Raw genomic sequence first — 57,671 nt, forward strand, 5'->3', positions numbered from 1 at the left:
TTACAAAATGGCCACCCAGTACCAGAATACATAAGCCCGATAAATTGGCTGTAAAAACAATTATCGGAATAAGTGCCGCAAACATGCGAAGGATGGAAATCCCTAAATCTCTTGCTTTGGCATTTGCATCTAAAAACTTATTGTATTCTAAAGCCTGTGAGTTAATTACGCGAATTAATGCCGAACCTAAAATACTTTCGCTAATTACTTTGTTAAGCCAATCGATAACTTCCCTGCTCTTTTTAAAAAGTACTTTTACCTTGCTTAACACATAGAAAAATGCACCGCCAATAATGGGTACAATTGCAATTACACAAAGTGCCAGTTTCCAGTTAATCATCAGCAGCAGGATACTGGCCCCAACAATGAGAAAAATAGATGAACAGATGGAAACAATTGCCTGCGAAACAAACATTTTTATCGAATCGGCATCTGCGGTAAGGTTGGTGAGCAGTTTAGACGGGTTTGCCTGAATGATGTAGGCATGGCTTTGTCGCGAAATCTGATCAGATAACCTGGTTCTTAAATCTCTGGCCACACGTTCAGAAGCATAGGTTTGTACAATACTCTGTAAATAGGTAAAGATAAAAACCAATACAATGGCAAGTGAAAACTGGAAAAGTATTGTTTGAAGGTTGAATGTTTTGTTGGTATAAGAATCGATACCGCTTGCAATAATTTTCGGTAAAAGTAAATTGATACCGTTACTTAGTAATGCAAAGAGGATCAGCATAAAAATTAAGCCCCTGTAATTTCCAAGCAAACTGAAAATACTTGGCTTTTTGGCTCCTTTGGTTTTTTCCATATCAATGAAGATACCTTAAATTGTAGATTCCAAATTTAGCCGAAAGAAATGATTAAATTAGAAAATAATGAATTAGAGAATGATTGAATTTTGAGTGAGTGAATGTTTTAGGGGGATTTTAATTAAATCAATCTTCCTTAGATTCAATCATCCACTCATTCAATCATTCAATAATTCAATCATTTATACTATTTGCTTTCTTTCAAAACCATATCAATGGTAATCGCTGTAGCCACAATCGCAACCTTTTGATTACTTTCGGCATAACTGGGATCGATAGAAACATTGTATTTATCGGCCGTAGTGAAAACTTCTTTCAAAGCGCCAGCCCATTTTTTGTTTATTTTGCCCATCTCAGCACCTACATTATTGGTGATGCTAAAATTCCAGGCCTTCCAATCGCCAGATATTTTGGCAATCTCCTCACCCGATGTTGGACTCGAAATGGTAAAAGTGGGTTTAAAGAACTTAAATTTTTGTTTGATAATACCCACTTCAACACCAAGCGGATCGGTAACAATTATTTTCGACATCCAGAACGTCCAGCCTCTGGTAATGGTGGCCTGCAACTGGTCGTTGGTATCGGTAATTTCTAATTTAAAAGGCATCATACGCTTATCAATCAATAAGGTTAAAGCCTTTTGCCAGCCAGAAATACGCTGCTTAATAATCCCGATCTGAGCACCCTGATCGTTATACACTTTGTACTCGTTTGCAAACTTTAAGAAGTTTACTTTCTCATCAATAAAATACTCGTCGCTTAAAAAAAATGGAGGAATCTGCTTGTTCATATTGTAGATTAATATTAGATAAGCCGCTAAAATATATAATTTTTTTTTACTGTAAGTTCTAATAAGGCGTATTCGCAGCACAAGCGCTCATTTTAAACGGGATGGCAGCGATATCCCCGATTTTTCATCGAGGATTTAGCGAACAGCCCGCCTACATTTTCCGATGAAAGACTACAGTACCCTTCCAAATGATTTAAAATCAATTTTGCAAACAAACATTGCTACCTTTGCAACAAAAGCCATTGAAGAAAATGGTTAAACCCAAAACACATGATTGAAATAGGAAAATACAACGAGTTAAGGATTTTAAGCAAAACAGAAGCCGGATTAAACTTAACCGATGGCGATAAACTGGTCATCCTGCCTTACCAATACGTTCCGAATGGCGTAGAAATTGGCGATAATATTACCGTTTTTGTTTTTGTACAAAAAGATGGCCGCTTAACAGGAACAACACAAAAAGCTTATGCCGAAGTAGGCGATTTTGCCTTTTTGAAAGTAGTATCTGATGGTGATGAAGGCGTATTTATGGATCTTGGTATCGATAAAGATGTTTATGTTCCAGATCGCGAACAAAAAAGGCCGATGCAAAAAGGCTATAAATATGTGGTTTACCTATACTTAGATGAAAGTAACGACCGCTTGCTGGCTTCTTCTAAACTTTACGATTTTGTTGAAGAAGATGGTTTCGATTTTGAAGAAGGTGATGAGGTGAGCCTGTTAATTACCGAAGAAACCGATCTTGGTTTCAATGCAATCATCAACAATACTTATATCGGTTTGCTTTACAATAACGAGGTTTTCGATAATATCCAACCGGGCGAAATGCGTAAAGGATGGATTAAGAAAATCCGTGTGGAAGGTAAAATTGATTTAACATTACAACCAAGTGGGTATGGCCATATTCTCGATTCGAAAGAAATGATGTTGAGAGAGCTGAAAAAAAGTGGTGGCGTAATTGAATTGGGCGATAAAAGTTCTCCTGAAGATATTTATCACCGCTTCCAGATCAGCAAAAGTGCATTTAAAAAAACCATTGGTTCGTTATACAAAGAGCGCCTGATTGTACTTTCTGACGATTCGATCAGATTGATTACAGACGAGGAAGCAGAATAAGTTAGCCACAGATCAAAAGGATAAACACAGATGTTATAAATAATTTAGCCACGGAAACACAGATTAACACGGAATAGTTTTGCGTGATTTCCGCGCCTCCGTGGCCAATATATAAATCGTCATTTCGACTGAAGCAAAGCGGAATGGAGAAATCTTATTTTATCGGTTGGTGTCACACCGACCGAAAGGGGCATACTCACCTCCAAATTGGATAAATATAATACAGTAGATAGATAATGTTGGTCGGTGTGACACCAACCAATAAGCAAAATAATTCAGCCACGGAAATACAGATTAACACGGAATAGTTTTCCGTGTCTCCGTAGCAAAAAACCTAATTCAAATTAAACTTATCGCTCTGAATTTTCACCGCATTAGAAGCTGAAACAATTGCCACAATCATAATCCCGATTACGATAGCTAATATAACCTGCAAAGTAGAATAAACTTTTGTGCCTGAAACAAAAACTTCTGAATCTTTAATCAATTCTTTACCAACGTTAGATTGTATTTTAATAAGCGCAGAGAGTTTGGCCAGGGTTTGGTTAGCCGCATTTTTGCCCATCGATTCATAAATACCCTTACCTTCTATGCCAACTGCATTCAGTATGCCCGACTCTACTTTTTGCTGAAAAACCAAAGCCTTTTTAAGCTCATTCAAAAAGCTTTTCTCCTGCTTCACCAATAAAGTAAGCTCGTATTTTTTAATCACCGAATCTATTTTCCGGTTGTGTTTATTCATTTTTGCAATCCCGGTTGAAAGTTGAACAACTGTATCGCCCAACAAAATTCCCTGAAGAATCTCATTCTTATAATACAGGTTTTCGGCAATAAAATATAAATCAGTTGCCGGCACAAGTCTGTCATTGTACATCGAAATAAAAGACTCATTAATTTTTTCTAAACTCTTATCTTCCAAAAAGCGGATTAACAGGGTGCAACACATGATGCAAAAAAGTAGGAAAGCGATTTTCAGTTTGTTTTTAAGACTAAAGGCAAATTTCATCATATAGTTGGTTAGTATTAAAATTCTTCGTGCTTGCATGCCACTTAACCATCGCCCCGAATTCATATCATGGAGTGTTTGCAGGATAAATGCTGAATAAATTCAGCATGACGATAGCGATTAAAAGTAATCTTCCTGTGCCGTTTTTGCGAATAACTGTGGAGCAAAGTTGACTAAATATAACTCTTTTTTAGCACGGGTTACCGCCGTATACAACCAGCGAAGAAAATCAAGATCAATCATTTCTTCAGTAAGATACCCCTGATCGGCAAAAACAGCATCCCATTGCCCACCCTGAGCCTTATGGCAGGTAACCGCATAGGCAAACTTAATTTGCAGGGCATTATAAAAAGGATCTGCTTTAATGGCCAGCATCCGCTGCCGCTTGTTGGCAATATGCTCATAATCTTCATTAAGCCCATCAAAAAGCTTTTTATTTTGTTCGTATGGGAGGTTCGCACTCTCTAAATTAAGCGTATCTAACATTACTTTACAGCTGATCTGCCCTGCAGCTGGGAAATCCATAAATTCCAACGTAGCATCGGCAAAGCGGAAACCGTAACGCTCCTCCTCCCCCCTCACACGGATTACTTTTGCCATATCGCCATTGGCAATAAAAGCAGTATCTTCATTATCAGGCAGCCAGAAATAATTGTTCCGTACCACCATAATCTGATCGCCGCCTGTTAACTCTTCTTCACGGTACAGCAACCTAGCCCTAATTTGTTGGTTGTATACATTGGCCGATTTATTGGAACGGCAAACCACAAGGGTATTTTCCATACCAAATTTGCGGTATGCATATTCCAATCCTTCAACCAAACGAGCACCAGGCATGTTATAAATATCAGTATAACTTTTGGTGAGGAATTTAGGCAAGGGATTTTCCGGGTTTTTCGCAATCTGGTTACGAAGCATGGTTGCATTAGCCAAAATACCCGATTTTTTCCCTTGTCGCACCACTTCTTTTAACTCTACAGATGATACCGTTAATGCAAATTTATCTTTCAGGTATTGCTCGTTCAGTGCCGGACTATCTAAACTGCCCACCGGAGGCAATTGTGCGGTATCACCTACAAAAAGCAAAAAGCAATTTTTGGTGTTGTACACAAACTCGAGCAAATCTCTCAGTATCGAAGAACCCGTTTCATTAAACTCATCAGCAATCATAGATGCCTCATCAATAATAAACAGTGTATTTTCTGCAAGATTTGGTGCCAGCTGAAACTGCATTTCTGGCGATGCTGCCGAACGTTTACGGTAAATCCTTTTGTGTATGGTGAGCGCCTTCCGGTACGAATACTGGCTCATTACTTTAGCCGCCCTACCTGTTGGTGCCAAAAGTTCGCTACGCAGGTTAAATTGTTTCAAAACCTTAACCAAAGCCGCTACAGAAGTAGTTTTACCGGTACCAGCGTAACCTTTTAGTACAAAACAGCGGTATTCATCATCCTGTTGCAAAAACACCGACATCCGCTCACAAAAAAGCAACTGCTCCTTAGTGGGTGTGTGTTCGTATGCTGAAGCGATAAGCTGACTTTTATCGATTATCATCTTTTGTGGTTAATTTTTTAAACAGTTAATCGGTTAATTGTAGATTACACATGAAATAATAAACTGAGTTTTGAGCACAGCCCTCAATTAATTAAACCGTATTGAAGCGGTATCTCACGATCTAGATTAACATTCGTTTTTTTGTAAATGTTTGATCGGGAATTTAGCGGAAAAACGGACAACCGTATCCGATTAGCAGTACAGTGCCTTTTCCAACAAATGCAATCGCTATGATTTATGCTTTCAGCCCTTTGCTCCTGGCTTATTACAAAAGTAACGTTTCAATGCGGTGTGCCATTACCATATTCTGTTTTTTGCTATAGCTAAAAATAGTAAAATGACCATCCTGAGAAGCCACTAAACCAATTGATTGTGGCTGATCATTAACAAACTGCGCAACAGAAAAATGCCTGGTGCCACCCAGCTGTCCGGGATATAAAATCTTATCCTCACCACCAACAATCGGCTCAGAAAAAGCAATCTGCTCTACGGTTGGTTTTCCTTTAGCGCGACCGATTTTCGCCCCGAATGCAATAAGATCAAACTCCTCATTAATAATTGTTGCACCATCAACAGCGGTTAAACCTGCTAAATGCTCAACCTCACGACGTACAGCACCCTGTGAAAAAATCTCGCTCTGGTTGCCATTTTGTTTCGCCAGGTTAGATAAACCGCAAAAAGGAGGCTCTACTAAATATTGTATCGGATGAATAATGGATTCTTCCCATTTCGTATCGCCCTTAGGTACAATTAACAAAGCTCCCCCACGGCCATGCGCACGCATTGAAACCGAAAACTGAATGAGAATATTGATGGGATCATTCCAGCTCGCCAAAACTGTAAGATCTAATAAGGCCTGTAAAATTGGCGGACAATCTTTGTTTGTACAGCTCCTATCGTCTACAATCCTGATCTGCTCTCCTTTCAATACCGCAACATTGGTAAACTTACCTATGCCGTAAATCCGACGGTGTTTAATTACGATTAATCCAGGTTCAGAAACATCTACAACAAAACAAAAGTTGGGTATATTTAAAGTTGTGCCCCAGATATAAAGTTCGCCGTCCTCTTCCCAAACGCCTAAATGTATTCCAGAACGTTCAATTCCGGGTGCTATTTTAGTTAAAGTATTGGCATTTAAAGCTAGCTTTTTTGCAAATCGCAAAGGTTTCGACGCTTGCTCGGGAGGTAAAAATGCAATCGAAATCCGTGGCGAATGCCCTTCTTCCTTGCGGAGGCTGCTCCAAAAAGCAACATCAATTATCGCTTCAATTATTTTCCTATCCGGTTGAGTAGCCAGATCTATCTCACCTTGTTCAATTGCATTTTTATGCAGCTTAACAAAATGTTGTTCAATAGTAGCCGCAATGGTGTTTGCAGCTTTATAGGTAGGCTTGTAACTCATGTTCCGAATTTAAGCCGAATATTTCGATTTTTGAATACCCTAAAGGTTTGATTTTGGTAAAAAAATACAGACAGTTTCACCACACATCTTCACAGATAAACACAGATATTTTTGAGGTTCATTTTACCGCAAAGCGCAGCGACAAGATTAAACACGAAGGTGCAAAGCACATAAAGTTTATTAAATAATTTGGGCGTATATCAATTCACTAAAATAAACTAAGGTGCTTTAAGTATAAAATGTTCATTGGGCAATTAGTAAACAAAATGGCAAGGGATTATTTCTGTGAACTCGTGTTTCTGTGGCAAAAAACTAAAGCACTACAAGTCAAAACCAAAAAATTAAACCTCATCTTACAGTTAATCCTTAAAAAACTCTATTTTTGTTTCAATGAGTAACAATAGTCTCTTATTAGTTGATCCGAATTTTAAAGCCGATGCATCTGCAAACTGCCATTTATTATTAAAAATAACGAATGATAGCTTCTCTTATGCAATTGTAGGTAAGGATACCGAAGAAATTAATGTTATTTTCGATAAACAAGGTTGCGATGACGTTCAGCAAGAGCTAAAATCTGCATTTGAAACCGATAGTTACTTATCTTTATCCTATTCAGCTGTAAAAGCAGCCGTTCATACCTCAAATTTCATTTTTATTCCTGATGAATGGTTCGACGGTGAAAATTTAGCCGTTTACTCCAAATATTTAGGTACGGACGCAAAGGTGTACACAAAACATAATGACGAACTTGGCTTTAACACCATCTTTTGTTTAAACGAAAATGTGAAAGCCCATTTGCCCGAAGAAACCAACATTTTCCCACAATCAGAACCCTTGATGGTTTTATTTAACCATTTGGCTGATGAAGCTTTACTGATCGATTTTACAGCAGTATCTTTCAATGTATTGTATATAAAGGATAAAAAAGTTGTTTTCCAAAATCATTATGAATCAGAAAATGCCGAGGAATTTAATTATTTCCTTTTGTTGATGATCGAACAATTGGGTTTAACCGATACTATTCCGGTTTATTTACAAGGCATTATTAACGAAGATGATGAGCATTACAATTGCTTATTAAAATATTTTAATCAACTTTATTTCTTCCTTCCAGCCGGAAAACAGAATAGCGAACTATTGGCAGATATGCCAAAACACTATTTTAGCGGCCTGCTTGCTTTAGATTTATGCGAATAATTGGCGGCAAATTGAAGGGCATCCGTTTGCAGCCCCCTGCAAATTTACCTGTGCGCCCAACTACGGATATGGCAAAAGAAGCACTTTTCAATATCCTTAACAACAAATATGATTTCGAAACCTGTACCGTACTCGATTTGTTTTGCGGAACGGGAAATTTAACCTTCGAATTTGCCTCACGCGGCGCAGAAAGCATTTTATCCGTTGATATGGATTATGGTTGTGTAAACTGGGTTAAAAATACAGCCAAGCAACACCAGTTTAATCAAATCGATGTTCGCAAAGGCGATGTTTTTAAGTTATTAAAACAAATGACAGGCGCTTACGACCTGATTTTTGCCGACCCACCCTATAACATGCCAAACATCCCACAGATTCCGGTAATGGTGAAAGAGCAAAAACTACTTAAACCCGATGGCTTGTTGATTGTGGAACACCAAAGCAACATGAAACTGAACAGTCAGCCAGGTTATACCGAAACCAGGAAATACGGCAATTCTTCTTTTAGTTTTTTTGAGTATAGCGAGTAGCGAAGGTACTAAGCTTAACCTAAGCCAATATAATATTATTTTCTTCGTTAAAGGCGGGCATATTTGCATTAGGCGGCGTTTAGTCCTGATTTTCATTGCAATCAGACTAAAAATGGGCAGCCTGCTCCAGCCGCAATGCCAAAAATCACCTTAACGTTCTTAATTCCTTAATTGTTAAAACCAAACCAAAAAATTCAGTGTAAAACCGTGCTTCCGTGGCAAAAAAATTAACCCGCTTTGTGTCCTTCGTGTCTTTGTGGTAAATAATTCCGCTATAAAATATATATTTGAATCATGAAGATAGCGCTATTTCCAGGCTCATTTGATCCGATCACTATTGCTCACGTAAATATTTTACAACGTGCAACACCACTTTTCGATAAAATTGTAGTCGGTATCGGACTGAACAGTTCCAAACAGAATTTTTTAAGTGCAGAACAGCGTCTTCAAATATTACAGACTGTTTTTAGCGGTTATCAAAATATCGAAATTCAAACTTACGAAGGTTTAACAGTAGATTTCTGTAGAAAAATTGATGCCACTTACATGGTACGCGGCATCCGTTCGGCAGCAGATTTTGAATATGAAAGAGCCATCGCACAAATTAACCAAACCATGATGCCTGAAGTAGAAACCATTCTGCTTTTAAGTAAACCCGAATATTCGGCCATCAGCTCTACAATAGTACGCGATATTTTAAGAAACCATGGCGATGTAAGTCCATTTGTACCCAAAGAAGCACTTAGTTTTTTATAGAAATCAGACTCTTTATGCTCGTTCATTTTGGCAAAACGGAGAAACTGCTCAATTTTTATGAAGATGAGTTGGCAAGCTGTGATAATTGCAATGAGAAAACAGTAACCTATCGCATCATTCAGAAATATTACCAAATCAACGGTATTCCAATCCTTCCTGCCGAAAAATACACAGCAATGAGTTGCGATAGCTGTAACTTTAGCAACAATAACGTAATAAGTGAGAACGCTAAAGTGTATGAAAAGCTTTCAAAAACCCCATTGTACCTGTACACAGGCGCTGCAATTTTAACCGGCACTTTTTTATTCCTGATCATTGGCGCTATTTATACAGCAATTATTAAATAATCTGTAACAATACTTATTTAAGTTGTAGCCAAACGTTACGGCAGAGGATTCATTTAATTTTATTTCAATAAATCTGTAACGTTTTAATCAATCCGTTACCAATGGGTTATCATATTAAATGAAAGAAACAGAAAACATATTTATCAACCTGATTAATCAACACAAAGCGATTATACATAAAATTTCGAAAATGTATATGAACGGTGTTGAAGAACAACGTGATCTGTTTCAAGAAATCGTATTACAACTTTGGAAAGCGTATCCCACTTTTAAGGGTAACGCTAAATTTACCACTTGGATGTACCGCGTATGCTTAAATACGGCATTGATTTATTTTAAAAAGGATAAGAAAAAGATTGATAAAATACATTTAGACGAAAATATTGACATCATAGATGTAAACGACAGCGAAGGTAAAGAGGAGAAATTAGCCTATCTGTATACTGCAGTTCAAGAGTTAAATATGATCGAAAAGGCATTGATATTTCTTTTTCTCGAAAATCAATCCCATCGTGAAATTGCTGAAAACCTTGGCATCAGCGAAGTAAATGCAAGGGTTAAGCTAAACAGAACAAAAGAAAAATTACAATTCATTATAAAGAAAAACGGTTATGAATTTTGACGATATCAAAAACGAATGGAATGCTGAAAATCCTGAAGGGAACAACATTTCTAAAGATATGTTACAAATAAAACAGGCACATACTCCCGTTGATAGGATTAGGGGAAAGATGAAACATGAGTTTTTTTACCAGGTTATTGCTTTGGTTATCATGGCTTTCATTCCTTATCTTTTTAACTTTTCAGAAACGATGGTTCAGGTATTTTTAATGTTTTATGCCATTACCTGTGGTTTTACAGCATATTACTTTCTTAAATTTTACCGCTTTTATAAAAATTCTTACGATATGAGCCTGGATACACGCAAAAATATCCTGTGGTTTTACTATGAAATGAAATTGAATGTAGAACTTTATAAAGCCCTAACGTACATTATCGCCTTTATTGGGGTCGCATTGATAGCGGTATATCTTTTTATTGAAAAAGCTTCAATATTCATTAGGATTTTAAGCAAATTATCATCTGTTTATATTCTATTAAACTGCTTTGTTTCCATTTTAATTATTGGTGCAATTACCGAACTGTGGGCCTGGTATTATTACGGAAAACATTTAAAACAGGTAAAAAAAATAGTTGATGAACTAGATTATGAGTAATGTACCTCTAAGATTTTTAATCATAATTTCTGTTAAATCGTCAATTGCGAGAAACTTTTTCAGCCTACGAAGCAATCTTTATGGCAAGGATCACTAATGTGAAAGATTGCTTTCCTGGTTCCTCCTCGCCATGACCACCTTACTAACAGATCTATAAATGCGGATATAAATATCTTAAAAAGTTTCAACAAGTTTAATCTGGCAAAGTTAAGGTGATTTCCACCTGCTAAAAATAATTTCGGCAATACAATCTGTGCGAAGGAATAATTACAAGATCCCCCCGGCCCTCAACACATCCATTATTGATGGAAAAGTATTTTTAACTACCGGAGAAATGTGGTTTTTATCTAACCATACGGCTTCATCAATTCCCTCTTCCTTTTGTGGTATCAAATTAGGTTCACCTTTAACCTTCATTTTATACCAATTTGTTTTTTTAATTACCATTTTCGAACCGATTGGATAAACATGGTAAGTTTTACAAAGCTTTTCTTCCCGTTTAAAAACCCTGATCCCGCATTCTTCCTCTACTTCGCGAACAGCGGTTTCTTTCATTTTTTCACCTTCCTCCAACTTGCCTTTCGGCAAATCCCATTTTTTGTTTCTGAAAATAAAGAGGTAATTTCCGTTTGCACTTTCTACCAAACCACCCGCAGCTTTAATGATTGTGCAATCTTTTTTCAATTTTTTAAACGTTTCCTTAGGATTCTTTGTTAAAAAAATATAGCTTTTTTTTGACCCGTTCTTTAGTTTTTTGTAGAACATCTGCAAATCAAAATCCTGAAATTCAAGTTGTTGAATTTTTTCTTTTTGTTCGGGCAGAAAATCTGAGATAAATAAAGTGTTATCGTTGATATAAATTCTATAATTTCTCGGCATATATTTTTAAAAAGACATTAAAACGCGCTAAACTCAAATCAAATAATTCAATTGTATCATTCCAACACGAATAAATCTGAATGTTTGATTCCCCTAAAGTAGAAAAATTGTTGAGTTATTTACATGGTAAAAAAAAAAGGTTACAACAATTAATGTTGTAACCTTATCTAAATTAACGCTCTCAATCAAAGATTGATGCAAGGCTCTCACCCCTTGCTTGGTACAAATATATAAATATTTTCTTGAAGAAGAAATGAATTTCAAAAATGTTATTGTTTAACTGCTCAATATTTATAATCAGTTGGAAAAGAATGGCGAATAATTCACTCAACGACAAATATTTTCATAATTTTAACCTTTTAATCTGCCATGCCAATACCTTCACTATCCGAAACAGATCTGGAAGCATACCAGATTGATCTTTCAAACCCAGAAAAATCAACAGGAGAACTCTTTATCAAATTAAATGGGCTTTATCAGCGATTTGCTGGCAATGAACAGTTGTTGGCAAATTTTGAGTATGCTTCAGCACTCAATAGTCTGGAAAACGATTACAGCTCCAAAAAAGAGCATTACAACAAAGAAATTGCCGAGCTTAAACGACAGTTTAAACAATTGGATAACCGCATTATTGCCGCAGAACAGAAGTTACGCCATGGCATTCCGGAAGATTTGATGGTGATGGATAAAATTATAGCAGAGCAGGAATCGATAGTAGAAGACCAGGAAAAACTCAACAATGCGGAATCTTTTATTGTGGAGCAGGTGCGCAAAATCGACATAGCACATGGAAAGGATTTGCAGAAACTGGAGCAACAACAAAATAACCGCAATACTCCTTTTCAAAGTAAGTTTTCTGCCTTTAATGAACAGATGAAACTTGCAGAAAAACGCATCACCTTAAAGTTAAGTGCATTTTCGTTAATTGCCATTATTGGTATTCCATTGGTTATAGATGCCATTTTCAGTTCGATCGGGATGCCTGCCCTTGGCAAAAACACCAATAACCTGATTTTAACACACTATATGTTTTTAATCAGCCTGATCCTTATTGAAGTATTTATGGCAGATAAAATAAGAAGCCGCATTTCTCGCATGCTATCCATTTCCTACCTTAAAGATTCAGTAAGCACACTTCAGAATTTACTGGCCGAAAACAGGAAACAGATTTTTAAAGTAGAATCTGATCATCACATTACGATAGCTGAATTTATAAAGCAGAACGCTGCAGAGTAGATCGATCTATAAAAAAATAGGGATTTAAAATCAGCTGATGCTGTTCCAAATCCCTATTAAAATACTAAGTTATAGCTATAAAGTAGCCATATCAATTACAAAGCGGTATCGAACATCCCCTTTTTCCATGCGTTCATAAGCATGGTGAATGTCTTTCATATCGATCATTTCGATATCAGAAACAATATTGTTTTCAGCACAAAAATCTAACATTTCCTGAGTTTCGGCAATTCCTCCGATACCCGATCCTGCAAGACTTTTTCTACCGCCCAATAAACTAAAAGCGGCAATTTCTGCTGGTTTTGGCGGTACACCCACACAGATATGTGTACCATTTGTTCTTAATAAAGAAAGGTACATGTTAAAATCGTGCTCTGCAGATACTGTATCCAAAATAAAATCGAAAGTACCTTTCGCAGCTTTAACCTGTTCAGGATCGGTGGTTACCACAAAATGATGTGCACCAAGCTTTTTAGCATCTTCTTCTTTTTTAGGTGAAGTACTCAATACAGTTACCTCAGCTCCAAATGCTACGCCAAATTTTACTGCCATATGGCCCAAACCACCTAAACCAAGTACGGCAAGCTTATGGCCTTTTCCTACTTTCCAGTGTCTTAACGGAGAGTAGGTAGTAATACCAGCACATAAAAGCGGTGCTACAGCAGCAAGATTTAATTTATCAGAAACATGAAGTACAAATTCTTCACGCACTACGATCGAATCAGAATATCCACCATAAGTAGGCGTTTTACCATCTCTCTCCAAACCGTTATAAGTCTGCGTATTGCCTTCTAAACAGTATTGTTCTAAATCCTGCTTACAGTTTTCGCAAACCTGGCAAGAATCTACCATACAACCTGTACCGGCAAGATCACCTACTTTGAATTTTTTAACATGATCTCCAACTTGAATAACCCGGCCTACAATCTCGTGTCCGGGAACCATCGGGAATATCCCAGGAAACCAGTCATTTTTAATCTGATGCAGATCTGAGTGACAAACGCCACAGAAAAGTATTTCAAATTGAACATCATGAGGACCTACTTCCCGGCGCTCAAAATTCCAGGGTGCAAGATCTGTTCCGGCATTTTGTGCCGCATATCCTTTTGTTGCTATCATAAAAATTTTATTTATTTAACCATAACAAATGTAATCAGCCCTTTGTTAGGAACGATTACACAAATCAAATAATTCATTGCAAAATTCAAACAACGGTATGGTATAAGTATGTTATTAAAGAGGACTAGATCAAAATATATCAGGAGAACAAGCCATGTGTAATTTCTTTTATAGCATCATCTGCGTAAAAAAAGATTGTAAACATCCCTTGGTCTTGGGTGATCACTAAAATATCTTCGCGTTTAATATGGTTCTCGTTGAGAAAAAGCGTAAGGCGTTCGTGCGAACTAAAATAATCGGATTTTAAAACTATCATAAATTAGTGATATCTCTTAAGACAGATCGAATTATTCATTGTTACAAACGGAACAATATGATAATTACAATATAATCTTTAGTGTTTTCAACACTTCCAATTCTTTATCCTCTTGATTTACAAGGAGTGGCAAGAAATAAGTTTTAGCATTCATCAGAATTTCCGATATTTGAAACATTTGAATGTTGAAATCGAATTATTTTCTACATTTTTTTTATGCCCTTTAAAACATTGGGGTTTAATAAACGTTATGACAAACACAAATAAATCTGTAATTTTGAACCATGTATAATAAAAGTGATATTGAATTAAAGGTAGCGGAATTTTTATTACAGATAAAAGCAATCAAATTACAACCAAATAACCCTTTTACATGGGCTTCGGGTTGGAAATCGCCAATTTATTGCGATAACAGAATTACCCTTTCTCATCCTCAGGTTAGAACATACATCCGCCAGAAACTGGCACAGGCCATTCAGGAAGAATTCGGTTCGGTTGATGTAATTGCAGGTGTTGCAACCGCTGGCATCCCTCAGGGCGTTTTGGTGGCTCAGGAACTGGGTTTACCATTTATCTATGTTAGAGCAAAAGCTAAAGAGCACGGTACCGGAAGTTTAATTGAAGGTGAAGTTGTAGAAGGCCAACGTGTGGTGGTTATTGAAGATTTAATTTCTACAGGTAAAAGTAGTTTACAAGCTGTTGAAGCTTTAAGAGCCGCTGGTTTATCTGTAGCCGGTTTAGCTGCAATTTTCACTTACGGTTTCGAAAAAGCAGACGAAAATTTTGCAGCTGCAAAATGCCGTTACTTAACTTTATCAAATTATGCTGCCTTAATCGATTACGCTGCAGAGCACAGCATTATTGCTAAAAACGACATGGAATTATTAGGCAAATGGCGCTTAAACCCTTCAGAATGGGGCCAGGGTCAGACTTTAAGTTCCCAGTCTTAAGTAAAACAAATCTATAAAAATATATAATGACTGTTATTGAAAGCACAGTAGAAGTTAATAAACCGGTTTCAGAGGTTTATACTTTTCTATCCAATATGAACAATCATCAGCAATTGATGCCAGAAAACATTTACAACTGGGAATCTACTGAAGATGATGCACGTTTTACCATTCAGAATATGGCAAAATTGGCCATTAAAATCTCTAACCGGGTAGAAAATGAAGAAATAACAGCAATTCCGAGCGAAAAAGCACCTTTCGATGTAGAATTAAAATGGACAGTTGCCGATAATGGAAATGGCAACACTACAGCAAAACACATCATTTCTGCAGATTTAAATATGATGATGAAAATGTTGGCCTCTGGCCCTTTACAAAAACTTGCTGATCATCAAACAGAAAAACTGAAAGAAATTTTAGGCTAAAGATTGGTTCTCAGATTAAACTGAATACATACATTGAAGACGAGTAAAAGCTCGTCTTTTTTTATGCGTAAAAATTCCATTGCTGTTCTTTTATCCGCATATTATTTTAATACCTTAGTTTTTGAATAACCTTTAAACTATGAACCTCAGATTTCTACAGGTAACTGCCTTAGTATTTGCCCTTATCCCTGTTTCACAAACATTTGCACAAACATCACTCACCGCATTAAAAACCGAATACTTGGTTAATCCTATCGGTTTGGATAATCCCAATCCACGTTTTACCTGGCAAATGAATGATAGCAGCCAGGGTGCAAAGCAAACTGCCTATCGTATTCTGGTTGATACCGATTCTACTTTACTTGTTAAAGCTGGCGGCAAACTTTGGAATACCGGTTGGGTAACTTCAGATAAAAATCTTGTTGTTTATTCTGGTCAATCACTAAAACCTTTTACTAAATATTATTGGAGGGTTGATATAGCCGATGGAAACAAAAAGAAATCCAATAAAATAGCGATTGCCAGTTTTGAAACAGGCATGATGAAAATGGAAAACTGGCAAGGGGCATGGATTTCCGATACTGAAAACACCAGGCTTAAACCAGCTCCCTATTTTAGAAATACCTTTAACACTACAAAAAAAATAAAATCGGCAAGGGCTTATATTGCAGCAGGCGGACTTTACGAACTATCGATCAACGGCAATAAAATTGGCAACCACCGTATGGATCCTATGTATACCCGTTACGATAGGAGAACATTGTACGTAACTTATGATGTGACCAACGCCATAAAATCTGGTAAAAATGCCGTTGGGGTATTATTAGGAAATGGATGGTACAACCACCAATCAACCGCTGTATGGTATTTTGACCGTGCCCCATGGCGCAACAGGCCTGCTTTTTGCCTCGATATACGCATTAGCTATGAAGATGGCACAACTGAAACCATAAAATCAGGCAAAGATTGGAAGACAGCACTCAGTCCGATTGTTTTTAACAGCATTTATACAGCCGAACATTACGACGCACGTTTAGAAAAATCAGGCTGGAATACACCTGGTTTTGATGATAAAGATTGGAAAGAAGTGATGTACCGCTCTGCCCCATCGAAAAATATTGTTGCACAGGCATTACACCCCATTCGAAATGTAGAAGAGATAGCCAGTAAAAGTTTAAGAAAGTTTAATGATACCACGTATCTTTTCGATTTGGGCAGAAATATTTCCGGAGTGAGTAAAATCACCGTAAATGGCCCGGCAGGAACTACAATAAAACTAAAACATGGCGAACGTTTATACCCCAACGGGCATGTAGATATTTCAAATATTGATGCTCATTATCGCCCCACCGATAATACAGATCCCTTTCAAACCGATATTTTGATTTTAAACGGAAAGGGTAAACAAAGTTTCATGCCGCATTTTAATTACAAGGGTTTTCAATATGTAGAAGTAACCAGTTCAGCGCCTATCGAATTAAAAAAAGAAGATTTAGTGGGTTATTTTATGCACAGCGATGTGCCGGTTGCTGGCGATGTTAAATCTTCTGAGCCGATTATTAACAAAATCTATTACGCCACCAACAATTCATACCTATCTAACCTTTTTGGCTACCCAACCGATTGCCCGCAGAGAGAGAAAAACGGCTGGACCGGCGACGCACAAATTGCCATAGAAACCGGACTATATGGCTTTGATGGCATCACCATTTATGAAAAATGGCTTGCCGATCACCGTGATGAACAACAGCCAAATGGTGTTTTACCATCTATTATTCCAACCGATGGCTGGGGCTACGAATGGGGCAATGGCCCCGACTGGACAAGCACAATTGCCATTATACCATGGAATATTTACCTGTTTTATGGCGACAAAAAATTACTTGCCGACTGTTACGAAAACATCAGAAAATATGTAAACCATATCGACGAAACCTATCCTACTGGCTTAACTACTTGGGGGTTGGGCGATTGGATTCCGGTCAAATCTAAATCCCCTGTCGAACTTACCTCTACCTGTTATTACTATGCTGATGTGGTTATTTTGGCTAAAGCAGCTAAAATTTTAGGCAAAAACGATGATTATGAAAAATACATGGCATTGGCCAAAAAAATTAAAGACGCCTTTAACACCAAATATTTAAATAAAGAAAAAGGAATTTATGCTTCCGGTGTGCAAACTGAGATGAGTGTGCCGCTTTATTGGAAAATCGTTCCAGAAGAATCAGTTGCTTTAGTTGCAGAAAATTTAGCTAAACGCGTAGAAGCCGATGAGTTTCATTTAGATGTTGGTTTATTGGGCACTAAAGCCATTTTAAATGCTTTAAGTGAAAACGGATACAGCGATATTGCCTATAAGGTTGCCGCTCAAAAAACATATCCAAGCTGGGGATGGTGGATGGAAAACGGAGCCACAACATTGTATGAAAACTGGCCAATTGATGCAAAATCAGATATCTCGATGAACCACATTATGTTTGGAGAAATTGGTGCCTGGTTATACAAATCACCAGGAGGAATTAAACCCGACGAAAAAGAGCCGGGCTTTAAACATGTAATTTTGAGCCCACACGTGATGGAAGGATTAAACGCTTTCGAAGCCAGCCATATTGGTCCTTATGGTAAAATTATCAGTTCGTGGAAGCGGATTAATAATGGAATTAGATACGATATCACTATCCCTGCTAATTCTACAGCCACAATTAATCTGCCACTTACGCGTGGCCTGAGTAACTATATAAATGGCAAGCCAAGCAATACCGGAAAATTAGATTTTGCCGCAGGGAAATATATAATAGAACAAAAAGCAGGTAAATAATCCAGACCTCGCAGGTTTTCGAAACCTGCGAGGTCTAAATCTAGGAATCAGTTGGCAGTTTATAGTTTTCATTTTGAGTTTTTTTGATCAAACAACCATGATAATAGATCATGAAACGAATTCAGGAAGACGCAAAGAGAAAATACCCGGTGGTTTTACAAGAATGTACTAATTTGTTCACTTTTATTTCCTTACGTAATCCGTCCTGCTGAACTTGTTTCAGCATCTTTGTAAAAAGTAATTTCATTGATTTATTTTGGAAATCAGGTTCCTGCACATTTAGGTTACGGTAGTCCTGCTATCCCTCCAAGTCCTCGCCCGATGGAAAATCGGGCTCCGGGCTTTCCGTTCTATCAGGTTTAATCAGCAATTTCTGTGCTTTTTGGCAACAATTTCTCACTTCGGGATAGATAACTGAGCTAAATACCGCGTTAGGGATTGTAAGGGTTCAGTGCCGATCCTTTATCGGTACCGGAGCGAAGCGCAGCCCTGTAAAGCCCCAATCAGTTGGAAGTTTACAGTTTTCAGTTTCAGTTTTTTGATCAAACAACCATGATAATAGATCGTGAAACGATATTCTGTGGTTTTATAAGAATGTATTAATTTATTCACTTTTATTGCCTTACCTAAATCCGTCCTGCTGAACTTGTTTCAGCATCTTTGTAAAAAGTAATTTCATTGATTTTATTTTGGAAATCAGGTTCCTGCACATTTAGGTTCCGGTAGTCCTGCTATCCCTCCAAGTCCTCGCCCGATGGAAAAATCGGTCTCCGGGCTTTTCGTTCTATCAGGTTTAATCAGCAATTTCAGTGCTTTTTGGCAACAATTTCTCACCGCGGGATAGATAACTGAGCTAAATACCGCGTTAGGGATTGTAAGGGTTCAGTGCCGATCCTTCATCGTTACCGGAGCGAAGCGCAGCCCTGCAAAGCCCGCCCCTTTCCCGATTTTTCATCGGGATGGGGAACGCCCAAATCAATTAGCAGTTTATAGTTTTCAATTGGCAGTTTTCATTTAGCAGTTTAAGTTTTCAGTTGCAATTAATTAATTGACACTTCCCAGTCTCCATTAAAACAAAACAATTAAACCATGCACGACAAATTTTCAGTATAAAACACTAATTATCAGTAAATTAGTCATAAAAAATTCAAACTTACCGACAAAATTTCCGATTTAAAAATCTAAATCAATATGGCATTTGTTTTGACTTAAAAGCAAATATGAACTTCAACAATTTTACCATAAAAGCCCAGGAAGCAGTTCAACAGGCTTCTGAAATAGCCCAAGGCAATCAGCAACAGGCTATTGAAACGGCACACCTGCTTAAAGGTTTGCTTACTGTTGATGAAAACGTGGTTTCTTATGTTTTAAAGAAACTGAACGTTAACCTTAATTCCTTAAATCAGAATCTTGATGCAGAGATTGCCAAATTCCCTAAAGTGAGTGGAAGCAATGTCTATCTGTCATCAAATGCCAATAGCGTTTTACAGAAAGCGCAAACGTTTTTAAAAGAATTTAAAGATGAATTTGTATCAGTAGAACACCTGTTATTGGGTATTCTTACCGTTAACGACAGCACTTCCAAGTTATTAAAAGAGCAAGGTGTTAACGAAAAAGACCTTAAGAAAGCCGTTGTAGAATTGCGTGGCGATAACCGCGTAACCGATCAGAATGCCGAAGCTACTTACCAGGCTTTAAGCAAATATGCCAGGAATTTAAACGAATATGCAGAAAGCGGAAAACTCGATCCAGTTATCGGCCGTGATGAAGAAATCCGCCGCGTAATCCAAATATTATCCCGTAGAACTAAAAACAACCCTATTTTAATCGGTGAACCAGGTGTAGGTAAAACCGCCATTGCCGAAGGGATTGCTTTTAGAATTATAAAAGGCGATGTGCCTGAAAATTTAAAAAGCAAAGTGGTTTATTCACTAGATATGGGCTCACTTATTGCCGGTGCAAAATACAAAGGCGAGTTTGAAGAACGTTTAAAAGCTGTTGTTAAAGAGGTTACCCAAAGTGATGGCGACATTATTTTGTTTATTGATGAGATACACACTTTAGTAGGTGCTGGTGGTGGCGAAGGCGCAATGGATGCCGCAAACATTTTAAAACCTGCCCTTGCCCGTGGAGAATTACGTGCAATTGGTGCGACAACTTTAGACGAATACCAAAAATATTTAGAAAAAGATAAAGCATTGGAGCGTCGTTTCCAAAAAGTAATGGTGGAAGAACCAGATACCCAGGATGCAATTTCTATCCTTCGTGGATTAAAAGAGCGTTACGAAACACACCATAAAGTAAGAATTAAAGATGAAGCAATTATTGCAGCTGTAGAAATGAGTCAGCGCTACATTTCAGACCGTTTTTTACCAGATAAGGCCATTGATTTAATGGACGAGGCAGCATCAAAATTGCGCATGGAAATGGACAGTGTGCCAGAGCATGTGGATGCTTTAGACCGCGAGATTATGCGTTTGGAAATTGAACGTGAAGCCATTAAACGTGAAAAAGACGATAGAAAAGTTAAAGAGCTATCAGAAGAAATTGCAAATTTATCAGCAGAGCGCGATGAATTTAAAGCAAAATGGCAAGGCGAAAAAGATTTGGTAGATGCTGTAAATACGCACTTAGAGCAGATAGAACACTACAAATTAGAAGCCGAACAGGCAGAACGTGCCGGAGATTATGGCAAAGTTGCCGAAATCCGTTACGGAAAAATTAAAGAGGCACAAGATAAAGTTAAAAAACTTAAAGCCGATTTAGAAAGTCAGCAAACGGATAGCCGAATGCTTAAAGAGGAAGTTACTGCCGATGATATTGCCGGTGTGGTTGGCCGTTGGACGGGGATTCCGGTTACAAAACTTATTGCAAGTGAAAGGGAAAAACTGCTCCATTTAGAACAAGAGTTACACCAACGCGTAGCCGGGCAAGATGAAGCCATCGAAGCCATTTCTGATGCCATCCGCCGTTCTCGTGCAGGTTTACAGGATAAACGTAAACCAATTGGTTCTTTCATTTTCTTAGGTACAACAGGTGTAGGAAAAACGGAATTGGCAAAAGCATTGGCCGAATTTTTATTCAACGATGAAAATGCCCTCACCCGGATTGATATGAGTGAATACCAGGAGCGCCATGCCGTGTCGCGTTTAATTGGTGCGCCTCCGGGATATGTAGGCTACGATGAAGGTGGACAGTTAACCGAAGCAGTTAGACGCAAACCTTATTCGGTTGTATTGCTTGATGAAATTGAAAAAGCACATCCGGATGTATTTAACATTTTGCTGCAGGTTTTGGATGATGGACGTTTAACCGATAATAAAGGTAGAACAGTGAATTTTAAAAATACCATCATCATCATGACCTCTAACATTGGTGCGCATTTAATACAAGATAATTTTAAAGATTTAAGTGATGAAAACCGTGATGAGGTAATTGCTAAAACCAAAAATGAATTGTTCGAGGTATTAAAGCAAACCATTCGTCCGGAGTTTTTGAACAGGATTGATGAGCTGATTATGTTTACCCCGTTAAACCGAAGTGAAATTAGAAATATTGTAAGCTTACAGTTTAAACAGGTACAACAAACCCTGGCCGAAATGGGTATAGAAATGGATGCCAGTGAGGAAGCTTTAGATTGGCTGGCGCAATTGGGTTACGATCCTCAGTTTGGTGCCAGACCGCTGAAAAGGGTTATCCAAAAAAGAATCTTAAATGAGCTATCAAAAGAGATACTGGCAGGAAAGATAGATAAAGACAGCAAAATTAAGTTGGATATGTTCGATCATAATTTTGTTTTCCTGAACCAAAATGCTGGTTAAAATGTACCGATCAAAAACCGTCCCGACTACATTGGGGCGGTTTTTTCTTGTTTAAAAAACACCTTTTAAATCAACTAATATAACCGTTCATTTTCTTGCTTTTTGTTTCAATAATGGTTATTATTGATTACACACAAAAACACAAATAAAATGAAACCTAAATTAATCATCATGGCACTGCTATGCGCCGTCAGTTGGCGCTGTTATGCCCAAACTGAAAAAGGAACCGGCTTTGCTGGTTTGAGTTTAAGTTTTGGAACTTCTAAACAGAACAACTCCTCACCAAGCTTAAACACTTTTACTGCAACACCCAGAGGAGGTTACTTTTTGGCCAATAATTTTGCTATAGGCCTGGAGATCCCTTTAAATCTTTACAAACTACGTGGCGAAAGTTATATTTCCTGGGATGAAGAAGATGGAAGATACGAAGATCGCTATGGTCCAAAAGAATTTAGCTTCGGCATCTCTCCATTCATACGCAGATATGTCGACGTGAAAGAACGTTTCAAGTTTTTTGTACAGGCTAATTTGCTCCTCCAGATTAATACATTCAATAGAATTGACGATGAAGGTTATCTTATCCGTACCGATGCTCGTGCAAAAGGCTTTGGGGCAAGCTTAAGTCCAGGTTTTGCCTATATGCTTACTAACGATTCCAGTATCGAGTTTTCGTTTCCAATTTTAAGCTTCTTCCACCAAAATTATTATGCCGAAGAATCATTGTACAACTTCGACAAGAAAAATAACCTGAGGTTGGCACTCGATAACTTTACCCCTACCTTCACCATCAATATTCACTTCTAATTTTTGATCGAATGAGAAAAATATTCAATCTGCTAAGCTTAAGAATTTTAAGCTTAGTGCTGCTCTTCACTTACATATGTAATGTGAAAGCCCAAACAACAGAAAGCACTGAAATAAAATATTATAAAAGTATTTTTTCCGAAGAAAATGGGAAGCCAGAGACAATTGGCAATAAAAAAATAGAGTACTATCGAAGCATCTTCCCGGAAGAGAACGGAAAGATTAAATCTATCGGAGATAAGAAATTCGAATACTATAAAAGTATTTTCCCCGAAGAGAACGGAAAGATTAAATCTATCGGAGATAAGAAATTCGAATACTATAAAAGTATTTTCCCTGAGGAAAATGGTAAAGTGAAATCTATCGGGGATAAGAAAATTGAATACTACAAAAGCATCTTCCCCGAAGAAAATGGAAAAATCAAGACAATTGGCCAGGTAGAAATACAATACTACAAGAGCATTTTTGAAGAAGATAATGGAAAGATTAAATCGATAGGTGGCGCACAGATCGAATACAACAGAAGTATTTTCCCCGAAGAAAACGGAAAGATTAAATCAATTACCGGAAATATAGGAGGCGATTGTAACTCCACTCCTCTTGAAATGTACTATTTTATTCTGAGCGCAAACGCTAAATAGTACACAAATAAGTCTTATTATTACTTAAAACCGATCTAATAAAACAGATTGGTTTTATTTTTTATTGCTGATAATCAATAACTTAACAAAAACACAACTAAAGCAATAGTTAATATCATTTTTTTATTTTATCATTGGATACACAAAAAACACAAATGAAAATGAAAAAACAATTATTGGTTACGGCTATGGCCGTGGGTATCTCCCTATGCGGTTTCGCGCAAACAAAAGGAACAAACGCTTTAAGCTTTGGTATTAACTCTACCACAAACAAAAATACTGGTGCAAATTACGAAAACAAGTACCAAAATAATAGCTTCAGCCTTGGATATGGCTATTTCTTTAAAGATAATGATAAGCTTGGATTAGATTTAACCTATGGTTTAAATAAATATAATACGAACGATAATGTAAAGCAAGAGCAAAAAAGTTATGGCGGCAATTTAAGTTATCAGCATTATTTCCCATTGGTAAAAACCCTGTTTGCATATGCTGGAGGAAGAGCCGGTTACACACACAGTGAAAACAATAATTTACCTGAAAGCTATTCGCAATACAGCTCAACCAGTAACCAATATAATGTAGGTGCATATGGAGGTATTACCTGGTTTCTATCAAAAAGATTTGCGTTAGAAACCAGTTTATTAACAGCAGACATTGTGTATGCTAAAAACGAAATAAACGAAACAAATAATGCCAACGTGATCACCAAAACCGAAACCACCTCATTCAATTTAAGCAGTCAAGGATTCATCAAAAACCTTGGCTTTAAGATTTATATCCTTTTTTAACTCCTCAACAGTCAAAATTGTGGCCCATCTTTATAAAAAGAATGGGCTTTTTTATTTCTTTTTCGTTTCTATGTTAGGCAATAAACCTGTTAACAAGCCGATTAATGGCAGAAACGCACAAATGTTAAATACATATTCAATACTTGTAGAATCGGCCAGTTTCCCTAATAATGCCGACCCTATGCCGCCCATACCAAAGGCAAAGCCGAAAAATAGTCCTGCCACTAATCCTACCTTCCCTGGGATTAATTCCTGTGCATACACTAAAATTGCAGAGAATGCCGATGCCAAAATCATTCCTATTGGAACAATCAATACCCCTACCCAAAACAGGCTTGCATGTGGCAACAATAATGCGAATGGTGCAGTACCTAAAATAGATGCCCAGATTACATATTTCCTTCCTATTTTATCTCCAATTGGTCCGCCGAGCAATGTTCCGGCTGCTACCGAAAACAAAAATACAAACAGGTAGATCTGCGAAGTTTGTACCGAAACGTGAAATTTATCAATCAGGTAAAAAGTGAAATAATTGGTTAAACTGGCCATGTAAAAGTATTTCGAAAAAATAAGCAAGAGCAAAATACATACAGAAAAAATCACTTTTTGTCTCGAAAACTGACTCACAACCGCTTGTATGTTTACCTTTTTACTTCTTGAAAGCATAAAACCCTTATACCAGTTGCCCACATAAGTAAGAATGATAATGGCCAGCAATGCGATGACCGAAAACCAGATTACGCTGAACTGCCCGTAAGGAACTATAATCCAAGCCGCTAACAAAGGCCCTAAAGAGCTGCCTGCATTACCGCCCAGCTGAAAAACGGATTGTGCCAATCCCCGCTTCCCTCCGGAGGCCGCATGTGCCATCCGTGATGCTTCAGGATGAAAAATGGAAGAACCTATGCCTATAAAACACACAGAAAGCAGTATTGTGTAAAAATGGGTTGATTGCGAAAGCGAAATTAATCCGATCAGGGTAAAACCCATTCCAATGGCCAACGAAAATGGCTGAGGTTTTTTATCAGTATATAAACCTACAAATGGCTGTAACAGCGATGCAGCCAGTTGAAAGGTAAGCGTTATTAAACCAATTTGCGAAAAACTTAAATGATAACTCGTTTTAATGATGGGGTAAATTGCAGGAATTAACGATTGAATCGTATCATTTAACAGGTGCGAAAAACTTAAAGCAAAAAGTATCGGAAAAACGGTTTTTTCAATAATGGAGGTGGTAGATGTAGGCTCATTCATAAAATCGGTATACTAATACCATCAAAAGTAGCAATTATAAATTCTTAAACCTTGCGCCTTGTCCTTGCAAAAACCAAACATTTTTATAACGTTGCGGTTTAATAACTATGGAAAAGAATAGAAAAATTGTTGGTTTATGTGGAAGTTTAAGAAAAGGCTCCTATAACGCAATGTTACTTAAAGTTGCAGGTAGCTTGATTCCTGAAGGTATCGATTTCGAAATTGTAGCTTATCATGATATCCCTGTTTATAATGCTGATGAAGATTTACCTGAAGTTGAAGAACGACCAGCAAGCGTAGTAAAATTTAGAGCAGCTTTAGCAGGTGCCGATGCCTTTATTATTGTTTCGCCTGAATACAACTATTCTATCCCAGGCGGATTAAAAAACGCCATTGATTGGGCAAGCCGTGGAAAAGACTCACCACTAATGCATAAACCTGTGGCTTTAATGGGTGCAACACAGGGCATGTGGGGAACGGTAAGAATGCAGGCCGCTTTTCTGCCCGTTTTTACTTTCTTAAATATGAACCCTGTTTTACAACCAGAAGTTTTGATTGCGCAAGCACAAAATAAATTTGATGCAGAAGGAAACCTAACAGATGAGAAAACCATCAGCATCATTAAAAAGAAAATTGAAAATTTAATTTCAGCATCAAAAGTTTAATAATACCTAAAGAAGCTTTCCTTAAAACCTGCCAATTCTGCTACAAATAAATCTGACATTTATACAAAAAAAGTCAGATTGTCAATCTGTCATGCTTAAAAAATTAATCGATCGATTGATTTTTAGTCACACGAAAATAATATTGACTTAACATTAAATTTACATCTGTTTGTGAGTGAAGCAGTTGTCCAAAAACTGATTTTTTAATGACCTAAGCAATGTTTTTTGGCACAAGTGTTGACTTTTAGGCGAACATAGTCAGACATTAAATTTACAAAATTGACTATATTTTAATAACAAATAAATAATAAAAAAGATGAAAAAACTATTATTATCTTTAGTAGCAGTAGCAGGTTTAGTTTATGGTGCACAAGCACAAACTGAAAAAGGAAATTTTATGTTAGGTGGTAACGTAGGTGTAAATTCTACAAAAGTTGACGGCGCTCCAAAAGCAGATTTCAGCTTTACAGTATTACCAAGTGTTGGTTATTTTATCAGCAACAATTTTGCAATCGGTACAGGTGTAGGTTACGAATACAATAAAACAGTTAGCGAAAAAACACAAGATGGTGCTTTTAAAGTTGCTCCTTTCGGTCGTTACTATGTTGGTTTATCAGATCAATTTAAATTTTTCGGCCAATTATCTGTTCCATTGGCTTTCGGGCAGTTAAAAGCAACAGATGCTAATGGCGATAACTCAGTAAAATTGGGAACTACAACTAAAATCGGTGTAGAAGTTGCTCCAGGTTTTGCTTTCTTTCCAACTAAAAAAATCGGTATCGAACTTTCAGTTAAAGGTTTAAGTTATGAAAACTACACTATTAAAGCTGAAGGAACAGGTGCTAAATTAAAAACAAACAGTTTTGGCTTAAATGCTGATACTTTTGCACCAAGATTAGGTGTACAGTTCTACTTTTAATTAAGTCTATCCAATAGAAAAACTTAATAAATGACTTTTTTTCAAAAGGCGTCCCGGTTATTCCAATCGGGACGCTTTTTGTTTATTTCTTTTCTCTGATGGCTTTAAATTCCGATCCATCTTTCCATTTAGGGTAAGAATCTTCATTGCTGATGCGGTAACCCAAATCGAAAAGCATCCTAACATCTGCTATAATGCCAGATAAATCCCATGTTTTAGCATCAAAATTATCCTGAGGAGAATGGTAACGGAATTTGGTAAAATCTGCAACCTGTTTTAATCCCCATGCCCTTCCGTTTTTAATGTTGTCTACTCCCGAACCTGTAAACAGCGACGGCACACCAACCTTGGCCAGGTTAAAATGATCTGATCGGTAATACAAACCTGATGACGGAACAGGATCTGGCACAATAACCCTCCCCTGCTTTTTAGCAGCCTCTGCTGCATAATCTTCCAGTTCAGACTGGCCGAAACCATATACTACAATATCTTTGGTTTTACCGGCAATGCCCATCATATCCATATTAATATTGGCAACAGTTTTTGCCAAAGGAAAGGCAGGATGCTTGGCATAATATTCAGACCCTAATAAACCTTGCTCTTCAGCAGTGTATGAAATAAATAAAATCGTTCTGCCAGGAGCTTTAGGTAATTTTTTAAAGGCTGAAGCAATTTCAAAAAGAGATGCCACGCCTGTTGCATTATCAACCGCTCCATTATAAATCGAATCGCCCTGTATTTTTTCTCCCACGCCTAAATGGTCCCAGTGGGCCGAATAAATAATGGCCTCATCTTTACGTTTGTCGCCCGGTATTTTTGCCAGCACATTATAGGTAACCGATTTTTTAATGGTATTTTTAACTTTTAATGAGGTAGTGATACCCAAATCAACAGCTTTAAAACCTTTTTTACGGGCATTTAAAGCCAGCTCATCAAATGATTTGCCATCCATTGCGAACAACTGTTTTGCCTTATCCAAAGTAATCCAACCTTCCACAATACTTCGGTTCATACCGTTATCCTCGCTTTGCAGGGTAAGTTTAGATTTCGACCATCCGCTACGTACAACAGTCCAGGGGTAGGCGGCAGGTTCAGTATCGTGCACAATGATAATTCCGGCAGCACCTTGCCTTGCGGCTTCTTCAAACTTATCCGTCCAACGGCCGTAATAAGTCATATTTTTACCCTTAAACAGAGTAGAATCTGCAAATCCAGGGTCATTTATCAACACCACAACAGTTTTTCCTTTCACATCAAGGTTGGCATAATCGTTCCAACCATATTCGGGTGCAACAATGCCATACCCAGCAAAAACCAGTGGCGAATTATTTATGCTCACTTCATTTTGTACACGCCTTGTTCCGGCAACAAAATCGGTTAAGTAATTTAGCACCAAAGAACTTGTTTTTCCCTTAAATAGCATTTTATCTTCAGGTACAGATTTAATTTCAACCATCGGTACTTCCTGAAAAAAACGCTTTCCATTACCAGGTTCCAAGCCCAATTTTTCGAACTGTGCCTTTAAATAATTAATGGTTTTGGTTTCGCCAACAGTAAAGGGTTTTCTTCCTTCCAAACTATCCGCAGCAATAACAGCTAAATATTGGGTTAAACTAGAATCATTTATGGCTTTTATCGCCAAAGAATCAGGAACGTTTTCTGTACTTTGGGTATTTTGCCTGCAAGCACTTAAAAAAAGGAGTGCAGAGGTAGAAAGTAGTAGGAGTTTTTTCATTTATACAACTTAGTTTCTAATGATTGGTATGATTTGTTGAAAAATACGAAGAAAATGCTAAAAGGATGCAGGTTTAGTTAAACGACTGGCATTTATCAACTATAAGCCTACAATAATAATTTTGCTGGGGTCTCCATCAAATTTCAAGAAAAATGTTTGGATTAGATAATTGTAGTATTAACTATATATTAGTGTATATTAGTAGATACTATTGCCTTTAAGCAAAATCATCCTACATTATTTTTACGATTTAAAATTATATTTTATACAACATGCCTACACCTTAACCTGCAACAAAATGACGCTCAACCAATTATTTGCAAAAGTTGCTTTAGCCCAGGGCAAAAAACTTTCCGGTGGCATTCATTACGCTAACCCAAGTTTAAATACAGTAGAGAATTTACGAAGATTTTTAAACAACCCCACCAATGGATTTAAATATAACAAAGCTAAGTTTAGGTAATCTATTACTGGTCTTACTTACCTTAAGCTGTATAAATCGAAACAATGATAAATCTGAGGCGCTGGCTAAAACGAAAACAGATACCTGTAAGCTAAATGTAGAAAAAGCAGCTCAAATTGGAGAAGACATTAAATGTATAAACTGTCACACCCAGAGAGATAAAAGAATTACACCTGATTTGCTTACTATGAAAGAGGTTTCTGGCATGGATAGTTTAAAATTAAGAGATTTTTTGTTCATCATTAAGCATTAAAAGAACCTTAGTTTATATAAAGATGCTCCGATTACAAAACAACGGCTTAAAAAAATTGATAGTCTATCAGATTGTGATCGTAAAAACCTGATCCATTACATTAAAGAATATAACCGGCCACATTTGTATATATTAAGAACACCTGAAGATGCTTCGAATACAATACCTGAAAAATAAACGAAAGTTATAAATCCCCATACCAATGGTTTCAAATATAATAAGGCTAAGTTTAGGTAGTTTGTTAATTATCTCATTTATAATTGGCTGCACAGGTAAAAATAATAAAGAAGCAGCTACTAAAAATCGTGCTAAAATGTTAGTCGATACTTGCGATGCTCTTTACCTAGCTAAAGGAAGTGACCTTGAATTTAACATTGGCTGCAGAAGCTGTCATGTAGAGCAAGAAAAAAGATATTACCCCAAAGTACCTTCTTACTTTGAGCTATCAAAAATGGACAGCCTTAAATTAAGAGACTTTATCTTTATTAGCAAACATAAAGGATATTTCAAAAGTGAGCGATTTTTAAGTAATAAAATTAAAACTTTAGATAGTCTATCAGATTGTGACCGGAAAAACCTGATCCATTATATAAAAGAATATAATCGGCCACAAGCTTTACCTACTAAGTTAGATACAAACCTTACTTACAGCATCTCCAAAGAATAATTTTGAACAAATTGGTTATGGATTTAAATATAACAAAGCTAAGTTTAGGTAATACCTAACCCTTACAAGAAGTATATATAATTTAACTATTTCTTAATTAATTTAAATTTTTTCAATTGCTGTCCGTTTTTATTAATAACACCAACATAAACACCTGTAGATAATGCATTGAGGGCAAATTTATTAGAACTTGTTGCCTTTTCTTCGAAAACCTTCTGCCCCAAAATGTTAAAAATAGCCAGACTATAATCTTCGAATGATCCACTCAGAATGGTTAAATAATCGGCTACTGGATTGGGAAAGAAAGCAAATTGATCTTCTTTAAGGTAAACCACCGAAACAAGATCGCTTTGCACCTGTCCACTGGCCGTTTCGAATGTAACCCGATAAAACTGTATTCCCGCTTTTGGTTTATCATCAAAAACAGCATAATCCAATTGATTTTGAACAGGTTTAGTCTGTTGTAAAGGTGTAAACGTATTTACGCCAGTCTGTTTTTCCCAAATGATATTTTTTAAATCCAACGTGGTTCCAATACTCAAATCAAGTCTGATTTTATCTTCAATAACCGAAGCCGACAAACTTTTAACATAACAGGCAATTCCTTGTTGGGTATAATCGATGGTATAGCTTTTTAACCCTGTAAACCCCGTACCGTTGGCGGCCACGGCAAAATACTTTCCCGAAATTTTATTAATATCCAGCTTCACAAGGGTATCTGTAAGGTTTAAAACCGGCGTAAGTACCTTATCCACCACGTTATAGAGTGTATAATCTTTGGCACCAGGCTGTGGATTCCAATTTAGCACAATACCATCCTTACAAGCATACCCTACCTTTAGTAATCTTGGGTTAGAAATCACAAAGGTTTGACTCATGATTACATTGCTTTCTACTTCCATTTTTACCATCGCTTTCGAAAACAAATCAGGCGCAACCCAATTATAAAAACCCTTGCTTAAATCCACTCCCGATGCTATTAATTCCCAGGAAGTTCCATCATTATAACTTACAGACAAGTTTCCGCTTTTGCTTGAATAATTATTTTCCCACCGGATGTAATTTCCTTCATTGGCAAAAAAGTATTCATCTTTTTCCGGGCTCACGAAAGAGAAAGTATTCTTCATTTTATAACGGTAAGCCAATGCAAAACGCTGATTGTTGCCAGTTGCAATCCTGTTTCCCTTAACATGAACCTGGTACACACCTGGGTTTGGGTTTTCCACGCTGATCTGCTGAATAGTATTAATTACATCCGCTTTTCTAACCGCAGGCTTTGAAAGGGAATCTAAATTAGCGAAACTGCTTAAAACCCACGGTAGGGTTACACTTCCTGATGGGCTTTGGAGACTTAAATCCAATCCATTAACCAAACTTTGTGCGGCATTTACAGTTGCCGGAGGATCATTCCAGGTAATGGTAAGCTTAGCTTCGGTTACATTGGCAGGAATAGTTAAAGGAATTACCAGATCCTGGTTTTTGGCAACCTCATACATTGCAACCCGGTTTTCATCTAAAGTTTTTAACGATTGGGTTACATTTAATTTCCCATAGCCGTACACAAAATCAACTTGTGGCGTTCCCAAATCATCAGCAGAATTGATCAGTGTTGCCCTTATTAATGGTGCAGAAGCAGCTTTTTTATATTTTTGTTGGTAAAATTGTTCCAGTAAAGCAACTGATCCACTCGTAATTGCGGCCGAGCCTGAGGTTCCATCTTCGCCTAAAGCAACAAGCTCGGGCTTTACGCGGCCATCATAAGCCGGGCCTTTGCTGCTCAAACTCTCAGATACATCTTCCCTGCTAATGCCCCCAATAACCAATAGGTTTTTGGCCTGTTTAAAATTACCGGTGAGGTTAGCCCTTGAGTTAATCTTCTGATAAAAGCCAACTGAGGGCGTGGTTGTTCCTTTATTTCCGGCAGAAAATACATGGATCATCGTATCCGTTTCATAAATCTGCTTATCGTAAGCAGCGGCTTCCATGCCATAATCGTTATCAATATCAGTACCATAAGAATGGTTTTGGACACTGATTTTAAGCGTGTTTAAATCAGCAGCTAAATCGGGCATGAGGTTAGAAAAATCAGAAAATGCAAGTCTAGCTTTAGGTGCAGCCCCTAACCCCCTGATAAACGAATTGCCATTGCCTAATGCCAGCGTGGCCATTGTGGTGGCATGGCTGGTAGGTGTTTTACCTATAATTGCTCCTGGTACGGTTTTCCCAAGTAAATCAAGATCGGTTGCATCGTACATTCCCTCCTTAAAAGAAACATTGATTCCGTTGCCATCAATACCTGGAAAAAGAATATGGGCGTTAGAAATCTGATTTAAACTCAAATCCAGCCCATTAATAACCACCTCTGTTTTGGCAACCGGCAGTGTATCCGCATATAATATACCATCACTTTCCAGCACCAACAGTAAATCCGATGGCAAAATATCAACTGTTACTATATTATTAGCATAATCTATTGCTTTAACATTAAGGTTTTTAGCGGCAACTGTTAATTCATTTGTGTTTTTAAAAGAAAGCCTTACCCGAACGGAATCACTCTTTTTTGTTGCATTGTTCAGCACTTTCATTAACCGATCACTGGCTTTCCAAAGGGCATTAGCCTGTTGCTGATCAATTACATTTTTGGATAGGTTGGAAACAGCTGATTTTTCGACAATAAAATAATCGCTGGCAAGCTTCTTTTTTGGGTGCAATAACTCAATTTCCCGGGTTGTTAAGCTACGGTTAAACCGAACTAAAACCAACGAATCGGCTGGTGATTTTTGAAAATTAACACCTTTTGAAATATATTTTTCAAAATATTTTTCTATTCCAGCAGGTTGTACCTGTGCGTTTGAACCAAAAGCAGACAGACAAAAGAATAAAACTAAAAATACAGTAGTGACTTTCAATAAATATTTTATAACAAAGTTTTGTTTACATCGTTTATGTTCCCTAAATTAGGATTTATAAGGTAATCCGCAAATTTTATTAACTAACTTATTCAATTTAAAAAAAATCAAACCTAAACAAGATGAAAACATCCCAATTTTTATCAATGGCAGCACTATGCCTTTTATTCACTACTCTATACTCTTGTAAGAGTAATAATACAGAAAGTGCAGTAGAAAACAAAACAGATATTTCGGCCGACAAATTATCACAAATTAAATCGTTAGGATTTAGCACTGATAACCTCCGCAAAATAGACGAAGGTTATTTAGTTGAAGGCGATATCCTTTTAACTGAAGATAATTTAACTGAAACTTCTACCGGTGCAAATTTAAATATTGCTGAAACCGAGCAATACCGAACCACTAATGTTGTAAAATCTTTACCGCGTGTTATCACAGTATCAGTAACCAATTTACCACAGGTATACAGCGATGCCGTAAATACCATGATTTCGAGGTACAATTCATTGGGCCTTCGCATTACTTTCCAAAGGGCTAGTGCGGGTACAACTGGAAACATTAATGTAATAGGCTTTAATGAAGGCCCTAGCGGAGGTTTTATCACCTTAGGCTCTGCAGGCTTCCCAACATCATCAGGAAAACCATTTAATCAGATCAAAATGAATACAAATGCTGCTGCTTATGGAAGCAACCCTGATTTATTGTATCTGGCTTCTGTGATCCAGCACGAAGTTGGCCACTGCATAGGTTTCCGTCATACCGATTACATGAACCGTGCATTTAGCTGTGGTGCTAGTGGCGCAGGCAATGAAGGTGCATCCAATGTTGGCGCAGTAAGAATTCCAGGAACTCCTTCCAATCCTGATGCAGCTTCATTTATGTTAGCCTGTTCTAATGGTGGTAACCGCACCTTTAACGCTAATGATGTTATTGCTGTAAACTACCTTTACAAATAAGCAGAACACCCAAAGGATTACCTTACAGATCAAGAAACAAGAGCCCCGAAATATTCGGGGCTTTTATGTTTATATTCTATTCACTAAAGGATTGCAACAGAAATAGATCCTGAAATAAATTCAGGATGACGCGTAACGTGAACCAGTGACAACGGCTTACCCTTTTAAACACAAGCCTGATTTATTAAACCTGATAGCGCCAAATAGCTCCCGATTTGAGGAAATATCTTGTATTTAAGAGCACTTAAATCGGGACTATAGGCAATAGCAGGACTACAATAACCGAAGAACTACCGCGCCCTACTTTCCAAAAACGACAGATGGCTCATAGGAATATTGTTTAACCACAGATGAACACTGATAAACACGGATTCATTATCTGTGTTCATCCTCTTAATCTGTGGTTAAATGAATTTTATTTTCCGTTCTGTTCGATATCTCTGTCCATTTCTACCAAATCAACATCGCTCGGTTCTGAGAAATCGCCAATTAAATATTTGTTAAAATGATCAGCCAGTTTCCAGAAAGCATATTCTGTCATATCTCCAAAGCCGTGGCGTTGACCAGGGATAATTAAGAAATCGAAACGTTTACCCGCTTTCATCAATGCATTGGCCACACGGATGGAGTTCGCAGGATGCACATTATTGTCTACATCACCATGCATCAATAACAAATGCCCTTTTAGGTTTTTAGCCAGATCAGGGTTTTTATCAATGCTGTATTTAAATGAAGTATCGCCCTTTAACGAGATGGTTTCCTTTACCCCATGGTGTTTTTCGCTCCACCAACGGTTATAAATGCTGTTATCGTGGTTTCCTGCATTAGAAACTGCTGCTTTAAAAAAATCAGGATAAACCAACATGGCCGCTGTAGACATAAAACCACCGCCAGAATGGCCTGTAATCCCTACTTTAGATTCATCTATATAAGGAAATTTTGCTGCCAGTTGCTCAATAGCCGTTTTCTTATCAGCCAAGCCATAATCGCGCAGGTTGCCATAACCATAAGTATGGTACCATTTAGAACGCGAAGGGTTTCCGCCCCGGTTACCAACAGTGATTACGATATAACCGAATTGAGCCAAACGTTCTGTGCGGTCCATACTTTTACTAAATGCCTTATTCACAGCTTCCGTTTGCGGCCCTGGATATACATACTCAATAATCGGGTATTTTTTATTTGGATCGAAATCAAATGGTTTATACATCACACCATACAGATCAGTAATGCCATCATCAGCCTTTACTTTAAAAGTTTCCGGAAATTTGTAACCAGCGGTCATCAACAATGATAAATCAGTTGTTTCCAGATCCATTACTTTTTTACCAGTACCATCATAAAGCGTAGCCTTAGGCGCAGTATTAACCCTCGAATAATTGTCTACAAAAAAAGTATTGTTATCATTCATGCTCGAAGCGTGGTCAAAATCGCCGGCATTTAACAATTTCATATTCGAGCCATCAAAATTAATGCTGTATAAATGCAAATAATAAGGATCTTCTTTGCCTTCACGTCCGTTAGCCGTAAAATATAAGATGCGTTTTTTCTCATCAATATTCACAATACTTTCGCAGTGGAAAGCACCTTTGGTAATCTGGTTTTTCAGTTTACCATTTTCATCAAAAAGATAAAAATGCGCCCAGCCATCACGCTCACTCCAATGAATCAGCTCTTTACCATCATTTACCAAACCCGGGCGGTTTACCTCTACATAAGTATTAAAACGTTCGTCGATAATTGGAGTAACTTTTCCGGTAGCAATATCTACTGTACCAATATCAATACGCTTTAAATCGCGACTGGTACGAGAAAAATAGAAACGGCTATCATTGCCGAGCCATATAGACGGGCGGAATTCATTATCACGGTCTTTATTTAATGAAGGTTTACTCCAAACCGAAATACTTTGATCTTTAAAAGCTGCAACACTTAGTTTTTTGTAAGATTTTGCTGCAAAATCAAATAACAAAACCTCATCCTGAGGAGCTTCAGCCTCTCCAGGCATTTGGTATTTATAGGTTTCTAAAGTTGGGCGGCCAGGTGTAACACTGTTAATTACCCAAAGATCCTTAACCTTACGCGAATCAGTCCTGTCTAAAACAAAATATTTCGAATTCGGCGACCAAAGCACATAAGCACCGCGGCGTTTTTTATTATTCTTTTCGTTTTCTACATTGTTTTCGCCATCGCCATCACTCCCGTACGAATAGAATTTTACGCCATCTTTTGTTAACTGATGTTCTACAATGGTACTGTCATCTTCATTTTTAACCGCTTTTTTGTAATTGTCCTTATCCATCCAATACAAATTATAATTGCGTGAAAATATAATAGCAGATGAATCTGGTGCTACTGATCCCCATGCTGGTTTTGGTTTGGGTTTACTAAAATTCGGTACCTCAGTTAACTTTGCAGTGGCCAGTTCATACTTAAAAGAAAATATTTTCTTCTGCATCGAATCTGCCGCTTTTTTATCTTTCCTGTCTTTTTTTAACTCATCAACACTGCTTTTAATTTCGAAGGAGATACTTTTTTCATCCGAAGCAAATTTTAAGTTTTCGAGTGGTAAATGCTCAGCATCAAACGGATCACGAACGGCCAGGGTAATATCTGCAGCAATTTTAGCATTATCAAACATCAGTTTTTTGCTTTTTGTAGCAGGATCTACCAAATACCAGAATTTACCTTTCGGACTTTCGAAAGTGTACCAAAAACGGTTACTTAACTTTAGCCAATGCGGATCTACCGCGGTAGAATACACCATTTTTTTCAACTTGTTTGGCGAAAAACGCGATGCAAGCTGATAATTCGCCTTAGGTTGCGGCAGAACATTCTCGGTTATGGTAAAAGTTTTGTTTTGTGCAACTACAGTTAGGGATAAAAACTGCGCACACAACAGGAGTTTATAAAGTTTATTCATTAAAATTTGTTTGAACCGCTAAATTATTTAATTAAAGCATATTAAGCAGGTTTTAATGTGTAATAAAAGCGATAGTTAGCTCAATTATATATGCTTTAAATAAATTATTAACACTATTTATTTTGATAGCTAAATAATTAACAGATTTTATAGTTTTGTAGCCATATATCCCAATGATGAAATATAGCTTTTTAACCTTAATAACAGCAGGCGCAATCTTATTTGCCAGCTGCCAGTCTAAATCACAAACAGAAAACCCTTCTACTCAAGATACCACAACAAAAATGGCCAAAACCGCAGCAGGTAATGCAGCTCCGGTTGATGTTTCGAAGATAAAAGTTGCCGATGCCAAAACCATTCTGGCCCGAAAACAAGTGCCGATTTTATGCTATCACCAGGTGAGAAACTGGAAACCAACCGATGGTAAAGTAGGTAAAGATTATATTGTAGAAATACAAAACTTTAAAGATCAAATGAAAATGCTGGCCGATAGTGGTTACCACACCATTTTACCCGATCAGTTGTACGCTTACCTGAACACTGGTGCTGCCCTGCCAAGCAAACCGATTATGCTAACTTTTGATGATACAGACATGGATCAGTTTACCATTGTTCGCCCAACGTTGGATAAATTAGGCTTTAAAGCCGTTTATTTTATCATGACGGTTTCGATTGGCAGAAAAGGCAAGTTTGTAGATTACATGACGAGGGAGCAGATTAAACAACTTTCTGATGAAGGAAACATTATTGGCAGCCATACTTACGACCATAAAAACTTTAAAAAATATGCCGGTAAAGATTGGGAAGAACAACTGGATAAACCAACCAAAAAACTAGAAGAAATTACAGGCAAAACCATGACCGAATTTGCTTATCCTTTTGGTTTATGGAATGCAGAAGGAATTCCGGAACTTAAAAAACGTGGTTTCAGAATGGCTTATCAACTCTCTACAAAACGGGATGAAAAAGACCCGTTATTTACCATCCGCAGAATTATTGCCAGCGGTTACTGGTCGCCAAAAACATTGAGCAACAGCATTAAAAACAGTTTTTAAATCACCAATCCCGGCACTGCCGGGATTTTTCTTTTTAACGAACCAACGCTTAAACATGAAAAAATACTTACTACTGCTTCTGTTAACTTTTCAGTTGATTAACTCCTATGCACAAACGCCGCATTTAACTGGTAAAGCTGAAATTGTAATGGCCACCGGGCAAATTACCTGCGATTTTGTATTAAGCAATATCCCCAACCTTGGAAAAGATTACCAGATCCTGTTAAACAAAGGATTTAACATCAAAGCAATAAAAGATTCGGCAAACCAAACCTTAAACTATTCTGGTTTTTACGGTGGGGCCATGCGGGGAGAAGGTTTAACCTATACCCCATTGTTTAAAGATAGCACGTTGGTTAACCCCGTGAAATTGCACATTACCTATACAGGAGCATTCCCTATTTATACCGATACGCTAAACTTTGTCGATTTTAAAGGCTTAATTGCTTTTAACGGTAAAACAATGCGGGCTACCGATCAATCTAAATGGTATCCGGTTATTTATGATATCAAAAACGACCGTCAGATTGAACAGATGACTTTCGACATTCAGGTAATCAGTAAAGATGCCAAAATGATCTTTGTAAATGGCGATCTGCCTAAAGCAGGTCCTGTTGCAAGGTTTAAATCGGATGTGCCGATTGCACCCATGATTTTTGCTGGCGATTACGATGCACAAAAAACAAAAGGAGCGATTTTTTTAAACACCCAAATGAATGATAAGCAGCTTAAAGTTTTTGAAGAAAACATAGCCGAAATGAAAGCTTATTATTTTAAAGCGTTAAAAATACCCTACAATACCCAAAATATCTTTATTGAACATGCGCCCGTAGAAAAATTCAACAAAGGCAGAAGCTGGGGTTTTGTGTCGTTTCCAACCATTGCTTTTGCGGGCATTAAATTGGGCGATATGATTGATGAAGAACACCACAAACTTAAAAACCAGAACGATTACCCATTTATCGCACACGAAATTGGGCACTACTATTTCGGTAATGTACTGCAACCAAACGCCACCTTATTCTGGTTCTTTTTAGAATCTACCGCCGAATATTTATCAGTAAAAGCAAGCGAAAAAAAATTTGGAAAAACATTCGGCACCAAATATTTTGAAGACAGAGGGAAACAACTTAAAAATTTTAAGGCAAAACCATTAAATGCCATTAAAGAAGCGAATGAAATATCGGGCACTTACCGTTATTCATACGGCCCGTTTTTATTACGCGGGCTCGAACAATCAATCGGAGAGCAGCGCATGTTTAAGTTTCTCAATACCTGCTTAAACACTAAAGGTGAATTTACAGATTACGCTTTCTTTAAAAGAAATGCCTTAAAATCCGGAATCACGCAAAAAGAATGGGATGCTTATGAAAAAACATTTATCCTTTCCGAAAACGCTGTATCTTTGGTAAAATAAATATAAAAACATTGAGAAAATACCTCAGTTCCGCTGTCTATACCCTAGTATCAATCCTGGTTTTGGGTTCATTTTCATTGGCATGCTCCGGCAGTAAACAAAAAGAAATAACGGCTACCGCAAATACCCCCGAAACTGTTAAAAAAGATTCTACAAATACTAAACCGGCCGATAACAAAACCATTTTGGCAAAAAGAGAAGTACCTGTGCTGTGCTATCACCAGATCAGAAACAATATTGCCAGCGACAGTAAGCGTGCGCACGATGATATTATTGCCCCGGATAAGTTTAAAGAACACATGAAAATGCTTGCAGATAGCGGTTATCATACCATTTTGCCCGATCAACTCTACAATTACCTGGTTTATGGAGGAAAATTGCCCGAAAAACCAATTATGATAACTTTTGACGATACCGATGAAGATCAGTTTACCACAGGCAATTCTACCTTGAAAAAATATGGCTTCAAAGGTGTTTATTTTATCATGACTGTATCAATAGGTAGAAAAGGCAGGATCAATTACATGACTAAACAGCAAATTAAGCAATTAGCAGACGAAGGCAACACCATTGCCAGCCACACTTACGACCATAAAAACTTTGCTCAGTTTACCGATGAAGACTGGACAACCCAAATTGATGCGCCAACCAAAAAACTAGAAGAAATTACCGGGAAAAAAGTATCCTATTTCGCTTTCCCCTATGGAGTTTTCAAATCCGCTACATTACATAAGCTAAAAGAACATGGTTTTAAGGCGGCCTTTATTCTTTCTACAGCCAGAGATGAAAATTATCCGCTCTACACCATCAGAAGAATAATAGACCCAGGAAGGTACACGGCCAAAAATTTATACTACAGTATTAATAAAAGTTTTAATAAAACAAAATCATAGCCTCAACTGTAAATCTTGTATGCTTTCAGGTTGAAAAATTTAACCTTGCAACGCTGTAAACTTTAATACTGTTAAGTAATAGCCTGCCCCATGAAATACCATTTCTTTTGTTTCCTTTTCGGAGTATTGATTATATCCGCCTGTAACAACCCTAAAAATAGCAACAACACTTCCGAAAACAAAGCCGGTACAACAAATGCAAAAGTTGAACTTACTGCCAGTTTTTATAAAAGATTAGAGGGAACAATTGCCGGTAAACCAGTAATTATGCACCTGCAAAAAGTAGATAATGATGTAAGCGGCACCTATTATTACAATGGCTCGTGGCTTAACCTCAGTACCGATACTCTGATTGGTAAAGATAGCTTAGTGCTTGCCGAGTACAGCTTTTACGAATCGTATTTTACACAGGATTCCAAATCGCCGCTTTTAAGGCTTAAATGGAATGGAAATGGCTTTAATGGCAACTGGGAAAGTGGCGATAAAACCAAAAATTTCCCCATTGCCCTTACAGAAAAATACCCTGAAGGCAGTTATCCGTTTAAGGCCGCAATTTATAAAGATTCAGTAAAAGCTTTTGCCAATCAACCGAAATCTCCCGCAGCAGAAATCAGCTTCGAATATTTAGAAAGTAAAAATAATGATGACGCCGGAAACTGGTTAAATACACAACTTAAAAAGATAATTGGTGTTAAACCACAGGTAGAACGCTCAGTGGGTTTTAAATATATAGCCGACGACTATTTTAAGGATTATAAATCTCAGGCTACCGAAGAATCTAAAAACAGCCGTGGAGAAGATTTTCAGGCTTGGTTAAATTATACAAACGATACCCAGCAATCGATTAATTACAATGATAACGGTTATGTGGTAATTGATTTCCTGGCCGATGCTTATACAGGCGGAGCGCATGGCAACTACAGCAGTACGATGTTCTGTTTAGATGTAAAGAACAAAAAACAACTGGTATTGAGCGATATTGTTAAAATAGATTCGAATGCTTTACAAGGCATTTTGGAGCGGAATTTCCGTAAAGAATACAATATAAAAGCCACGGATGCACTTACTACGGTATTGTTCGACAATTTTATAAAACCTAATCATAACTTTTATTTCAATGCAAACGGGATTGCATTTATGTACAACCCTTACGAAGTAGCCAGCTATGCCCAGGGCCAGATTGTGGTATTTATTCCCTATACAGATTTAAAAAATTACCTGGTGCCAGCATTTGCGCAACGGATGCGAATTAAATAATTAGCGTTGATTGTTGGTTAAATGGATAACAGATAGAATTGGTTAATTGAAACTGCCCACTCAAAATTAATCATCTGCGGGAATGAAGGGTTAAGATTTCTCCCAGTTCAAAGGATGAACACAGTTTATTGAACAGACCCTGTTGTTGACTGCGTTGGTTAAAATATCTACTGTGACTTCAGAACTATCTACTGCGACTTCAGAACTATCTACTGCGACTTCAGAACTATCTACTGCGACTTCAGAACTATCTGCTGCGACTTCAGAACTATCTACTGCGACTTCAGAACTATCTACTGCGACTTCAGAACTATCTACTGCGACTTCAGAACTATCAACTGCGACTTCAGAACTATCTACTGCGACTTCAGNCGACTTCAGAACTATCTACTGCGACTTCAGAACTATCTACTGCGACTTCAGAACTATCAACTGCGACTTCAGAACTATCTACTGCGACTTCAGAACTATCAACTGCGACTTCAGAACTACCTACTGCGACTTCAGAACTATCTACTGCGAGTATAGAACTATCTACTGCGACTTCAGAACTATCTACTGCGACTTCAGAACTATCAACTGCGACTTCAGAACTATCTACTGCGAGTATAGAACTGTCAACTGCGACTTCAGAACTATCTACTGCGACTTCAGAACTACCTACTGCGACTTCAGAACTACCTACTGCGACTTCAGAACTATCTACTGCGACTTCAGAACTATCTACTGCGACCTCAGAAGTATCTACTGCGACTTCAAAACTATCTACTGCGACTTCAAAACTATCTCCTGCGACTTCAAAACTGTCTAATGCAAGCTTTGAACGGTTAAATGAAAATTTTATAGTATCTCGTTTACAAGATATTCCTTACCATTAAACTTAAAACTTTCATTTAAGGCTTTTCCAATCAAAAACCGCCCAATTGGTGAAGCCTGGGATACTGCAAAGAACTTTTGCCCATCGGTATTAAGTTCACCAGCACTAATGCTGATGTAAAAATTACCTTCTGTAGTTAAAACCAAACTTCCGTTTTTAACCAGGCGATCTGATTCAACATTTTCGATCTGCTGCAGGGCAATTTTCTGCTGACCAGCTTCGTAAAGTAATTTACTGTTGCGGTCCATCTCCTGCTGCATCATTTCGCGCGTAGTTTCATATTTATCTCCCGCGCTACTTTTCGTATCATCATTAGAAGCCTGTCGGGCTTGTTGCAAAGAATATTCAATGTTTTCTATCCGGTTTTGGATAAAGGTTAGGCAAAGCTGGTATAGATTGGATTTTAATGCAGACATGTAATGGTGTAAGATATTTATTTACGAAGGGCAAACGCCTGTTTTAAGATAGATTCTATTTTCCTTTCAGGAATATCTTCAAGATGATTGATTAGTAAAATCTTCATTTTGGCTCTCTTCTCTTGCAACAAATCTTCGTGTTCAATTTTATTTCCGTCAACCAAACCAATGTAAGGCTGATGAAGTTTTTTATGAGTCCAAAGATAGCAGAACATTTTCCCATTGTGGTAATAAAAAGGCATACCATATTTCCAATGCTCCGTAATATCGGCATAACGCAATAAAAGCGCCCTCAAATATTGTAGGCAACTTTTAATTGGCTCATCTTTTTGCTCGAAATAATTATCCAGAGGATTTAACATATATTAAATAATTAGAAAGATCGTTATTTCTAACGAAGTGAAGAAATCTTTTAAATCCTACGTAGTCCTCGTTTATAAAGGGGATTGTTGAGATTCGCATTTCTAATGCGATAAAGTAATTTCCAGTTACATGCTCACATTAGATTTAAAGAGATCTTTTGATAGAGAGATTGCTTTCGGCTCGCTCTCCCCAGCATAAAAGCTATGAAGGATTTTTTGTGATAACAAATCCAAAGATCTCTCCACTACGGTCGAGATGACGGATGAAAGCATCCCCTCATAGTTTCAGAAGAATTAACTTACAGATGCCTGTATCTGCCCCTCGCTATTTCCTCCCTGCTATCGGGCATAGGAAATGATGGAAGGAGAAAACATTAAAGCTTTATCATTACCTTTTTCTTTCATCGTTGCATTGAGGCAGCACACACTTTCCGCCCCCTTCGGCGGAACTTGTGCTGACGACCAAAAAGCTTTAAAGGATTTATCCGACATCAGTTCCAAGCCTTTCAGTTATGCCTTATTGTTTGTTGTTTTTATAGGTAGTCATGCTTTCGCTGCGCTCAGGTTGGTTACCTTTTTATCAAGAAAAAGGTAAGAGCCCCCTCGGCGGCGGTGAGCCGAGGCAAGACTAAGCGAAGCGAAAATATAGCAATTGAATTACGATTCCCGCATGCGCGGGAATGACGACCGTATTAAAAACTACAAAGATTGCTTCGGCTCGCCCTTTCCCTGCCTCGCAATGACGGATTCAACGTTTTCCTTGCATCATGCTATTTAAACCTCGCTATCTGCGCCTCGCTATATGCTCCCTGCTTTCCGGCATAGGAAATGATGGAAGGAGAAAACGTTAAAAGCTTTATCGTTACCTTTAATTATATCGATGCATTGAGGCAGCACACACTTTCCGCCCCCTTCGGCGGAACTTGTGCTGACGACCAAAAAGCTTTAACGAATTTATCCGACATCAGTTCCAAGCCTTAAAGTAAGAGCCTTTCGGTTGCCAACCGAGGCAAGCCCGAGCATAGCGACCGCATTACGATTCCCGCATGCGCGAGAATGACGACCGTGTTAGGAACAATACTAGAAAGATTGCTTCGGCTCGCTCTATCCCAGCCTTACAATTACGGATTTATGGTAATAACAAATCCAAAGATCTCTCCACTACGGTCAAGATGACGGATGAATGCATCCCCTCATAGTTTCAGAAGAAGTAACTTACGGATGCCTGTATCTGCCACTCGCTATTTCCTCCCTGCTATCGGGCATAGGAAATGATGGAAGGAGAAAACGTTAAAGCTTTATCAATACCTTTTTCTTTATAATAGCATTAAGGCAGCACACACTTTCCGCCCCCTTCGGCGGAACTTGCAAAAAGCTTTAACGAATTTATCCGACATCAGTTCCAAGCCTTGGACTTTTGTTACTTTTGGGCCAAGCCAAAAGTAAAAGCCCTTCGGTGGCCAACCGAGGCAAGCCCGAGCGTAGCGAAAGCATAGCGACCGCATTACGATTCCCGCATGCGCGAGAATGACGACCGTATTAGAAACATTACTAGAAAGATTGCTTCAGCTCGCTCTCCCCCATCTTCGCAATGACGGATTTAACGCATTCCCTGTACTCTCCCCAGCCTCACAATAACGAATTTATAGTAATAGCAAATCCAAAGATTTCATCCTACCCTTCTATCCACCTCACCTTATCTTCCATCGGAGTTCTGTTCGGTGCCCATGGTTTCTCATTATGATAACCCATATAAAATAAACCAATGCACTTTTCATTTTCGGCAAGACTTAAAAATTCGCCTAAATCATCAATCAACGGTGGCGAACTCCAGTACGCGCCAACCTGTAAACTTTCGGCCGTTATCGCCATATTCTGTACCGCACATGATACAGCAGCTAATTCTTCCCACTCCGGTATTTTACCACTTAACTGCATATTAATGGCTATAATGCAATCAGCCTGACTTGTTTTCTCGGCAAAACTATCGTACTTTTTCTGTAAGAACTGTTGCGGACTAACCAGCTCTTTATATAACCTCCCCAGTTCTTCACCAAGTTTGGCTAATCCAGCCTTTCTAATCACCACAAAACGCCAGGGCTGCGTTAATTTGTGTGTAGGTGCATAATTAGCTGTCTCTAAAATCTGGTTGATTACCTGAACCGGGATTTCTTTTTTTATATAGCTTGCAGGAAAAATACTGCGACGTTCTTTTATAACTTTTGAAACGATATCGTATGTTGTACTCATGTGGTAAATATAAGCTAAAAGGCAGAAGGTATAAGAAAGAAGGCAACAACTCCAAAAGTTTTGACGTTCCCTTAACTGAATCTTAAACTAAATAACTGCAAACCCTTAACTTCAAACTGAAAGCTGTTTCCTGATCTGTTTAACCTTCGCAAAAAAGCCGATACTTTCTTTATCCACCAAAAAATCCATCGTTTGTAAAAGCTCCTCCTTTATCCAATCGTGTTTGGCATTTAAATTGGCCAAAATGTTTAAACAATGTGATTTTATAGCCACAGGAATTTTCTCGTCGATTAACCAGGCAAAAACAATTTCCACTAAATGATCCGTATTGTAATCGGCAATAATTTCTTTAAGTGCTTTTGAAGCATTTCTTTTAGTTATAAAAGCCAGGATTTTAACATAATGCCTTAAAGCAGATAAATTGGTTTGTTGAGGAAATTTTTCTAAGAAATAATGCGTGTAAGGTAAAAATCTTTCCTGATGATGAGTAAATACATTTTCTAAAATCCATGCGGCCCTAAAACCGATCTGTTCATCATGGTAAAAACTTAAATCAATCAAATCTTTCACCGAAAAGGTTTCTTCAGAAGCAATAGCGGCTAATTTTTTTACCTTACTTTTTTGCAGCGTTGTTTTTATGTTTTCGAGCAAGAGATCTGATTGCATAAAACGAAAATATATTTTTTACCGGATAAAACCTCACATCATCCAGAAATGTGAACAGTTAATAAAATGATTTGGGCGTTACCCAAGCTGCACAAGGGTCGGGCTTTTTCAGGGCTTCGCTTTGCTCCGGTACCGATGAAGCCTGTAAAACAAGCAAGCATACCGTAATTTAATAAAAACAGGGGTGCTTAATCGGCACTGAACCCTTACAATCCCTAACGCAAAACCCACTCCCTGATAAAAATTACATAAACCTCGCAGGTTATAAACAGTGCTGACGCTATGAGGCCATAAAGCCAATTATTCCGGTTAAACCTACGAGGTTTAGTTGTTTAATGCTCCGGCACAAAAGATTTATTTCCAAAAATATCTGTTTTAAAAATCCCAATCTTTTTACCGTTAACATCTTCTACAACAGTATTGCCAAATACATCTTTTTTATACTTAGCAATCACATTTCCATGGTCATCTTCAACAACCGTTTCGCCAAACGAGTTATTTTTCTGCTTGCCTATTACCTTGCCCTCACCGTTTTCTATGGTAATATTGCCCGAAATATCTGTTTTATAAACGTTCAGAACCTGGCCACGATCGTTTTCAATAATCGTATTGCCAAAAATATCTGCCTTTTGTTTTAACGTAACTTCCGTTTTTCCATCTCCAGGCACTAAACCACCTAAAGGTTTTGGCACCAGGTTTTCTTCGCGTTCACTTTCTAATACCGTATTGCCAAAAAAATCTTTTTTTTGTGTACCTACAGTTTTTCCGGCTTCATTTTCCAATATTGTATTGCCAAAAAAATCCTGCTTTTGCTTCGCTATGGTTTTACCATCTTTATCTACAATAATGGTTTTTCCAAAAAAGTCTTTCTTCTGTTTACCTATGGTCTTATCTTTCGAATCAACCAGAATCGTATCACCAAAAAAATCTACTTTATACTTGTACTGGGATTCCTGGCCATAAGCCACGACGGAAATTGTAGACATTATAATGCCTAGTGTTAATTTTTTCATATTGATTTCATTTTGTGTGTAGCACTAAAATACAAAACAACGTGAAGAAAAAAGCATACTGAAAATATATTAATCTTTTTTAATTTGAGTGGTGCGCAACCTGCCAAAAGCTCCTCCCCTTTGTAAAATAAACCCGGTAGCAGCGAACACGAAGTACAACGAATAAAGCGTATAACGGGACGGTATTTGCCAAAAAGAACAGAAACCATCATTTTCCCGTTTTTAACCATTACGATTTCAAGATCAGCAACCAAATACCTTTTTACCGTCAACCTTTTTGTATATCTTTGCGCCTTATTTCAATTACAGCATGATTTCAGTTTCTAATTTATCATTACGGTACGGCAAGCGCACACTATTTGAAGATGTTAACCTAAAATTTACCCAGGGCAACTGCTATGGCGTAATTGGGGCTAACGGTGCAGGTAAATCTACTTTTCTAAAAATTTTATCTGGAGAAGTTAATCAAACTTCCGGTAGCGTTGCTTTTACACCAGGCGAAAGAATGGCGGTTTTAAAACAAAACCACTACGAATTTGATGAGTTTTCGGTATTAGAAACAGTAATGATCGGACATAAAGAACTTTATGCCATCATGAAAGAAAAAGATGCCATTTACATGAAAGAAGATTTTACCGAGAAAGATGGCGAACGCGCCGGAGAACTGGAAAATCTTTTTGCAGAAATGGACGGTTGGAACATGGAAAGCAACGCTGCAACCATGTTAAGCAACTTAGGCATTACCGAAGATAACCACCATAAATTACTAAAAGAGCTTGATAATACACAAAAAGTACGTGTATTATTGGCGCAGGCCTTATTCGGTAATCCAGATATTTTGCTACTGGATGAGCCTACCAACGATTTGGACATTGAAACCATTGCCTGGTTAGAAAACTTTTTGGCCGATTACCAGAATATAGTATTGGTGGTATCTCACGACAGGCACTTTTTAGATGCTGTATGTACCCACATTGTGGATATCGATTTCGCGAAAATGAGTATCTACACCGGTAACTATACCTTCTGGTACGAATCCAGTCAGTTGGCATTAAAACAACGCAGCGACCAGAACAAGAAGATGGAAGATAAGGTAAAAGAGCTGCAGGAATTTATCCGCAGGTTTAGTGCCAATGCATCTAAATCGAAACAAGCTACCTCGCGTAAGAAAGCCCTCGATAAAATCGATATTACCGAAATTAAAGCATCAAGCAGAAAATATCCTGCAATTATATTTAACAACACAGGCCGCGAAGCAGGCGATCAGATTTTACAGGTAGAAAACCTTGGTAAAAACGGGAACGAAGGCATTTTATTCGATAAAGTTACTTTTATGGTAAACAAAGGCGATAAAATTGCCGTATTGTCTCAAAATAGCTTAGCAACAGCCGCATTTTACGATGTTTTAACCGGTAGAGATACCGACCATAGAGGAGAATTTAAATGGGGTGTAACCATCAGTACTGCTGATATACCGAATGATAACTCTGAATATTTTGCCGGCAAGGATGAAAATCTCGTTGATTGGTTACGCGAATATTCGGGCACCGAAGCTGATGAACAGTTTGTACGCAGTTTCTTAGGCCGTATGTTATTTTCAGGCGAAGAAGTACTTAAAAATGTTAAAGTACTATCAGGTGGTGAGAAAATGCGTTGCATGTTCTCCAGGATGATGTTGCAGCAAGCCAACCTATTGATGTTTGATGAACCTACGAATCACCTTGATTTAGAATCCATAGAGGCATTGAACAATGGCATGAAAGATTTTAAAGGTGCCATATTGTTTACCTCACGAGATCACCAGTTAACAGAAACTGTTGCCAACCGCATTATCGAAATTACGCCAAAAGGAACCATTGATAAGTTAATGACTTATGATGAATACATTAACAGCAGCGATGTTGCCAAATTAAGAGAACAAATGTATTCTTAAATTTCATTTAAGATATTGTTTTAAAGCCACATGTTTACATGTGGCTTTTTTTATATAAAAAAACCAAGCTGGTGTAGCGTTTTCATTCCATTAATCGTTTTACAAGAAAAAAGCGTTAATGGCCATTAACCAATTTTGTTCATAAAATTGATTTATAACATTAAAATGAAAACTAATTTGAAAAACTTTAGCACTACGACAAAAATTATACTCTCTCTTATTGCAATTACATTAACTATATCAGCTTGTAAAAAAGACTTTAACAGCGATCCGATTGAAGCTGCAGGTATTGGTTTCATACACGCATCGCCAGGAACAGCTGCCTTGGATTTTATTTTAGACAACCAAAAAGTAAACAGTTTTACTTACACTAAAGATTTAGGGTATTACGCCGCTTACCCAGGAACAAGATTGGTTGGGGTTGCCAAAAAAGATTCATTAAAATATTTAACCACAGCTACAGCTACTTTAAAATCAGGATCATTTTATTCGGTTTTCGTAGTGGATACTTTAAAATCGACAAAACTTTTAATTTTAGAAGATGATTTAAAAGCACCAGAAACCGATAAGGCAAAAGTTCGCTTTGTAAACTTAAGTCCGGGTTCTGCACCATTTGATTTAGCTATTTCAGGTACAGAGACACCTTTATTTACTGCAAAGGCATTTAAAGAGTTTACTACTTTTAGCAACATTACACCAAACGATAGTTATACCTTTCAGTTAAAACAAGGCGGTACAGTTAAAGTAAGCTTACCAGCTGTTAAAATTGAAAAAGGAAAAATTTATACCATTTGGGCAAAAGGCCTATCAAGCAAAACTGATAGTACCGGAGTTGGATTATCAGTAATGACAAACAAATAAAATCATTTAACACTACCTGTTGAAAAGAAAATTGACACCACTCAAAAAATTGGGTGGTGTTATTTTCTTAAATTTGCAATCAATTAACCATGATAAACCGCTAAAAAATAGTCCTTTACAAGGGTGACAAAAAAAATACTCAGTTTTGAGGAAATTTTAAAAGGCTGTGTAAAAAACGACAATAGCTGTAAAGAAATGATGTATAAATCATTTTATGGCTATTTAATGGGCATTATTTTAAGGTATACAAAAAATACATCAGACAGCGAAGAGCTTGTAAATGATAGCTTTATCAAGATTTTTAAACATGTTGGCGGATTTAAACCACCAAAAAACCCCGAAGAACTACAGCGATCTTTTAAAGGGTGGATTGCCCAGATTGCTTCGCGGACTGCAATTGACAAAATAAGAAGTTCGAAGGCCCAGTTTTATGTAGATGATCTTGCAGAAAGTGAACATCCGGTTACGCAGGTTTCTGTTGCATCCGAACTTCATGTTAACGATATTTTAAATTTATTAAATCACCTGCCAGATACACAGCGACTGGTATTTAACTTATATGAAATTGAAGGCTTTGCCCATGATGAAATTTCGAAAATGTTGAACATTCCAGAAAGTTCGAGCAGGGTATATCTTACCCGCTCTAAAAATAAGTTACGTACCCTTTACCTAAATACCATGGTTAATTCATACGAAAAAAATGGATAAGGAATTAATTGAGCACATCACAGCGCAACTCCAAAACCATGAGGAAACATACCCTAATGGTGCTTGGGAGCGCTTTTCGGAAAAAGAAAATAAAAAAAGAGGCATTACATACTGGCCTTTATGGGCTGCTGCTGCCTTAATTTTAATTTTTGGCGGTGTGTTTTTGACATTAAATAATGATAATTCTAAAAATGAAGTTGCAATATCCAAGCAAAAAACAAAAGATTCAGCTCAAAAAAATACGGATACTATTGTTCCATCGAAAAGTATTGCCCCGCCGTTAAACACTAATATCGGCAACCAAACTCCCGCTGAAACCAACTTAGCTTATAATAGCCCTAGCATAATCAATGAAAAGTTAAAACCATTATTGGAACAACAGAATAATTATGCTTTAACGAATGCAACCGAAGGATTAGGGTTAATAAACAACAATTTGCTGGATAATACACTTTCTGGCAAAAATATTTCCGATTTAAAGTCGAAAGAGTTTGATATTTTAACTGAAAATAAAAAGCCTCAACCCAGTACACAAACTAATTTTGAAAAGCTTTTAGCCCAGGATAGTTACGCTAATCAACAAAAACCTGCTGCCAAAACTATTGGAAACTCTAAATGGCAGCCTGATGTATATGTTGCTCCTGCAATGGGTAATGACAATAAGGTAACCATGAATTACGGTTTCTCATTATCATATGCCATTGCCAATAAATTATCGATAAGCTCTGGCGTATCATATGCTTCAATTAGTACAACCGAATCTTTAGATGCCTCTGCTCCACAAACGCTATCAGGTAAAAATCTGGCTTCAGTTGATGCTAAAGTGCGTGGAATTAATATTCCATTGGAATTAAAATATAACATTAGTGATAAACTTTATACCAATATTGGGGTTTCGGCACTTGCTGTTTTAAATAACTCGCAACAAAACAGCTATATCATAAACCAGGTACAAAGTTTTTCTTCCCCGGCAATAAATGGCTATTCAGATTTTAAAACACTGATTGTAAAAGAAAAAACGGTTGAGCCGCAATCCGAAGCCAATATAGATCCTGATAAATACATCGGGTTTTACAATTTCTCTTTAGGTTACAAGCAAAAAATATCCAAAAAGAACAATATTGCTATCGAACCCTTTCTTCGCCTGCCGATGAAAACTTTCTCAAAAGAAAATCTTAACCTTACCAATGGCGGACTTCGTTTGAAGATAGATTTTTAGAAAAAAAACACTAAGATATTTAGTATATTTGGGTAACGTTATATGAAAAATCTTAAGCCATACCCTACAGAAGAAGAGTTACCCCCTGTTAAAACTGTTAATGAGGTAGATTTTTCTGCTCAACACAGTTATGCAGATTATATGCGTTTCGAGTTTAAAGATCGCTTAGAAATCATCAAAGGCTATCTTTTTAAGATGAGTTCTGCGCCATCCCGTATCCATCAAAAACTATCAGGAAGAATTTATGTGTCTATATATAATGCACTGAACGGTTGTAAATGTGAAGTGTATAGTGCCCCTTTTGATGTTCGATTGGCAAATAGATCTCTTAACGATAAAGAAGTTTTTACTGTAGTACAACCCGATATTGTGGTAGTTTGCGATCAAAGCAAATTAGATAAACGTGGTTGCATCGGTGCGCCGGATATTGTGGTAGAAATTTTATCGCCAGGCTACAACAAGAAAGAACTCGTAAATAAATATGAGGTTTATGAAGAAGCAGGTGTTAAAGAATACTGGATTGTAAGCCCTTCTGAAAAAACATTTTTCAGGTATATCCTTGATGTTAAAGGTAAATTTCAGCCTACAAAGCTTTTAACCGAAGGTGAAGTAGTAACCACACCAATTTTACCCGGATTTTCATTAGATCTGGAAGCGGTTTTTCAGGATTAATTAAAATACATTACATAAAAAAAGGAGTCAGGTTTAATAAAACCTGACTCCTTTAAAAGCTCTTTCTATTTATTATTAGTGCCCTGAATGACCATCAGCACCGTGTGCATGGCCATGAGCCAATTCATCCTGAGTAGCTTCGCGTACATTCAGAATTACACCACTAAACACTAAGTTTTTACCAGCCATCGGGTGGTTTAAATCTACAGAAATGGTTTCATCATGAACCGCAGTAACACCAGCTCTGAATTGGTTACCGTTATTATCCTGTAAAGGAATAACATCACCAACATTTGGCAATTCGCCACCAGCTTCGGTAAACATTGTTTTTGGAAGATCGGCAAATGCACCTGGATCGATGTCACCATAACCATCTGCAGCAGATAGTTCGAAGCCATATTCATCACCAGTTTTTAAACCGGTTAAATGTTCTTCAAATTTAGGCAACATCATGCCAACGCCATATAAAAATACTAAAGGATTTTCTTCATCAGCTTTTTCTACAAAAACTTGTTGTCCTTCTTCGTTAGTAGTATGCAATTCGTAAGTTAACGCTACTACAGAGTTTGGTGAAATATTCATTTAAATTAATTTATTGTAAATACTCTAATGCGTCCTCAACAGTGTTAACCGGCAACTGGCATACTTTATTTCGGCAAATATAAACTTTTGTTTCGTTGCTTTGCTTACCTTTTAACAGCGGTAGGTTACTTTTTGTTCCACCCAATGTAATTTTGTTTGGAATGTAATGTCCGCTTAATTCTAATTTAATCACATCTGTTTCTAAACCGGTAATGGCAATCTCGTTAATGCCGTAAATTTCATTTAGTAACTGGATGGCCCAGTTTGAGTAAGCGGAGCCATAACTTTTTATTTTTGGATGTACCGCAGCAAGCATTCCTGATGCTTTTTCCGCATAGTTTTCGTGATCAAAAAGTAAACCCATTTTTTTTAAATTTTGGGCCATTACAGAGTTGGAAGCAGGAATTACATTGTCCATCACTTCGTGTTTTCGGGCAATTAAATCTTCACTTTCGGCAGAGGTGTAGAAAAACATCGGTGAATCCGGATCAGTGAAATTAGCGATTACATAATTTGCAAATAATTTGGCTTCTTCCAACCATTTTTCATCAAAATCATATTCGTATAATGCAATTAAAGCTTCGATAAAAAAGGCATAATCATCTAAAAAACCGGTAATAGATGCTTTTCCATTTTTATAGTTCCGGTATAGTCCTCTCTTTTCAGATTTTAGATTATTTAAAATAAAATTAGCTGCAGCAGCTGCCTTTTCATAATATTGGTTGTGACTTAAAACTTGAGCAGCATCAGCCAGTGCTTTAATCATCATACCATTCCAGGCCGTTAAACATTTATCATCCAAACCTGGTCTAACCCTTTTGCTTCGTTCAGCCATTAATTTTGCCTTGGCCGATTTAACTTTATCATAAAGTGTTTCAGGTTCCAAATTATATCTCGAGAGCAAATCGTCGTCACTGATTGTTTTACGCAAAATATTGGTTTGTTCTTCTTCCCAGTTCCCATCTTCGGTAACGTTATAATATGCACCGATTAATTGAGCATCATCGCCTAAAATCTGATCGAAAGCTGCTTTATCCCAAACATAAAACTTACCTTCAATGCCTTCGCTATCTGCATCCAATGCCGAGTAAAACAATCCATCCGCAGATGTCATCTCTTCAAAAACCCAGTTAATGGTTTCAACAACAGTTTGTTTAAAAGAATCGAATTTAGTGCATTGATACGCTTCGGCATATAAACTGATTAATTGTGCGTTATCATACAGCATTTTTTCGAAATGAGGTACATGCCACTTGTCATCAACCGAATAACGGGCAAAGCCACCGCCAATCTGATCGTAAATGCCTCCCCTGCTCATTTCTTCCAAAGTGTGGCAAACAGCAGTGAAAACAGATTCATCATCCTTTAAAAAGCCATAACGTAATAAAAATACCCAATTATTAGGCAATGGAAATTTTGGTGCACGGTTATATCCTCCGTAACCAATATCAAAATGGCGCTTCCATGGTGTTACAATTTCGGTTAAATGTGCATCAATATATTCTTCAGTAGCTACGGCTGGAATTATTTTTTCACTGTCGTTAATGCCTGAAGTTAACCTTTCGGCATATTGAATGGCTTTATCAGGTTCGTTTGCCCAAAGAGCAGCAACATTTTCGAGGATGTTTATCCAATCATTTTTTCTAAAATAGGTTCCTCCGTAAATCGGACGCTGATCTGGCAAACAAATACAATTTAAGGGCCAGCCCCCGCTTCCGGTCATTAACTGTATGGCATACATATAAATCTGATCAATATCCGGACGCTCCTCCCGATCTACCTTTATACAGATAAAATGACGGTTCATCACCTCGGCCACTTCATGGTTTTCGAAACTTTCGCGCTCCATTACATGGCACCAATGGCAGGCCGAATAACCGATGCTCACCAATATCAATTTATTTTCAGCCTTTGCCTTTTCCAAAGCCTCAGTTCCCCATTCGCACCAATTAACGGGATTATGAGCATGTTGAAGAAGATATGGTGATGAAGCGTGGATTAAGTTATTGGTATCAGACATGGTGTTTAGTATATAAATGTAAGCCGGAAACAGAATTATAGTAAGGCGTAAATCTATTAATAATCTACAAACCTGTTTCGATTTAGTTTTTGTTTTTATACTTTAGTTGGAAATCTAAGCTTATAAAAAATGAAAATTACCCATACCGAAATATACCGCTTTAGTATCCCAATGGAACCTTTTGTGATTGCAACCGGAACCATGCATTTTGCCCAGAATGTATTGGTCAGGATTTATACCGACGCTGGTATCCACGGAACTGGAGAGTGCTCAGCTTTCCCGATGATTGTAGGTGAAACCCAGGAAACATGTATTGCGATGGCTAAAGATTTTGCAGCAATATTAAAAGGGAAAGATCCACTCGAAATTCCCGAGCGGATGAACGACTTATTGGGTTATGCAGACCATAACAATACCATTAAAAGTGCCTTTGATATGGCTTTATTTGATATTGCAGCAAAAAATGCAGAATTGCCATTATATAAATTCCTTGGAGGACAAAAGCGTACCATTGAGACCGATATGACCATCGGAATTGATACACCTGAAGGCATGGCCGCAACTGCATTGAAATACAAAAGCAAGGGTTGCAGGATTATTAAAATAAAGTTGGGCAAAAAGGTTCATGACGATATAGAAAGGGTAAAACACATCCGCGAAGCTGTAGGTGAAGAATTGATTTTACGTTTAGATGCCAACCAGGGATGGAGTTTTGATGATGCTTTATTTGCTTTGGGCGAATTGGAAAAATACAACATTGAATTTTGCGAACAGCCTGTGCGGACCTGGTACGATGATAAATTACCAGAGCTGAATGTAAACTCGCCAATTAAATTAATGGCCGATGAAAGCTGCTATAACCATCATGATGCCCGTAAACTGATCAATAGCCAGAGCACCACCTATTTAAACATTAAATTTTCGAAATCAGGAGGTATATTAGAAGCCCAAAAAATACACGAAGAAGCATTAAAGCATGGTGTAAAATGTATGATTGGCAGTATGCTGGAAAGTCGGATTGCGCTAAGTGCCAACCTTCATTTTGCGCTGGCAAGTCCAAATGTAGAATTTTTCGACCTGGATACTGCATTATTAGGGCATTTAGTAGATCCTGTAATTGGTGGCTTAACTTATAATGGCTACTTCCTTGATGTTCCTGATGAAATTGGCATAGGTGCCGAAGCAGATGAATTTTTCTTGGAGAAATGCGAAAGCTGGACGGTTTAATTTAACGAGTTGGGAGTTTGGGGTTTGGAATCGATCAACCGGTTTAAACAATTAAATGATTGTAAAAATCACAATAATAGATCCTAAAACAAATTCAGGATGACGCCACGAGGGTATATGACTAATAAAAAAGCCTTCTTGCAATGATGAAAAGGGTATAAATCATGTAGAATCAACTAATAACCATTGAATTAATGAACTAATAATCTATCCAACTCCAAACTATCGCCATTAAAAGCATTAAAATCAACCACATGCCCAATGCCGTTAATTTTGGCTTTATCAGAGTGTTGCCAAAACTTCCAGCGGCTATTATCCATGCGCAATTTTGGTTGATAATAATGGGCTATCCATAATGGATAATCATCAAAATAATCAAGCAGATAATCTTCGTAAAACTTAAGTCCGGTGTAAACAATCGGCCTTACTTTCGTCTTTAGCTCAACATAATTCAAAAAATCAGACAATTCTGCCCTCATTTTTAATGGAGAAACACCATCTAACGATTCAATATCAACAACCGGAGGTAAATCTCCTTTTTCTATATTAACCACCTGTAAAAAGAATTTCGCCTGCGTTTTCCCGTCCTTTTTTGGTCTGAAGAAATGATATGCACCACAGATAATACCAACTTTTGGTGCTTCGCGCCAGTTCCGCTGAAAATAGGGATCAACCAGCATCAATCCTTCTGTAGCTTTAATAAAGGCAAAACGGATGCTCACCTCATCTTCTTTCATTTCTTTTACCTTTTGCCAGTTTATTTTACCTTGATAATATGAAACATCAATGCCATGAATGCTATACTTTTTTGGAATTTTGATGTTAAAACTTTCATAAGTTCTATAATTTGGATCTTGCCCCCAATCTTTAACCCAGCGCCAGGTGGCAACAAAACTTCGTAATACGTAGCCGTAATAGAACGGAGAAAGCAAAATCAACAATAATCCGGCAATAACCAGTTTAAGCTGAACG

General features: G+C 37.5%; 52 protein-coding genes (2 of these 52 running past the window's edge). 32 read left to right on the top strand and 20 right to left on the bottom strand.

Going from position 1 to position 57,671, the window contains the following annotated elements; translation table 11 throughout:
• Positions 1–805 carry the 5' portion of an ABC transporter ATP-binding protein gene (locus ASE74_RS06135; RefSeq protein WP_055905726.1) on the bottom strand. 932 nt of this gene lie to the left of the window's left edge, so 805 of the gene's 1,737 nt are visible here — the first part of the coding sequence; the start codon lies at positions 803–805; its stop codon lies beyond the left edge, outside the window.
• A 188-nt stretch (positions 806–993) separates the two neighbouring features.
• Complete coding sequence (locus ASE74_RS06140; protein WP_055905729.1) at positions 994–1,596, bottom strand: LURP-one-related/scramblase family protein; 603 nt, start codon at positions 1,594–1,596, stop codon at positions 994–996.
• Between the two features lie 270 nt (positions 1,597–1,866).
• On the opposite strand from ASE74_RS06140, the gene ASE74_RS06145 reads away from it, so the two are divergent.
• Entirely contained in the window at positions 1,867–2,712 is an 846-nt protein-coding gene (locus ASE74_RS06145; protein ID WP_055905733.1) for a S1 RNA-binding domain-containing protein, read from the top strand.
• Between the two features lie 334 nt (positions 2,713–3,046).
• Here ASE74_RS06145 and ASE74_RS06150 read toward each other — a convergent pair whose 3' ends face one another.
• The 3 genes from ASE74_RS06150 to ASE74_RS06160 all read right to left on the bottom strand — a co-directional run bounded on the left by ASE74_RS06150 (position 3,047) and on the right by ASE74_RS06160 (position 6,677).
• Positions 3,047–3,721, bottom strand: coding sequence for an MCP four helix bundle domain-containing protein (locus ASE74_RS06150; RefSeq protein ID WP_235526017.1), 675 nt, complete (start codon positions 3,719–3,721; stop codon positions 3,047–3,049).
• A 117-nt stretch (positions 3,722–3,838) separates the two neighbouring features.
• Positions 3,839–5,272, bottom strand: coding sequence for an ATP-dependent RecD-like DNA helicase (locus ASE74_RS06155; RefSeq protein WP_055905739.1), 1,434 nt, complete (start codon positions 5,270–5,272; stop codon positions 3,839–3,841).
• A 265-nt stretch (positions 5,273–5,537) separates the two neighbouring features.
• Complete coding sequence (locus ASE74_RS06160) at positions 5,538–6,677, bottom strand: putative sensor domain DACNV-containing protein (protein WP_055905742.1); 1,140 nt, start codon at positions 6,675–6,677, stop codon at positions 5,538–5,540.
• A gap of 390 nt (positions 6,678–7,067) precedes the next feature.
• On the opposite strand from ASE74_RS06160, the gene ASE74_RS06165 reads away from it, so the two are divergent.
• From ASE74_RS06165 to ASE74_RS06190, 6 genes are all read left to right on the top strand, one after another.
• On the top strand, positions 7,068–7,874 hold the full coding sequence (locus tag ASE74_RS06165) for a DUF3822 family protein (RefSeq protein ID WP_055905745.1): 807 nt from the start codon (positions 7,068–7,070) through the stop codon (positions 7,872–7,874).
• A complete protein-coding gene (gene rsmD, locus ASE74_RS06170; RefSeq protein ID WP_055905748.1) occupies positions 7,865–8,404 on the top strand; it encodes a 16S rRNA (guanine(966)-N(2))-methyltransferase RsmD in 540 nt (179 codons plus the stop codon). The genes ASE74_RS06165 and rsmD overlap by 10 nt, the downstream gene beginning before the upstream one ends.
• Positions 8,405–8,698: 294 nt before the next feature.
• Complete coding sequence (gene coaD / locus ASE74_RS06175) at positions 8,699–9,160, top strand: pantetheine-phosphate adenylyltransferase (protein ID WP_055905751.1); 462 nt, start codon at positions 8,699–8,701, stop codon at positions 9,158–9,160.
• Between the two features lie 14 nt (positions 9,161–9,174).
• Positions 9,175–9,507 carry a hypothetical protein gene (locus ASE74_RS06180; protein WP_055905754.1) on the top strand — a complete coding sequence of 111 codons (333 nt, stop codon included), beginning with the start codon at positions 9,175–9,177 and terminating at the stop codon, positions 9,505–9,507.
• A gap of 118 nt (positions 9,508–9,625) precedes the next feature.
• Positions 9,626–10,129, top strand: coding sequence for a sigma-70 family RNA polymerase sigma factor (locus ASE74_RS06185; protein ID WP_055905757.1), 504 nt, complete (start codon positions 9,626–9,628; stop codon positions 10,127–10,129).
• Entirely contained in the window at positions 10,119–10,724 is a 606-nt protein-coding gene (locus tag ASE74_RS06190) for a hypothetical protein (RefSeq protein WP_055905760.1), read from the top strand. Before ASE74_RS06185 ends, ASE74_RS06190 begins: the two co-directional genes overlap by 11 nt.
• Before the next feature lie 267 nt (positions 10,725–10,991).
• Here the strand turns inward: ASE74_RS06190 and ASE74_RS06195 are convergent, their stop codons facing one another.
• A complete protein-coding gene (locus ASE74_RS06195; protein WP_235526018.1) occupies positions 10,992–11,408 on the bottom strand; it encodes an NUDIX hydrolase in 417 nt (138 codons plus the stop codon).
• A gap of 564 nt (positions 11,409–11,972) precedes the next feature.
• On the opposite strand from ASE74_RS06195, the gene ASE74_RS06200 reads away from it, so the two are divergent.
• Complete coding sequence (locus tag ASE74_RS06200) at positions 11,973–12,839, top strand: hypothetical protein (protein WP_055905766.1); 867 nt, start codon at positions 11,973–11,975, stop codon at positions 12,837–12,839.
• A gap of 75 nt (positions 12,840–12,914) precedes the next feature.
• On the opposite strand, the gene ASE74_RS06205 is transcribed toward ASE74_RS06200, so the two are convergent.
• Together ASE74_RS06205 and ASE74_RS25075 are read right to left on the bottom strand one after the other, a co-directional pair.
• Positions 12,915–13,958 (bottom strand): NAD(P)-dependent alcohol dehydrogenase, encoded by a 1,044-nt coding sequence (locus ASE74_RS06205; protein WP_055905769.1) that lies wholly within the window; start codon positions 13,956–13,958, stop codon positions 12,915–12,917.
• Positions 13,959–14,097: 139 nt separating this feature from the next.
• Positions 14,098–14,274, bottom strand: a complete 177-nt coding sequence (locus tag ASE74_RS25075) for a hypothetical protein (RefSeq protein WP_235526019.1) — start codon at positions 14,272–14,274, stop codon at positions 14,098–14,100.
• A 284-nt stretch (positions 14,275–14,558) separates the two neighbouring features.
• Between ASE74_RS25075 and pyrE the strand changes: the two genes are divergently transcribed.
• The 7 genes from pyrE (at position 14,559) to ASE74_RS06240 (ending at position 24,524) form a co-directional block, all read left to right on the top strand.
• Positions 14,559–15,224: an orotate phosphoribosyltransferase gene (gene pyrE, locus ASE74_RS06210; RefSeq protein WP_055905772.1), complete on the top strand. Its 666-nt coding sequence runs from the start codon at positions 14,559–14,561 to the stop codon at positions 15,222–15,224.
• A 26-nt stretch (positions 15,225–15,250) separates the two neighbouring features.
• Positions 15,251–15,649: an SRPBCC family protein gene (locus ASE74_RS06215; RefSeq protein WP_055905775.1), complete on the top strand. Its 399-nt coding sequence runs from the start codon at positions 15,251–15,253 to the stop codon at positions 15,647–15,649.
• Positions 15,650–15,788: 139 nt separating this feature from the next.
• Positions 15,789–18,467, top strand: a complete 2,679-nt coding sequence (locus ASE74_RS06220) for an alpha-L-rhamnosidase (RefSeq protein ID WP_055905778.1) — start codon at positions 15,789–15,791, stop codon at positions 18,465–18,467.
• 1,220 nt (positions 18,468–19,687) lie between these two features.
• On the top strand, positions 19,688–22,288 hold the full coding sequence (gene clpB / locus ASE74_RS06225; protein ID WP_055905780.1) for an ATP-dependent chaperone ClpB: 2,601 nt from the start codon (positions 19,688–19,690) through the stop codon (positions 22,286–22,288).
• 150 nt (positions 22,289–22,438) lie between these two features.
• A complete protein-coding gene (locus tag ASE74_RS06230; protein WP_055905783.1) occupies positions 22,439–23,092 on the top strand; it encodes a hypothetical protein in 654 nt (217 codons plus the stop codon).
• Positions 23,093–23,103: 11 nt separating this feature from the next.
• Positions 23,104–23,733 carry a hypothetical protein gene (locus ASE74_RS06235; RefSeq protein ID WP_055905786.1) on the top strand — a complete coding sequence of 210 codons (630 nt, stop codon included), beginning with the start codon at positions 23,104–23,106 and terminating at the stop codon, positions 23,731–23,733.
• A gap of 161 nt (positions 23,734–23,894) precedes the next feature.
• Complete coding sequence (locus ASE74_RS06240) at positions 23,895–24,524, top strand: outer membrane beta-barrel protein (protein WP_162235796.1); 630 nt, start codon at positions 23,895–23,897, stop codon at positions 24,522–24,524.
• Positions 24,525–24,575: 51 nt separating this feature from the next.
• On the opposite strand, the gene ASE74_RS06245 is transcribed toward ASE74_RS06240, so the two are convergent.
• Positions 24,576–25,778 carry an MFS transporter gene (locus ASE74_RS06245; protein ID WP_055905792.1) on the bottom strand — a complete coding sequence of 401 codons (1,203 nt, stop codon included), beginning with the start codon at positions 25,776–25,778 and terminating at the stop codon, positions 24,576–24,578.
• A gap of 107 nt (positions 25,779–25,885) precedes the next feature.
• Here ASE74_RS06245 and ASE74_RS06250 point away from each other — a divergent pair, with 107 nt between their 5' ends.
• Together ASE74_RS06250 and ASE74_RS06255 are read left to right on the top strand one after the other, a co-directional pair.
• Positions 25,886–26,443, top strand: a complete 558-nt coding sequence (locus tag ASE74_RS06250) for an NADPH-dependent FMN reductase (RefSeq protein WP_055905795.1) — start codon at positions 25,886–25,888, stop codon at positions 26,441–26,443.
• 316 nt (positions 26,444–26,759) lie between these two features.
• Positions 26,760–27,362 carry an outer membrane beta-barrel protein gene (locus tag ASE74_RS06255; RefSeq protein WP_055905798.1) on the top strand — a complete coding sequence of 201 codons (603 nt, stop codon included), beginning with the start codon at positions 26,760–26,762 and terminating at the stop codon, positions 27,360–27,362.
• A gap of 82 nt (positions 27,363–27,444) precedes the next feature.
• On the opposite strand, the gene ASE74_RS06260 is transcribed toward ASE74_RS06255, so the two are convergent.
• A complete protein-coding gene (locus ASE74_RS06260; protein WP_055905801.1) occupies positions 27,445–29,097 on the bottom strand; it encodes a M28 family metallopeptidase in 1,653 nt (550 codons plus the stop codon).
• 298 nt (positions 29,098–29,395) lie between these two features.
• Here ASE74_RS06260 and ASE74_RS25080 point away from each other — a divergent pair, with 298 nt between their 5' ends.
• From ASE74_RS25080 to ASE74_RS06270, 3 genes are all read left to right on the top strand, one after another.
• Positions 29,396–29,560 (top strand): hypothetical protein, encoded by a 165-nt coding sequence (locus tag ASE74_RS25080; RefSeq protein ID WP_235526020.1) that lies wholly within the window; start codon positions 29,396–29,398, stop codon positions 29,558–29,560.
• On the top strand, positions 29,526–29,813 hold the full coding sequence (locus ASE74_RS06265; RefSeq protein ID WP_055905804.1) for a hypothetical protein: 288 nt from the start codon (positions 29,526–29,528) through the stop codon (positions 29,811–29,813). Before ASE74_RS25080 ends, ASE74_RS06265 begins: the two co-directional genes overlap by 35 nt.
• Before the next feature lie 202 nt (positions 29,814–30,015).
• Positions 30,016–30,480 (top strand): hypothetical protein, encoded by a 465-nt coding sequence (locus ASE74_RS06270; protein WP_157255358.1) that lies wholly within the window; start codon positions 30,016–30,018, stop codon positions 30,478–30,480.
• An 86-nt stretch (positions 30,481–30,566) separates the two neighbouring features.
• Here the strand turns inward: ASE74_RS06270 and ASE74_RS06275 are convergent, their stop codons facing one another.
• Positions 30,567–33,389, bottom strand: a complete 2,823-nt coding sequence (locus tag ASE74_RS06275) for a S8 family peptidase (RefSeq protein ID WP_055905807.1) — start codon at positions 33,387–33,389, stop codon at positions 30,567–30,569.
• 122 nt (positions 33,390–33,511) lie between these two features.
• On the opposite strand from ASE74_RS06275, the gene ASE74_RS06280 reads away from it, so the two are divergent.
• Entirely contained in the window at positions 33,512–34,348 is an 837-nt protein-coding gene (locus ASE74_RS06280) for a M57 family metalloprotease (RefSeq protein ID WP_055905810.1), read from the top strand.
• A 415-nt stretch (positions 34,349–34,763) separates the two neighbouring features.
• Here the strand turns inward: ASE74_RS06280 and ASE74_RS06285 are convergent, their stop codons facing one another.
• Positions 34,764–37,271, bottom strand: coding sequence for a DPP IV N-terminal domain-containing protein (locus tag ASE74_RS06285; protein ID WP_055905814.1), 2,508 nt, complete (start codon positions 37,269–37,271; stop codon positions 34,764–34,766).
• Between the two features lie 176 nt (positions 37,272–37,447).
• On the opposite strand from ASE74_RS06285, the gene ASE74_RS06290 reads away from it, so the two are divergent.
• The 4 genes from ASE74_RS06290 to ASE74_RS06305 all read left to right on the top strand — a co-directional run bounded on the left by ASE74_RS06290 (position 37,448) and on the right by ASE74_RS06305 (position 41,893).
• On the top strand, positions 37,448–38,326 hold the full coding sequence (locus ASE74_RS06290; RefSeq protein WP_055905817.1) for a polysaccharide deacetylase family protein: 879 nt from the start codon (positions 37,448–37,450) through the stop codon (positions 38,324–38,326).
• A 55-nt stretch (positions 38,327–38,381) separates the two neighbouring features.
• On the top strand, positions 38,382–39,743 hold the full coding sequence (locus tag ASE74_RS06295; protein WP_055905820.1) for a M1 family aminopeptidase: 1,362 nt from the start codon (positions 38,382–38,384) through the stop codon (positions 39,741–39,743).
• A gap of 11 nt (positions 39,744–39,754) precedes the next feature.
• Positions 39,755–40,636 (top strand): polysaccharide deacetylase family protein, encoded by an 882-nt coding sequence (locus tag ASE74_RS06300; protein WP_082458668.1) that lies wholly within the window; start codon positions 39,755–39,757, stop codon positions 40,634–40,636.
• Positions 40,637–40,726: 90 nt separating this feature from the next.
• The gene (locus ASE74_RS06305) at positions 40,727–41,893 is read left to right on the top strand and encodes a DUF3298 and DUF4163 domain-containing protein (protein WP_055905823.1); all 1,167 of its coding nucleotides are present in this window, start codon (positions 40,727–40,729) and stop codon (positions 41,891–41,893) included.
• 840 nt (positions 41,894–42,733) lie between these two features.
• Here ASE74_RS06305 and ASE74_RS06310 read toward each other — a convergent pair.
• Together ASE74_RS06310 and ASE74_RS06315 are read right to left on the bottom strand one after the other, a co-directional pair.
• Positions 42,734–43,186, bottom strand: a complete 453-nt coding sequence (locus ASE74_RS06310) for a hypothetical protein (protein ID WP_055905826.1) — start codon at positions 43,184–43,186, stop codon at positions 42,734–42,736.
• A 17-nt stretch (positions 43,187–43,203) separates the two neighbouring features.
• Positions 43,204–43,548: a DUF1801 domain-containing protein gene (locus ASE74_RS06315; RefSeq protein WP_055905829.1), complete on the bottom strand. Its 345-nt coding sequence runs from the start codon at positions 43,546–43,548 to the stop codon at positions 43,204–43,206.
• Between the two features lie 355 nt (positions 43,549–43,903).
• On the opposite strand from ASE74_RS06315, the gene ASE74_RS06320 reads away from it, so the two are divergent.
• Complete coding sequence (locus tag ASE74_RS06320) at positions 43,904–44,143, top strand: hypothetical protein (RefSeq protein ID WP_157255359.1); 240 nt, start codon at positions 43,904–43,906, stop codon at positions 44,141–44,143.
• Positions 44,144–45,222: 1,079 nt separating this feature from the next.
• Here the strand turns inward: ASE74_RS06320 and ASE74_RS06325 are convergent.
• From ASE74_RS06325 to ASE74_RS06335, 3 genes are all read right to left on the bottom strand, one after another.
• On the bottom strand, positions 45,223–45,798 hold the full coding sequence (locus tag ASE74_RS06325) for a nitroreductase (RefSeq protein ID WP_055905835.1): 576 nt from the start codon (positions 45,796–45,798) through the stop codon (positions 45,223–45,225).
• 111 nt (positions 45,799–45,909) lie between these two features.
• Positions 45,910–46,464, bottom strand: a complete 555-nt coding sequence (locus tag ASE74_RS06330) for a hypothetical protein (RefSeq protein ID WP_055905841.1) — start codon at positions 46,462–46,464, stop codon at positions 45,910–45,912.
• A 332-nt stretch (positions 46,465–46,796) separates the two neighbouring features.
• Entirely contained in the window at positions 46,797–47,477 is a 681-nt protein-coding gene (locus ASE74_RS06335; RefSeq protein ID WP_055905844.1) for a hypothetical protein, read from the bottom strand.
• Positions 47,478–47,787: 310 nt separating this feature from the next.
• On the opposite strand from ASE74_RS06335, the gene ASE74_RS06345 reads away from it, so the two are divergent.
• The 5 genes from ASE74_RS06345 to ASE74_RS06365 all read left to right on the top strand — a co-directional run bounded on the left by ASE74_RS06345 (position 47,788) and on the right by ASE74_RS06365 (position 52,870).
• The gene (locus ASE74_RS06345) at positions 47,788–49,410 is read left to right on the top strand and encodes an ABC-F family ATP-binding cassette domain-containing protein (RefSeq protein WP_055905850.1); all 1,623 of its coding nucleotides are present in this window, start codon (positions 47,788–47,790) and stop codon (positions 49,408–49,410) included.
• 165 nt (positions 49,411–49,575) lie between these two features.
• Positions 49,576–50,271, top strand: coding sequence for a DUF4397 domain-containing protein (locus tag ASE74_RS06350; protein WP_055905853.1), 696 nt, complete (start codon positions 49,576–49,578; stop codon positions 50,269–50,271).
• A gap of 123 nt (positions 50,272–50,394) precedes the next feature.
• Positions 50,395–50,979, top strand: a complete 585-nt coding sequence (locus ASE74_RS06355; protein WP_082458669.1) for an RNA polymerase sigma factor — start codon at positions 50,395–50,397, stop codon at positions 50,977–50,979.
• Positions 50,972–52,198 (top strand): hypothetical protein, encoded by a 1,227-nt coding sequence (locus ASE74_RS06360; protein ID WP_055905856.1) that lies wholly within the window; start codon positions 50,972–50,974, stop codon positions 52,196–52,198. Before ASE74_RS06355 ends, ASE74_RS06360 begins: the two co-directional genes overlap by 8 nt.
• 42 nt (positions 52,199–52,240) lie before the next feature.
• A complete protein-coding gene (locus ASE74_RS06365) occupies positions 52,241–52,870 on the top strand; it encodes a Uma2 family endonuclease (RefSeq protein ID WP_055905859.1) in 630 nt (209 codons plus the stop codon).
• Between the two features lie 75 nt (positions 52,871–52,945).
• Here ASE74_RS06365 and ASE74_RS06370 read toward each other — a convergent pair whose 3' ends face one another.
• Entirely contained in the window at positions 52,946–53,452 is a 507-nt protein-coding gene (locus ASE74_RS06370) for a peptidylprolyl isomerase (RefSeq protein ID WP_055905862.1), read from the bottom strand.
• Positions 53,453–53,462: 10 nt separating this feature from the next.
• Entirely contained in the window at positions 53,463–55,472 is a 2,010-nt protein-coding gene (locus tag ASE74_RS06375) for a thioredoxin domain-containing protein (protein WP_055905865.1), read from the bottom strand.
• A 129-nt stretch (positions 55,473–55,601) separates the two neighbouring features.
• Between ASE74_RS06375 and ASE74_RS06380 the strand changes: the two genes are divergently transcribed.
• The gene (locus tag ASE74_RS06380) at positions 55,602–56,699 is read left to right on the top strand and encodes a mandelate racemase/muconate lactonizing enzyme family protein (protein ID WP_055905868.1); all 1,098 of its coding nucleotides are present in this window, start codon (positions 55,602–55,604) and stop codon (positions 56,697–56,699) included.
• A 191-nt stretch (positions 56,700–56,890) separates the two neighbouring features.
• Here the strand turns inward: ASE74_RS06380 and ASE74_RS06385 are convergent, their stop codons facing one another.
• Positions 56,891–57,671 carry the 3' portion of a glycoside hydrolase family 25 protein gene (locus ASE74_RS06385; protein ID WP_055905871.1) on the bottom strand. Its footprint extends 116 nt past the window's final position, so the window shows 781 of its 897 coding nt (coding positions 117–897); the start codon falls outside the window, past its right edge; its stop codon occupies positions 56,891–56,893.

The organism is Pedobacter sp. Leaf216 (assembly GCF_001421515.1).
Taxonomy (GTDB): domain Bacteria; phylum Bacteroidota; class Bacteroidia; order Sphingobacteriales; family Sphingobacteriaceae; genus Pedobacter.

Coding starts and splice junctions, on each gene's coding strand:
- ASE74_RS06270 (WP_157255358.1), top strand. CDS start 30,016: ATGGTTTCAAATATAATAAGGCTAAGTTTAGGTAGTTTGTTAATTATC.
- ASE74_RS06240 (WP_162235796.1), top strand. CDS start 23,895: ATGAAAAAACAATTATTGGTTACGGCTATGGCCGTGGGTATCTCCCTA.
- ASE74_RS06215 (WP_055905775.1), top strand. CDS start 15,251: ATGACTGTTATTGAAAGCACAGTAGAAGTTAATAAACCGGTTTCAGAG.
- pyrE (WP_055905772.1), top strand. CDS start 14,559: ATGTATAATAAAAGTGATATTGAATTAAAGGTAGCGGAATTTTTATTA.
- ASE74_RS06325 (WP_055905835.1), bottom strand. CDS start 45,798: ATGAGTACAACATACGATATCGTTTCAAAAGTTATAAAAGAACGTCGC.
- ASE74_RS06255 (WP_055905798.1), top strand. CDS start 26,760: ATGAAAAAACTATTATTATCTTTAGTAGCAGTAGCAGGTTTAGTTTAT.
- ASE74_RS06345 (WP_055905850.1), top strand. CDS start 47,788: ATGATTTCAGTTTCTAATTTATCATTACGGTACGGCAAGCGCACACTA.
- ASE74_RS06145 (WP_055905733.1), top strand. CDS start 1,867: ATGATTGAAATAGGAAAATACAACGAGTTAAGGATTTTAAGCAAAACA.
- ASE74_RS06245 (WP_055905792.1), bottom strand. CDS start 25,778: ATGAATGAGCCTACATCTACCACCTCCATTATTGAAAAAACCGTTTTT.
- ASE74_RS06350 (WP_055905853.1), top strand. CDS start 49,576: ATGAAAACTAATTTGAAAAACTTTAGCACTACGACAAAAATTATACTC.
- ASE74_RS06265 (WP_055905804.1), top strand. CDS start 29,526: ATGGATTTAAATATAACAAAGCTAAGTTTAGGTAATCTATTACTGGTC.
- ASE74_RS06150 (WP_235526017.1), bottom strand. CDS start 3,721: ATGATGAAATTTGCCTTTAGTCTTAAAAACAAACTGAAAATCGCTTTC.
- ASE74_RS06370 (WP_055905862.1), bottom strand. CDS start 53,452: ATGAATATTTCACCAAACTCTGTAGTAGCGTTAACTTACGAATTGCAT.
- ASE74_RS06250 (WP_055905795.1), top strand. CDS start 25,886: ATGGAAAAGAATAGAAAAATTGTTGGTTTATGTGGAAGTTTAAGAAAA.
- ASE74_RS06380 (WP_055905868.1), top strand. CDS start 55,602: ATGAAAATTACCCATACCGAAATATACCGCTTTAGTATCCCAATGGAA.
- clpB (WP_055905780.1), top strand. CDS start 19,688: ATGAACTTCAACAATTTTACCATAAAAGCCCAGGAAGCAGTTCAACAG.
- ASE74_RS06160 (WP_055905742.1), bottom strand. CDS start 6,677: ATGAGTTACAAGCCTACCTATAAAGCTGCAAACACCATTGCGGCTACT.
- ASE74_RS25080 (WP_235526020.1), top strand. CDS start 29,396: ATGACGCTCAACCAATTATTTGCAAAAGTTGCTTTAGCCCAGGGCAAA.
- ASE74_RS06295 (WP_055905820.1), top strand. CDS start 38,382: ATGAAAAAATACTTACTACTGCTTCTGTTAACTTTTCAGTTGATTAAC.
- ASE74_RS06335 (WP_055905844.1), bottom strand. CDS start 47,477: ATGAAAAAATTAACACTAGGCATTATAATGTCTACAATTTCCGTCGTG.
- ASE74_RS06310 (WP_055905826.1), bottom strand. CDS start 43,186: ATGTCTGCATTAAAATCCAATCTATACCAGCTTTGCCTAACCTTTATC.
- ASE74_RS06140 (WP_055905729.1), bottom strand. CDS start 1,596: ATGAACAAGCAGATTCCTCCATTTTTTTTAAGCGACGAGTATTTTATT.
- ASE74_RS06205 (WP_055905769.1), bottom strand. CDS start 13,958: ATGATAGCAACAAAAGGATATGCGGCACAAAATGCCGGAACAGATCTT.
- ASE74_RS06305 (WP_055905823.1), top strand. CDS start 40,727: ATGAAATACCATTTCTTTTGTTTCCTTTTCGGAGTATTGATTATATCC.
- ASE74_RS06365 (WP_055905859.1), top strand. CDS start 52,241: ATGAAAAATCTTAAGCCATACCCTACAGAAGAAGAGTTACCCCCTGTT.
- ASE74_RS06200 (WP_055905766.1), top strand. CDS start 11,973: ATGCCAATACCTTCACTATCCGAAACAGATCTGGAAGCATACCAGATT.
- ASE74_RS06185 (WP_055905757.1), top strand. CDS start 9,626: ATGAAAGAAACAGAAAACATATTTATCAACCTGATTAATCAACACAAA.
- ASE74_RS06315 (WP_055905829.1), bottom strand. CDS start 43,548: ATGTTAAATCCTCTGGATAATTATTTCGAGCAAAAAGATGAGCCAATT.
- rsmD (WP_055905748.1), top strand. CDS start 7,865: ATGCGAATAATTGGCGGCAAATTGAAGGGCATCCGTTTGCAGCCCCCT.
- ASE74_RS06375 (WP_055905865.1), bottom strand. CDS start 55,472: ATGTCTGATACCAATAACTTAATCCACGCTTCATCACCATATCTTCTT.
- ASE74_RS06260 (WP_055905801.1), bottom strand. CDS start 29,097: ATGAAAAAACTCCTACTACTTTCTACCTCTGCACTCCTTTTTTTAAGT.
- ASE74_RS06190 (WP_055905760.1), top strand. CDS start 10,119: ATGAATTTTGACGATATCAAAAACGAATGGAATGCTGAAAATCCTGAA.
- ASE74_RS06165 (WP_055905745.1), top strand. CDS start 7,068: ATGAGTAACAATAGTCTCTTATTAGTTGATCCGAATTTTAAAGCCGAT.
- coaD (WP_055905751.1), top strand. CDS start 8,699: ATGAAGATAGCGCTATTTCCAGGCTCATTTGATCCGATCACTATTGCT.
- ASE74_RS06235 (WP_055905786.1), top strand. CDS start 23,104: ATGAGAAAAATATTCAATCTGCTAAGCTTAAGAATTTTAAGCTTAGTG.
- ASE74_RS06290 (WP_055905817.1), top strand. CDS start 37,448: ATGAAATATAGCTTTTTAACCTTAATAACAGCAGGCGCAATCTTATTT.
- ASE74_RS06180 (WP_055905754.1), top strand. CDS start 9,175: ATGCTCGTTCATTTTGGCAAAACGGAGAAACTGCTCAATTTTTATGAA.
- ASE74_RS06155 (WP_055905739.1), bottom strand. CDS start 5,272: ATGATAATCGATAAAAGTCAGCTTATCGCTTCAGCATACGAACACACA.
- ASE74_RS06230 (WP_055905783.1), top strand. CDS start 22,439: ATGAAACCTAAATTAATCATCATGGCACTGCTATGCGCCGTCAGTTGG.
- ASE74_RS06330 (WP_055905841.1), bottom strand. CDS start 46,464: ATGCAATCAGATCTCTTGCTCGAAAACATAAAAACAACGCTGCAAAAA.
- ASE74_RS06280 (WP_055905810.1), top strand. CDS start 33,512: ATGAAAACATCCCAATTTTTATCAATGGCAGCACTATGCCTTTTATTC.
- ASE74_RS06220 (WP_055905778.1), top strand. CDS start 15,789: ATGAACCTCAGATTTCTACAGGTAACTGCCTTAGTATTTGCCCTTATC.
- ASE74_RS06360 (WP_055905856.1), top strand. CDS start 50,972: ATGGATAAGGAATTAATTGAGCACATCACAGCGCAACTCCAAAACCAT.
- ASE74_RS06320 (WP_157255359.1), top strand. CDS start 43,904: ATGATGGAAGGAGAAAACATTAAAGCTTTATCATTACCTTTTTCTTTC.
- ASE74_RS06285 (WP_055905814.1), bottom strand. CDS start 37,271: ATGAATAAACTTTATAAACTCCTGTTGTGTGCGCAGTTTTTATCCCTA.
- ASE74_RS25075 (WP_235526019.1), bottom strand. CDS start 14,274: ATGATAGTTTTAAAATCCGATTATTTTAGTTCGCACGAACGCCTTACG.